Source organism: Neobacillus solisequens (assembly GCF_051233465.1).
GTDB lineage: Bacteria > Bacillota > Bacilli > Bacillales > Cytobacillaceae > Neobacillus.
In genome coordinates, this window is sequence record NZ_JBKFGJ010000014.1 from 115,344 (window position 1) to 173,014 (window position 57,671).

60 protein-coding genes and 2 other annotated features (2 of these 62 cut by a window edge) are annotated in these 57,671 nt (G+C 39.8%); of the genes, 8 read left to right on the forward strand and 52 right to left on the reverse strand.

The genetic code is table 11. The features are described 5' to 3' along the window. Both secDF and ACI3K6_RS15045 read right to left on the reverse strand, forming a co-directional pair. A protein-coding gene (secDF, locus tag ACI3K6_RS15040) for a protein translocase subunit SecDF (protein ID WP_435555447.1) crosses the window boundary here: on the reverse strand, positions 1-819 show its start. 1,449 nt of this gene lie to the left of the window's left edge; 819 of the gene's 2,268 nt are visible here — the first part of the coding sequence; its start codon is at positions 817-819; its stop codon lies off the left edge, out of view. A gap of 146 nt (positions 820-965) precedes the next feature. Further along, positions 966-1,262, reverse strand: coding sequence for a post-transcriptional regulator (locus ACI3K6_RS15045; protein WP_435555448.1), 297 nt, complete (start codon positions 1,260-1,262; stop codon positions 966-968). A gap of 138 nt (positions 1,263-1,400) precedes the next feature. Between ACI3K6_RS15045 and spoVB the strand changes: the two genes are divergently transcribed. Further along, positions 1,401-2,945: a stage V sporulation protein B gene (gene spoVB, locus ACI3K6_RS15050; protein WP_435555449.1), complete on the forward strand. Its 1,545-nt coding sequence runs from the start codon at positions 1,401-1,403 to the stop codon at positions 2,943-2,945. A 23-nt stretch (positions 2,946-2,968) separates the two neighbouring features. Here the strand turns inward: spoVB and ACI3K6_RS15055 are convergent, their stop codons facing one another. Beyond that, on the reverse strand, positions 2,969-3,634 hold the full coding sequence (locus tag ACI3K6_RS15055; protein ID WP_435555450.1) for a DUF421 domain-containing protein: 666 nt from the start codon (positions 3,632-3,634) through the stop codon (positions 2,969-2,971). Between the two features lie 243 nt (positions 3,635-3,877). On the opposite strand from ACI3K6_RS15055, the gene ACI3K6_RS15060 reads away from it, so the two are divergent. Continuing rightward, the gene (locus tag ACI3K6_RS15060; protein WP_435555451.1) at positions 3,878-4,237 is read left to right on the forward strand and encodes a TIGR04086 family membrane protein; all 360 of its coding nucleotides are present in this window, start codon (positions 3,878-3,880) and stop codon (positions 4,235-4,237) included. 203 nt (positions 4,238-4,440) lie between these two features. On the opposite strand, the gene yajC is transcribed toward ACI3K6_RS15060, so the two are convergent. From yajC to nadB, 13 genes are all read right to left on the reverse strand, one after another. Continuing rightward, positions 4,441-4,719 (reverse strand): preprotein translocase subunit YajC, encoded by a 279-nt coding sequence (gene yajC, locus ACI3K6_RS15065; protein ID WP_335474081.1) that lies wholly within the window; start codon positions 4,717-4,719, stop codon positions 4,441-4,443. A 30-nt stretch (positions 4,720-4,749) separates the two neighbouring features. Then, positions 4,750-5,889, reverse strand: coding sequence for a tRNA guanosine(34) transglycosylase Tgt (gene tgt, locus ACI3K6_RS15070; RefSeq protein ID WP_335474083.1), 1,140 nt, complete (start codon positions 5,887-5,889; stop codon positions 4,750-4,752). A gap of 27 nt (positions 5,890-5,916) precedes the next feature. Next, positions 5,917-6,945, reverse strand: a complete 1,029-nt coding sequence (queA, locus tag ACI3K6_RS15075; RefSeq protein ID WP_435555452.1) for a tRNA preQ1(34) S-adenosylmethionine ribosyltransferase-isomerase QueA — start codon at positions 6,943-6,945, stop codon at positions 5,917-5,919. Between the two features lie 17 nt (positions 6,946-6,962). Beyond that, a complete protein-coding gene (locus ACI3K6_RS15080; protein WP_335474089.1) occupies positions 6,963-7,169 on the reverse strand; it encodes a DUF2905 domain-containing protein in 207 nt (68 codons plus the stop codon). Beyond that, on the reverse strand, positions 7,166-8,167 hold the full coding sequence (gene ruvB, locus ACI3K6_RS15085) for a Holliday junction branch migration DNA helicase RuvB (RefSeq protein ID WP_435555453.1): 1,002 nt from the start codon (positions 8,165-8,167) through the stop codon (positions 7,166-7,168). The genes ACI3K6_RS15080 and ruvB overlap by 4 nt, the downstream gene beginning before the upstream one ends. Positions 8,168-8,177: 10 nt before the next feature. Then, the gene (ruvA, locus tag ACI3K6_RS15090; protein ID WP_435555454.1) at positions 8,178-8,789 is read right to left on the reverse strand and encodes a Holliday junction branch migration protein RuvA; all 612 of its coding nucleotides are present in this window, start codon (positions 8,787-8,789) and stop codon (positions 8,178-8,180) included. A gap of 239 nt (positions 8,790-9,028) precedes the next feature. After that, positions 9,029-9,559 carry an intercompartmental signaling factor BofC gene (locus tag ACI3K6_RS15095; RefSeq protein WP_335474095.1) on the reverse strand — a complete coding sequence of 177 codons (531 nt, stop codon included), beginning with the start codon at positions 9,557-9,559 and terminating at the stop codon, positions 9,029-9,031. Positions 9,560-9,677: 118 nt separating this feature from the next. Continuing rightward, a complete protein-coding gene (locus tag ACI3K6_RS15100) occupies positions 9,678-10,361 on the reverse strand; it encodes a YhcN/YlaJ family sporulation lipoprotein (protein ID WP_435555455.1) in 684 nt (227 codons plus the stop codon). A gap of 81 nt (positions 10,362-10,442) precedes the next feature. Next, complete coding sequence (locus tag ACI3K6_RS15105) at positions 10,443-11,423, reverse strand: phosphotransferase (protein WP_335474099.1); 981 nt, start codon at positions 11,421-11,423, stop codon at positions 10,443-10,445. Further along, the gene (safA, locus tag ACI3K6_RS15110) at positions 11,410-13,035 is read right to left on the reverse strand and encodes a SafA/ExsA family spore coat assembly protein (RefSeq protein ID WP_435555456.1); all 1,626 of its coding nucleotides are present in this window, start codon (positions 13,033-13,035) and stop codon (positions 11,410-11,412) included. The genes ACI3K6_RS15105 and safA overlap by 14 nt, the downstream gene beginning before the upstream one ends. Positions 13,036-13,273: 238 nt before the next feature. Next, on the reverse strand, positions 13,274-14,377 hold the full coding sequence (gene nadA, locus ACI3K6_RS15115) for a quinolinate synthase NadA (protein ID WP_435555457.1): 1,104 nt from the start codon (positions 14,375-14,377) through the stop codon (positions 13,274-13,276). Between the two features lies 1 nt (position 14,378). Continuing rightward, a complete protein-coding gene (gene nadC / locus ACI3K6_RS15120) occupies positions 14,379-15,227 on the reverse strand; it encodes a carboxylating nicotinate-nucleotide diphosphorylase (protein ID WP_435555458.1) in 849 nt (282 codons plus the stop codon). Further along, on the reverse strand, positions 15,196-16,776 hold the full coding sequence (gene nadB / locus ACI3K6_RS15125) for an L-aspartate oxidase (RefSeq protein ID WP_435555459.1): 1,581 nt from the start codon (positions 16,774-16,776) through the stop codon (positions 15,196-15,198). Before nadB ends, nadC begins: the two co-directional genes overlap by 32 nt. Positions 16,777-16,869: 93 nt before the next feature. On the opposite strand from nadB, the gene ACI3K6_RS15130 reads away from it, so the two are divergent. Beyond that, positions 16,870-18,021 (forward strand): IscS subfamily cysteine desulfurase, encoded by a 1,152-nt coding sequence (locus ACI3K6_RS15130; RefSeq protein ID WP_435555460.1) that lies wholly within the window; start codon positions 16,870-16,872, stop codon positions 18,019-18,021. Between the two features lie 51 nt (positions 18,022-18,072). Then, positions 18,073-18,612 carry a transcription repressor NadR gene (locus tag ACI3K6_RS15135; protein WP_335474984.1) on the forward strand — a complete coding sequence of 180 codons (540 nt, stop codon included), beginning with the start codon at positions 18,073-18,075 and terminating at the stop codon, positions 18,610-18,612. Positions 18,613-18,883: 271 nt separating this feature from the next. Here ACI3K6_RS15135 and pheA read toward each other — a convergent pair whose 3' ends face one another. From pheA to ACI3K6_RS15275, 28 genes are all read right to left on the reverse strand, one after another. After that, entirely contained in the window at positions 18,884-19,738 is an 855-nt protein-coding gene (gene pheA / locus ACI3K6_RS15140) for a prephenate dehydratase (protein WP_335474986.1), read from the reverse strand. A 57-nt stretch (positions 19,739-19,795) separates the two neighbouring features. Further along, complete coding sequence (locus ACI3K6_RS15145) at positions 19,796-20,245, reverse strand: ACT domain-containing protein (protein WP_335474989.1); 450 nt, start codon at positions 20,243-20,245, stop codon at positions 19,796-19,798. Positions 20,246-20,275: 30 nt separating this feature from the next. Then, a complete protein-coding gene (gene obgE / locus ACI3K6_RS15150; RefSeq protein ID WP_435555461.1) occupies positions 20,276-21,565 on the reverse strand; it encodes a GTPase ObgE in 1,290 nt (429 codons plus the stop codon). Between the two features lie 60 nt (positions 21,566-21,625). Beyond that, on the reverse strand, positions 21,626-22,165 hold the full coding sequence (locus ACI3K6_RS15155; protein ID WP_435555462.1) for a Spo0B C-terminal domain-containing protein: 540 nt from the start codon (positions 22,163-22,165) through the stop codon (positions 21,626-21,628). A 209-nt stretch (positions 22,166-22,374) separates the two neighbouring features. Further along, complete coding sequence (rpmA, locus tag ACI3K6_RS15160) at positions 22,375-22,668, reverse strand: 50S ribosomal protein L27 (RefSeq protein ID WP_335474995.1); 294 nt, start codon at positions 22,666-22,668, stop codon at positions 22,375-22,377. Further along, positions 22,669-23,010, reverse strand: a complete 342-nt coding sequence (locus tag ACI3K6_RS15165) for a ribosomal-processing cysteine protease Prp (RefSeq protein WP_435555463.1) — start codon at positions 23,008-23,010, stop codon at positions 22,669-22,671. Between the two features lie 15 nt (positions 23,011-23,025). Continuing rightward, positions 23,026-23,334 (reverse strand): 50S ribosomal protein L21, encoded by a 309-nt coding sequence (gene rplU / locus ACI3K6_RS15170; protein WP_335474999.1) that lies wholly within the window; start codon positions 23,332-23,334, stop codon positions 23,026-23,028. Between the two features lie 12 nt (positions 23,335-23,346). After that, positions 23,347-23,427, reverse strand: a sequence feature (ribosomal protein L21 leader region). A gap of 47 nt (positions 23,428-23,474) precedes the next feature. Continuing rightward, a complete protein-coding gene (locus tag ACI3K6_RS15175; protein WP_435555519.1) occupies positions 23,475-24,932 on the reverse strand; it encodes an Rne/Rng family ribonuclease in 1,458 nt (485 codons plus the stop codon). 50 nt (positions 24,933-24,982) lie between these two features. Continuing rightward, entirely contained in the window at positions 24,983-25,849 is an 867-nt protein-coding gene (locus ACI3K6_RS15180) for a M50 family metallopeptidase (RefSeq protein WP_435555464.1), read from the reverse strand. Continuing rightward, positions 25,842-26,630: a peptidoglycan DD-metalloendopeptidase family protein gene (locus ACI3K6_RS15185; protein WP_435555465.1), complete on the reverse strand. Its 789-nt coding sequence runs from the start codon at positions 26,628-26,630 to the stop codon at positions 25,842-25,844. Before ACI3K6_RS15185 ends, ACI3K6_RS15180 begins: the two co-directional genes overlap by 8 nt. Positions 26,631-26,730: 100 nt before the next feature. Beyond that, positions 26,731-27,534, reverse strand: a complete 804-nt coding sequence (gene minD, locus ACI3K6_RS15190; protein WP_435555466.1) for a septum site-determining protein MinD — start codon at positions 27,532-27,534, stop codon at positions 26,731-26,733. A 1-nt stretch (position 27,535) separates the two neighbouring features. Continuing rightward, positions 27,536-28,216: a septum site-determining protein MinC gene (gene minC / locus ACI3K6_RS15195; protein WP_335475007.1), complete on the reverse strand. Its 681-nt coding sequence runs from the start codon at positions 28,214-28,216 to the stop codon at positions 27,536-27,538. 115 nt (positions 28,217-28,331) lie between these two features. Further along, positions 28,332-28,850, reverse strand: a complete 519-nt coding sequence (mreD, locus tag ACI3K6_RS15200) for a rod shape-determining protein MreD (protein WP_435555467.1) — start codon at positions 28,848-28,850, stop codon at positions 28,332-28,334. Next, positions 28,847-29,728: a rod shape-determining protein MreC gene (gene mreC, locus ACI3K6_RS15205; protein ID WP_335475011.1), complete on the reverse strand. Its 882-nt coding sequence runs from the start codon at positions 29,726-29,728 to the stop codon at positions 28,847-28,849. Before mreC ends, mreD begins: the two co-directional genes overlap by 4 nt. A gap of 66 nt (positions 29,729-29,794) precedes the next feature. Next, positions 29,795-30,811, reverse strand: coding sequence for a rod shape-determining protein (locus ACI3K6_RS15210; protein WP_335475013.1), 1,017 nt, complete (start codon positions 30,809-30,811; stop codon positions 29,795-29,797). 138 nt (positions 30,812-30,949) lie between these two features. Beyond that, entirely contained in the window at positions 30,950-31,621 is a 672-nt protein-coding gene (gene radC, locus ACI3K6_RS15215) for a RadC family protein (RefSeq protein WP_435555520.1), read from the reverse strand. Positions 31,622-31,683: 62 nt separating this feature from the next. Continuing rightward, a complete protein-coding gene (locus tag ACI3K6_RS15220) occupies positions 31,684-32,256 on the reverse strand; it encodes a Maf family protein (protein ID WP_435555468.1) in 573 nt (190 codons plus the stop codon). Positions 32,257-32,493: 237 nt separating this feature from the next. Next, a complete protein-coding gene (locus ACI3K6_RS15225) occupies positions 32,494-33,600 on the reverse strand; it encodes an SPOR domain-containing protein (RefSeq protein ID WP_435555469.1) in 1,107 nt (368 codons plus the stop codon). Between the two features lie 134 nt (positions 33,601-33,734). Beyond that, positions 33,735-34,523, reverse strand: a complete 789-nt coding sequence (locus tag ACI3K6_RS15230) for a hypothetical protein (RefSeq protein ID WP_435555470.1) — start codon at positions 34,521-34,523, stop codon at positions 33,735-33,737. Beyond that, positions 34,523-35,401, reverse strand: coding sequence for a PilN domain-containing protein (locus ACI3K6_RS15235; RefSeq protein WP_435555471.1), 879 nt, complete (start codon positions 35,399-35,401; stop codon positions 34,523-34,525). Before ACI3K6_RS15235 ends, ACI3K6_RS15230 begins: the two co-directional genes overlap by 1 nt. Continuing rightward, entirely contained in the window at positions 35,402-36,397 is a 996-nt protein-coding gene (pilM, locus tag ACI3K6_RS15240; protein WP_335475026.1) for a type IV pilus biogenesis protein PilM, read from the reverse strand. It abuts the gene before it with no gap. 15 nt (positions 36,398-36,412) lie between these two features. Then, entirely contained in the window at positions 36,413-37,174 is a 762-nt protein-coding gene (locus ACI3K6_RS15245; RefSeq protein WP_435555472.1) for a prepilin peptidase, read from the reverse strand. Further along, entirely contained in the window at positions 37,174-37,674 is a 501-nt protein-coding gene (locus tag ACI3K6_RS15250) for a type II secretion system protein (RefSeq protein WP_435555473.1), read from the reverse strand. The genes ACI3K6_RS15245 and ACI3K6_RS15250 overlap by 1 nt, the downstream gene beginning before the upstream one ends. 130 nt (positions 37,675-37,804) lie before the next feature. Then, the gene (locus tag ACI3K6_RS15255; protein WP_435555474.1) at positions 37,805-39,022 is read right to left on the reverse strand and encodes a type II secretion system F family protein; all 1,218 of its coding nucleotides are present in this window, start codon (positions 39,020-39,022) and stop codon (positions 37,805-37,807) included. Beyond that, positions 39,015-40,064, reverse strand: coding sequence for a type IV pilus twitching motility protein PilT (locus tag ACI3K6_RS15260; RefSeq protein ID WP_435555475.1), 1,050 nt, complete (start codon positions 40,062-40,064; stop codon positions 39,015-39,017). Before ACI3K6_RS15260 ends, ACI3K6_RS15255 begins: the two co-directional genes overlap by 8 nt. A gap of 12 nt (positions 40,065-40,076) precedes the next feature. Then, positions 40,077-41,738 (reverse strand): GspE/PulE family protein, encoded by a 1,662-nt coding sequence (locus ACI3K6_RS15265; protein ID WP_435555476.1) that lies wholly within the window; start codon positions 41,736-41,738, stop codon positions 40,077-40,079. Between the two features lie 15 nt (positions 41,739-41,753). After that, positions 41,754-43,061: a G5 domain-containing protein gene (locus ACI3K6_RS15270; RefSeq protein ID WP_435555477.1), complete on the reverse strand. Its 1,308-nt coding sequence runs from the start codon at positions 43,059-43,061 to the stop codon at positions 41,754-41,756. 32 nt (positions 43,062-43,093) lie between these two features. Further along, a complete protein-coding gene (locus ACI3K6_RS15275) occupies positions 43,094-43,816 on the reverse strand; it encodes a hypothetical protein (protein ID WP_435555478.1) in 723 nt (240 codons plus the stop codon). 167 nt (positions 43,817-43,983) lie between these two features. On the opposite strand from ACI3K6_RS15275, the gene ACI3K6_RS15280 reads away from it, so the two are divergent. From ACI3K6_RS15280 to ACI3K6_RS15290, 3 genes are read left to right on the forward strand one after another with little or no spacing between them, the layout of a single operon-like run. Beyond that, a complete protein-coding gene (locus tag ACI3K6_RS15280; protein WP_435555479.1) occupies positions 43,984-44,421 on the forward strand; it encodes a prepilin-type N-terminal cleavage/methylation domain-containing protein in 438 nt (145 codons plus the stop codon). Positions 44,422-44,424: 3 nt separating this feature from the next. After that, a complete protein-coding gene (locus tag ACI3K6_RS15285; RefSeq protein WP_435555480.1) occupies positions 44,425-44,877 on the forward strand; it encodes a prepilin-type N-terminal cleavage/methylation domain-containing protein in 453 nt (150 codons plus the stop codon). 12 nt (positions 44,878-44,889) lie between these two features. Next, a complete protein-coding gene (locus ACI3K6_RS15290) occupies positions 44,890-45,771 on the forward strand; it encodes a hypothetical protein (RefSeq protein ID WP_435555481.1) in 882 nt (293 codons plus the stop codon). 47 nt (positions 45,772-45,818) lie between these two features. Here ACI3K6_RS15290 and ACI3K6_RS15295 read toward each other — a convergent pair whose 3' ends face one another. The 3 genes from ACI3K6_RS15295 to ACI3K6_RS15305 form a co-directional block, all read right to left on the reverse strand. After that, the gene (locus ACI3K6_RS15295; protein WP_435555482.1) at positions 45,819-47,531 is read right to left on the reverse strand and encodes a sensor domain-containing diguanylate cyclase; all 1,713 of its coding nucleotides are present in this window, start codon (positions 47,529-47,531) and stop codon (positions 45,819-45,821) included. Between the two features lie 70 nt (positions 47,532-47,601). Further along, the gene (locus ACI3K6_RS15300) at positions 47,602-48,921 is read right to left on the reverse strand and encodes a bifunctional folylpolyglutamate synthase/dihydrofolate synthase (protein WP_435555483.1); all 1,320 of its coding nucleotides are present in this window, start codon (positions 48,919-48,921) and stop codon (positions 47,602-47,604) included. A gap of 68 nt (positions 48,922-48,989) precedes the next feature. Then, positions 48,990-51,632 (reverse strand): valine--tRNA ligase, encoded by a 2,643-nt coding sequence (locus tag ACI3K6_RS15305; RefSeq protein ID WP_435555484.1) that lies wholly within the window; start codon positions 51,630-51,632, stop codon positions 48,990-48,992. A 56-nt stretch (positions 51,633-51,688) separates the two neighbouring features. Next, positions 51,689-51,922 (reverse strand) — a binding site (T-box leader). 164 nt (positions 51,923-52,086) lie between these two features. Between ACI3K6_RS15305 and ACI3K6_RS15310 the strand changes: the two genes are divergently transcribed. Next, positions 52,087-52,275 carry a hypothetical protein gene (locus ACI3K6_RS15310; protein WP_335475053.1) on the forward strand — a complete coding sequence of 63 codons (189 nt, stop codon included), beginning with the start codon at positions 52,087-52,089 and terminating at the stop codon, positions 52,273-52,275. Positions 52,276-52,295: 20 nt separating this feature from the next. On the opposite strand, the gene ysxE is transcribed toward ACI3K6_RS15310, so the two are convergent. The 5 genes from ysxE to ACI3K6_RS15335 form a co-directional block, all read right to left on the reverse strand. Then, complete coding sequence (ysxE, locus tag ACI3K6_RS15315) at positions 52,296-53,345, reverse strand: spore coat protein YsxE (RefSeq protein WP_335475055.1); 1,050 nt, start codon at positions 53,343-53,345, stop codon at positions 52,296-52,298. A 68-nt stretch (positions 53,346-53,413) separates the two neighbouring features. Continuing rightward, entirely contained in the window at positions 53,414-54,544 is a 1,131-nt protein-coding gene (spoVID, locus tag ACI3K6_RS15320; protein WP_435555485.1) for a stage VI sporulation protein D, read from the reverse strand. A gap of 143 nt (positions 54,545-54,687) precedes the next feature. Continuing rightward, the gene (gene hemL, locus ACI3K6_RS15325; RefSeq protein ID WP_435555486.1) at positions 54,688-55,977 is read right to left on the reverse strand and encodes a glutamate-1-semialdehyde 2,1-aminomutase; all 1,290 of its coding nucleotides are present in this window, start codon (positions 55,975-55,977) and stop codon (positions 54,688-54,690) included. Between the two features lie 25 nt (positions 55,978-56,002). After that, the gene (gene hemB, locus ACI3K6_RS15330; RefSeq protein ID WP_435555487.1) at positions 56,003-56,983 is read right to left on the reverse strand and encodes a porphobilinogen synthase; all 981 of its coding nucleotides are present in this window, start codon (positions 56,981-56,983) and stop codon (positions 56,003-56,005) included. A 16-nt stretch (positions 56,984-56,999) separates the two neighbouring features. Beyond that, positions 57,000-57,671: the 3' portion of a uroporphyrinogen-III synthase gene (locus tag ACI3K6_RS15335; RefSeq protein WP_435555488.1), read on the reverse strand. The gene runs 108 nt beyond the window's last position; 672 of the gene's 780 nt are visible here — the last part of the coding sequence; its start codon lies off the right edge, out of view; its stop codon occupies positions 57,000-57,002.

Sequence of the window (57,671 nt, forward strand, 5' to 3'; positions counted from 1 at the left end):
CAGATAAATTAGAATTACCCCAATGATTCCTGCAAATACGGTGTCATGTAAAGCATTTTCTCCGAATTTTGCTCCAACAGAGGTAGAGTACACTTCTTTCAGCTTAACGGGCAATGACCCTGCCTTTAACAAAGAAGCTAACGTTTGGGCTTCTTTAACAGTGAAATTACCAACAATCGAAACGGTATTTTGATTAAAAACTTGATTTACAGTTGGTGCTGATAAATATTTAGGATCCTTTTTTGTCATTTCTGATTTAAAGGAATCCTTACCTTCTTTATAATCGAGCCAAATGACTAGAAGATTACTTCCGTATGGTCTGTTAGAAATATCCTTCGTAACTTTTGCAAACTTATCGGCACTTTTTAAAGTTAATGAAACGCTAGGTTTTCCGTTTTCATCAAAAGTTTGCTTTGCTCCGCCCTGCTTTAAATCAGCTCCGTCCATCATAAGCTTGTCATTGACATCACGGAAGCTTAGATTTGCCTGTGTGGATAGAATTTCGCGAGCTCTATTTTGGTCTTTAACACCTGCTAGTTGAACTCGAATGCGATTTTTGCCTTCAATCTGAATATTCGGCTCACTGACACCCAGAACATTAATCCGTTTATCAAGTGCCTCAGCCGTACTGGCTAATACATCCTTGTCAATTTTCTGACCTTTTTTCGCCGGTTTCACCTCATATAGAACCTCAAAACCGCCTTGGAGGTCTAGCCCAAGCTTAATATGATTTAAGATGTTCTTCGTCGTTGCTCCCATTGTGCTTCCAATTAATAGAACCACAAGAATAAAAGCAACAATTCTACTGCGCTTTACCATTATGTAGTTTTCCTCCTTAGTGCGCATGCATAGTACTGATACGAACAAGCCCTATACAACTATATTAAAAAGTCACTGCTTTCATTATGGAATAAGTAGGAATACCTGTCAATTTACAAAAAAATGAAATGAAAATAGCAAATTCATTATTTCAATAACTCTTTAAGTTCATTTTCATCTTCAAATGAAAACTCGGTGGATTTATACGCTTCAATTGTGGCGTAATTGATATAGTCACTTACCTTAACGGAGAGAATATCCTGAATCATTTCAAATAACTTTGGCTCATTTTTAACCTTTTTCCACTTTTTCCTAATTAGATATTGCCAGAATTCTTCCGCTGATACAGAGTCGTACCCCAGCAAGGCAAACTCCTCTAGTTTACTCCAAATAGCTGGCTGCACTTGGGTACGAAAGTGATCAAATGTGTGACTAATATCCATTTTTACTGCTCCCTCTGGGTAACACCCCAAAATATGAAAGAATTTAAAAAGCTGTTAGTACTTGTCATGCTTTGTCCACCATGCTGCATATAGATAATTGTATATGAAATCGCCTATTTTGAGAAGGTGGGAAGGTGAATGTCGAAGTTTTTAAAGGGGACTTTTATCCTGTTAATCGCGGGATTAGTTACAAGAGTCCTTGGTTTTATTTATCGGATTGTCCTAGCACGCAGTATTGGCGAAGAAGGCGTTGGTTTATATATGATGGCCTATCCAACCTTTATTCTCGTTGTGACGATCACCCAATTAGGACTTCCAGTAGCTATTTCGAAAAATATTGCAGAAGCAGAGGCTAGGAAGGATTATGCAGAAATAAAAAAAATTCTGGTCGTTTCGTTAGCAACAACCATTCTCTTATCGATCATCATTACACCGGCCCTAATTCTCCTTGCCCCGATGCTATCCGAAACTTTATTTACGGATAAAAGAACGTATTATCCATTAGTTGCCATTGCACCTGCACTGCCCATTATTGCTATTTCATCCGTGTTAAGAGGTTATTTCCAGGGAAGACAAAACATGCGTCCCTCTGCCTTATCCCAGATCTTTGAACAAGTTGTCCGGATTACTCTGATTGCTGTCGTAACTAAAACCTTTTTGCCTTATGGAGTGGAATACGCAGCCGCCGCCGCCATGGGTGCATCAGTCTTAGGAGAGCTTGTTTCACTCATTTATCTTTTAACAACCTTTAAATTAAAAAAACGGTTTAAATTACGAAAGGACTTTTTCCAATTTGTCCATAAAGGAAAACGGACGTTTAACGATTTAATGAAGATTGCCTTGCCGACTTTAGGGAGCAGAATGATTGGCTCCGTTTCCTGGTTTTTTGAACCAATTGTAGTAGTCCATAGCTTAGCAATTGCCGGTGTGCTTGCTGTGGAAGCGACAAAACAGTATGGGGCTCTAACTGGTTATGCGATGCCTCTGTTAATGCTGCCTTCGTTTGTCACTTTTTCCTTGGCAACGTCTTTAGTCCCGGCCATTAGTGAAGCCAATACACAAAAAAACTATAAATTAATCGAATATAGGCTTCAGCAAGCATTGAGACTGACCTTTTTAACAGGTGGACTTGCTGTGATTGTCCTATATGTATTAGCCGACCCGCTAATGCAATTGATGTACGGTTCAACGAAGGGGGCTTACTTTATCAGGCTGATGGCACCATTCTTTCTCTTTTATTACTATCAGGGTCCGCTGCAGGCTGTTTTACAAGCGTTAAACCTTGCGAGAGCAGCGATGATTAACAGTTTAATTGGTGCCGTGATTAAAACAGCAGTAATCTTTTTTCTCGCTTCTCAAGAATCATTTGGCATTACCGGGGCGGCCCTCGGAATCATTGTCGGGTTTGTCCTAGTCACAGTCTTGCATTTTGCCACCGTATTGAAAAAAATCACCTTTGCTATTTATGTCCTGGATTATGCTAAAGGATTTTTAGTTATGGGAATCTCCGGTTGGCTTGGTTATTGGTTATTTGCCCATACATTATTACACGAATCATTGGCCATAAGAGTCCTTTCATCCTCCGGAGTTATGGGAATATCTTATGTTATTCTATTATACATTTTTGGACTTATTAGGAGAGAAGAGCTTCAACGCATCCCATGGATCGGTAAATTATTATAAAAGACACGCAGATTTGCGTGTCTTTACTCTTCGTCCATCAAATCAATATAAAACTTTCCATTCTCATAGCTGCAAAAAGATATTTTTTTCAGATCACGGTAACCCTTTTTTTTCATTTCCTGACGTAGCCACAAATTTGTTTTATTGATCCGCTGTAAATTCTCTTCCTCTACAGTCCCATCGAGAATAAGTGGAATAGTGATGTCACCGCTTTTCGCTTCACTCGAATCACTGCCCTTTTGTTTTTCAATTACTGATAGGCTTCCGGAAGATTCCAATATGGCAAACTCAACATCAGCAATACTTCGAATATCCTTTTCGCGAAGTTGCGTCAATAAATCGTCGAAGTTGTAACGTTGCTTCCGCATGGCTTCTTCGTCAATTTTTCCTCTGTTAATGATAATGCTCGGTTTACCGTCAACCAAGTCACGAAATTTTTTACTTTTAAGTGAGCTGATTGCCATGATAATTTGAACGGCCATTAACAAAACCATCGGTAAAACCGCATGAAAAAGTTTGACAGTCGGTCTTTCAATAGCAACAACAGCTAGCTCACCAATCATGATAAAAACGACCAGGTCAAGAATACTTAATTCTCCTATTTCTCTTTTACCCATTAATCGAAAAATGACAAGGATTAGGGCATAAAAAAATATTGTTCGAAAAATAATGGTGAGAAATTCCTCCAATTGTTGTCGCTCCTTTTTATAGCGTTCGCTTGTATTGTTCACAGATAACAGGAATTCATGAAAGGAATTATATCCCAAATTATTTAACAAAAAGATTCTACTTTTAATACTTGGTGAATACGCTTGTACTAGGAAGGAAACTATGGTCCGAGGCTAGACACCTTAGATAGAAGGGTTAGTCAGCCTACAGGCAGTTAAAGGAGGAGAGGAAAAATCGAATCAAAAAGTTTTGGTACAGCTATTTTGTTTGGAATGATTTTCATTTTCGCATTTGCCGTCATCTGCAGCCTGATTTTTTCTTTAATACTAAGATATACATCCGTACAAGAATCATCGATACAATATATTACAACGGCATTGTCATTTGTTGGGCTGTTCGGCGGAGGATTTCTATCTGGAGGAAAAAGAAAAGAGAAGGGCTGGCTTATTGGGGGAACAACAGGTCTTATTTACTCCTTAATTGTATTTTTAGCCCAATACCTAGGCTACGACCGCTTATTTGATGCAGAGCAATTGATTTATCATACTTGTTATACATTAATTGCGATGATGGGCGGTATTTTAGGAGTCAATCTTGCTTCAGGTAATTCTAGAACAGCATGAAAAGCCAAGCGAAAAGCGCAAGCGCCCTGGTCAGCGGCGTATGGCCTGGAGTCTCTCCAACTGAGATAAAGGAAACACGAAGAGCCGGAGGCGATTCGATGTTGACTTATCGTAGGGCGGAGAGCGAAGGACACTAGCCGCTAGGGGGCTGGAGCTAGATAATAAAAAAGGAAGCCAACTTTTTTAGTTGGACTTCCTTTTTATTATGCTTGTGTTTCTTTGCTTTGCTCCGTTACTTCACGGATAGCAGAGCGATCATACGTCAGGCGGCTTCCATCACCGCATTTAATGACAACCTTATTATCATCGATAGAATCGACAAAGCCATGTAATCCGCCAATGGTGACGATTTTATCACCTTTTTTAAGCTCGTTTTGCATTTGCGATACTGCTTTTTGGCGTTTTTGCTGTGGGCGAATTAATAAGAAATAGAACAACACAAACATTAAAATCAATGGTAGTAGTGTAGTTAAGTTACCCATTTGTATTTTCCCTCCTTTCAAAAATATCTATTAGAAATTTCTTGCGTTTGGCTTATTAAAACCATAACGCTCAAAAAATTCTTCTCTGAAATCACCAAGCCTGTCTTCCATGATAGCTTGTCTGACTTTCTCCATTAATCTTAACAGAAAATAGAGATTATGGTAAGACGTTAAACGAATTCCAAACGTTTCATTACAATGAATTAAATGGCGGATGTATGCCCTGCTGTAATTTCGGCATGTGTAGCAATCACATTCGGGATCAAGTGGACCAAAATCACGCGCATATTGAGCATTTTTCACGACTAAACGGCCATTACTAGTCATTAATGTACCGTTACGGGCAATTCTAGTCGGCAATACGCAATCAAACATATCAATACCGCGAATTGCGCCATCAATTAATGAATCCGGAGAACCCACTCCCATCAAATATCGCGGTTTATGGGTTGGAAGCATCGGTGTTGTAAATTCAAGAACACGATTCATGACATCCTTTGGTTCCCCAACTGATAGTCCACCAACTGCGTAACCAGGGAAATCAAGTGAAACTAAATCATCTGCACTCTGTTTACGAAGCTCTTCGTATTCCCCGCCCTGGACAATTCCAAATAAGCCTTGATCTTCCGGTCGTTGATGGGCCTTTAAACAACGCTCTGCCCATCTTGATGTTCTCTCAACTGATTTTTTCATATATTCAAATGAGGCCGGATAAGGAGGGCATTCATCAAAAGCCATCATGATATCAGAACCAAGAGCGTTTTGGATTTCCATTGCTTTTTCCGGTGATAAAAATAGCTTTTCACCACTTAGGTGATGGCGGAAGTGAACTCCTTCTTCTTCAATCTTTCGGAACTCACTTAGACTGAATACCTGAAATCCGCCAGAATCCGTTAAAATGGCCCGATCCCAGTTCATGAATTTATGTAGGCCGCCCGCTTCTTTAATGATTTCATGTCCCGGACGTAGCCATAAATGATAGGTATTACTTAAGATAATACCTGCTCCCATTTCCTTTAAATCTTCAGGGGCCATTGTTTTAACGGTTGCCAATGTCCCGACAGGCATAAACGCCGGGGTATCAAACGAACCATGTGGAGTATGTACTTTCCCGAGCCTTGCTCCTGTCTGCTTACATGTTTTAATTAATTCATATCGAATTGCAGTCAACTTGTTTTCTCCTTCCTGATGAACGGATTAGATGATGAACATCGCATCCCCAAAACTAAAGAATCGGTAGCGTTCCTGTACAGCTGTTTTATAGGCATGCAATACATTTTCTCTTCCCGCTAAGGCGCTAATCAGCATGATTAAAGTGGATTTGGGCAAATGAAAATTCGTAATCATACCATCAATCGCTTTAAATTCATAGCCTGGATAAATAAAAATATCGGTCCAGCCGCTTCCTTCGGTAAAGTTCCCATTATTGGCAGAAGCAATCGTTTCTAGCGTTCTCGTTGACGTTGTACCAACTGTAATAATTCTGCCACCCTTTTTCCTTACATCATTTAGCAGCCGGGCCGTCCTATCCGTAACCGTATAAAATTCAGAATGCATTTCATGTCCTTCAATATCATCTACATTAACCGGTCTAAACGTACCAAGGCCGACATGTAAGGTAATAAAGGCAATATGTACACCCTTTGCTTTCACCTCAGTTAGAAGTTCCTTTGTAAAATGCAGTCCTGCAGTTGGCGCAGCAGCAGAGCCAGGTTCCTTCGCGAAAACGGTTTGATAGCGGTCACGGTCATCCAACTGTTCTTTTATATAAGGTGGCAGCGGCATCTCACCAAGCTGATCAAGCACCTCATAAAATATTCCATCATACTTAAACTCAAATATTCTTCCGCCATGTTCTTCTGTTCCGGTACACACTGCCTTTAGCAAACCATCACCAAATTCAATCTCAGTGCCTTCTTTGATTCTTTTGGCCGGTTTAACAAGTGTCTCCCATTGATCACCTTCCCGCTGTTTTAACAGCAGGACTTCAATTTTTGCTCCGGTATCCTGTTTCACACCAAATAGGCGTGCCGGCAATACCTTCGTGTCATTTAACACAAGGCAATCCCCTTCACGCAAATATTCGGTAATATGTTTAAAAACTTCATGCTTTAATTCGCCTGTCTCTTTATTCAATATCATCAAGCGGCTGTCAGATCTATTGTTTAATGGAACTTGGGCGATTAATTCTTCTGGTAAATAAAAATCAAATAAATCTAATTTCATCTAATTACATCCTTACTTTATCTAAATCTGCCAATCAAATAGAAAATCAAAGACAACACAATACTAGCTATGATTGAAGTTACAATAGGGAAATAAAAAGTAGTATTCCCTTTTTTGATCACAATATCACCGGGTAATTTTCCAAGATGCAGCACCGGCATGAGCAACCCGATAAGAAAGATCACTCCCCCGACGATCATCAGGGTTTTAGATATGCCTGTCATGGCGCAGGTACCTCCAAGCCGAAATGATGATACACAGCCGTGGTTACGATTCTTCCGCGTGGTGTTCGCTGCAAGAATCCAATTTGTAACAAATACGGTTCATAAACATCTTCAATCGTTTCAGACTCTTCTCCAATGGAAGCAGCAATAGTATCAAGTCCAACAGGTCCTCCGCGGAATTTTTCAATAATCCCCTTAAGCAACTTATGATCGATATGATCTAATCCAAGTGGATCGACCTGCAGTAGTTCGAGTGCTTCCTTAGCGAGTAGAAGGTGAATCGTCCCATCCCCTTTTACCTGAGCAAAATCACGGACCCTGCGCAGCAAGCGATTGGCAATCCTCGGTGTCCCCCTTGATCGCCGGGCAATTTCTGCGGCAGATGGTCCATCTATTTCCGTTTCAAATAATTCGGCTGTTCGTTTGACGATGCTTTTTAGTTCATCCTCCTTATAATACTCGAGCCGGCCTAAAACTCCAAATCGATCCCTGAGTGGTGCAGATAAGGCACCTACTCTTGTGGTAGCCCCCACAAGCGTAAAAGGTGGCAAGTCAAGGCGAACAGAACGTGCACTTGGACCCTTCCCAATGACGATATCAAGACAAAAATCCTCCATCGCCGGGTACAATACCTCTTCAATCGATCTTGGAAGGCGGTGAATCTCGTCGATAAATAAGACATCACCCGGCTCAAGCGCAGTTAAGATAGCTGCCAAATCCCCCGGCCTTTCAATTGCAGGCCCGGATGTTGTCCGAATATTAACTCCCATTTCATTTGCAATGATCACTGCCAATGTAGTCTTCCCTAATCCAGGCGGACCATAAAGCAACACATGGTCCAAGGTTTCTTTCCTAAGCTTAGCCGCTTTAATAAAAACATCCAGGTTATGCTTCACCTGTTCTTGGCCAATATACTGCTTTAATGTTTGCGGTCTGAGACTTTGTTCAAAGCTCATTTCGCTCTCATTTACATCACTGGATATAATCCGGTCATCCATGTACCATCACCTATTTCAAAAGGCTCTGCAACGCCTTTTTAATATATTGATCCGTTGAAAGTTGTTCTTGTCTCAGTTCAGGAGTAATCTTTTTGATTTCCTTCTCTGAATAGCCCAATGCCTTTAATGCAAGGATGGCTTCTTCAAACGCAGTTTCGTTAGGTTGCGTATGTAATGCTATTTGGTCCGCATTAAATAAATTTGGAAAATAGTCTGGAACAATGTCTTGGAGTTTTCCTTTTAAATCAAGGATCATTTGCCGTGCTGTTTTTTTGCCGACACCAGGAAACTTAATCAAAAAGCTTTCATCTTCATTTTCAATAGCATGTACCACCTGCTGCACTTCACCCGAAGCAAGGATGGCCAATGCTCCTTTTGGTCCTATACCGGAAACATTCAAAAGTTTGGTAAACAATTTTTTCTCTTCCCTTGATTCAAACCCGTATAAGGCCATGACATCCTCACGCACATAATGATACGTAAAAACAGTAACCATTGTTCCCATTTTTCCTGAATAGATAAACGGATTGGGGGTTGAAATTTGGTAGCCAATCCCGTTGTTTTCAATGACGATATACTCCGGACCGACAAACTCGACGGTTCCTTTAATAAATTCAAACAATCCGATTCTCTCCTCATAACCGCTAAATCGAGCGTCATTAGCCTGACACTGTATTTCATTCTACCATACAATTTCATTGGTTTTAAGAAATAAGATTAGAAAACTCGCCGATTGGCGAGCCTTTAGGCGAAGACAGAGGAGTAGTTGCCCTTATGCCTGATAGGAAAGTTTTTACTTCCTATCGGCCAAAAGAAAAAAATCAGGCCGATTTATAGAGATCCCGGTCTGATTTTCGTTTATTATTCTTTTTTTATGGAATATGACTTAAAGGTTTCCAATACCTCAACATAGCGATCTTTCGTTTTAATTGGTATACCCTGCAACAATTGTTGCTGTGTGTTACTTTCTAACTTTTTCATGTCTAGTTGAAAAAAGGATTGAATAATTCTTAGCCGATCAGGTCGTCCATTAAAAATCGTGAGGACACCATCTTCGGTAATGCCAAAAAAGCCATTTGCTTTTAATAATGGGGAGATATCATCCTCTTGCTTTCTAAATACAAAAGTTTCACCATTAATATCTATAATTTGCCACTGATCATATTTTGCCCAGAAATTCTCCATAGACCAGCATGTTTCATGGACTACCTCCTGACTAATTTCACCATCTAGGTACATTCTTTCCAAGACGACCGTAAAGTGCTGAGGCTCTGTCTGTTTATGGCCATCCATTGAGGCTGCTAAGGCAGAGACATTCACGTTCAGTACCGCATAAATAGTAAAGCAACTCATCAAGATATAACGGATGTTCCTCAATAAATTGGACCTCATAACACTCACCTCTTTTAGTCAATTTGAACATGCCTTACAATCCTAGTTTAACCTTTATTTGTCTTTTTATCCGAATGGCCGTAAAAAAGAGGCAAAGCACATTGCTTTGCCTCTTCACTTACTGTGGCACCTCGTTATTGTGATTGCGGTCACGCCCTAATGAGCCCTCATCAGTAATAACCTGAACATTTTTGCCATTGGCATAAGGCTTTACCGCCTTCTCTATCGCCTGTTTTGTTTGTGAAGCTTTACGGTTATCAGCTAATTTCACCGATATCATTACGGTATTTCCGTAAGCGACTGACCTGATGCTTCGAACATTATCGACGGTCCTTACTTTATTTCTGATTTGATCCGTTATCGTTTCCTGGACTTTGGGTTCTGTTGCCGTTCCCATTGTACCGGTTCTTTTATTTAAATGTCCGTGGTAATTCATATCACTCGTGCTAAATCGGTTATCGCGCTGGAAAAAGTTGCGGTCCGTCTTCGCTAAAGGGGTAGTTGGATTTTTCGGATTCCCGTTTTCATCCCTGGTCTGAAGAAGCCTTCTTTTTTCCGAACGGGTTACTGCATCTTCGTCTCCGAGAGTATGATCCATGATTTCTGTCATGGCCCCATCGTTATCTCTTAGCAATCCATGATGATTTGACGGGTGGTTTTCATTAGAATAATATCCTACCGGTCGTAATAGATTTTTACTGGAATCATTTACACCGGCAGTGTTACGGTTGTTATCGGAACAACCTGCTAATCCAAAAGATAGTAATGCCGCAAGAGGAATCAGCCACTGCTTCTTATTCAAGCGAAAAACCCCCTCTAATAACATCCTGAGCATCAATCACATGCTCATTAATAGGGTGTTTCGACAAGGGGATTTTCATACTTATTCAATCTGATCCAAAACCTTTTCAAAAAATTTCTTCCTACTGTAAAATTGGCCAACAGACAGGTCTATCACCTGTTTTAATTTTATTTGATCACTATAGGTCTTCTCCCTGATTAACCGATTCCACTCTCGAAAAATATCCGCTGGATAAGCAAGAGCAACCATAAAGCTCCTGTCTTCACGATGTTTTTTAAATTGCGGATAATAAAACAGTTTATCAAGTGACCAATCTAAGTACGGTAAAATTCGATTGGCATATTGCAAATAATCAAATTCTGCAGGACCAATACTTACTAAATCAAAATCAATCAAATATAAATCACCTTTTCGATGACGGAGAAAATTGTGGTGAGCCACATCCCCATGGAGGATAACGGGAGGATTATTTGCAAAGCTATCCGGTATTTTTTCAAATTGATTTAGTGACCACTGAGCCCACGAGATCCATTCAGAAATAAAGGGCTCACTGATAAAATAGCGAAGAAACGGAAGATTATTTGCAAATATTTGCAGTCGTTCTTTCCATTTTCCAAGTAAATCTGCCTCAGAAAGTAAAGTCCGATAGCGGGAAGTACATTTTTCAGTAATCTGATGAAATTGTTCTATTATATCTAAACCATCCTGGCGATTTTTTTGAGTATGAAATGAAAAAGCTGTTTTATTTGAAGGAATATACTCGATGCAGCCAAAGTATATTCCTTCGAAAAAGAGATCTTCACCCATTGGTGGAGAAAGAAATTGATAAGTTTTGGAAAACCCTTCTTTTTTAAGAGTTGCCGTAAAAGCTTCTTGTAGTTTTAGTTTCTTGTTCGACTGGTATCCTTTAATTACATAGGTTTTACTGGTTGTTTTTAACAGAAAAACATTCCCATGTAGAGGTTTTATTTTGGTAATATCGATAAACTGAGATTTAAAATAAGAGAAGAGACGATCAAAATATGCATCGTCTCGTGCTTTTTTTATATTAGCTGCTTTCATCTTGATAACCCGGCATTCCAAATGTCGTGCCCATTGGTGCCATGCCATAAGGATTCATAAAAGGTGGCTGGGCTACATTGGCAGGTCCAGTATAGGGGGCACTATAAACGGGCGGAGTTGGTGGGACAAAATTAACTGGTGCCTGGGCTGCAGGTGCGCCACATCCGCAGTCATTAAGAGCACCCGGTCCCATAGGCTGTCCTTGTGTCATTGCACCAGGCATTGCCATTTCAGGCGACTCCATTCCCATTGGTCCCATCATCCCCATTTGACCAGCCATTTGTGGGTATCCATACGGCTGTCCATAACCGCCAACCCCATACGGGTTCACCGCTCCCGGATTTCCATAAACCGTTTCAGGCATCGGCTGTCCATAACCTGCTGGCATTTGGCCGTATGCTGCTGGGTCCATTTGCATTGGCTGCTGGTATCCTGGCATTTGGCCGTACGCCGCTGGGCCCATTTGCATTGGCTGCTGATACCCTGGCATTTGGCCGTACGCCGCTGGGCCCATTTGCATTGGCTGCTGATACCCTGGCATTTGGCCGTATGCTGCTGGGTCCATTTGCATTGGCTGCTGGTATCCTGGCATTTGGCCGTATGCTGCTGGGTCCATTTGCATTGGCTGCTGGTATCCTGGCATTTGGCCATATGCTGCTGGGTCCATTTGCATTGGTTGCTGGTATCCTGGCATTTGGCCGTACGCCGCTGGGTCCATTTGCATTGGTTGCTGATATCCTGGCATTCCCATAGCAGCTCCAGGATTAACCGCTGGGCTCATTGCAGGCATTTGCGGCATGAACGACGATGACTCATCAAAATGATGCGGCATAAACGATGTACCGCCCATCGGTGCTACTGACCCAACTGGAGCGCCGCCCATTGGTACCGCCGCACCACCAACCATTCCAGGGGCCATCGGCATAGCCGGTGTTGCAGGAAATGGCAACGGTTGGACAGGGAAACCTCCAAATGGCGGACAAAATCCTGGTCCTGGCATAATTGGAGTAACTGGAACACAATAGTCCTGCTGTGGCTGTGGCATCTGCATTGGCATTTCAACAGGTGCTTCCATTTTTGGCGGTGGAGCAAAAATAGGATTTTCCTTCATAGGAATCGGGTTTTCCTTCATAGGAATTGGGATTTCCTTTTTAGGAACTTCTTTTACCTCCGGGAGGATATTAGCTGGTTTAGGCGGTAATTGTGGCTGTTCTACCTTCATTTGTTGCATATTCATCATATAGTAGTTATTAATATCGATTTCAGGGACTACTTGCAGAGGCATTTTTGGAGTATAAGGTGCTTTAGGTGCTTCTTTTACGATTGGCTGTTCCTTAATTGGCATTTCTTTGATTGGCATTTCTTTGATGGGGATTGGTTTTTCCTTGGCAAACGGATGATCTGTCAGCGGAACTTCTTTTTTTATTCCTGGATTTGCCCCTTCCTTTTTTACTATTCCTCCTGAAGTTGGGACTTTTATTTTCATACCGGGCATAATCATATCAGGATTGCTGAGCTGTGAATTGAGTTTTTTCAGCTCTTCAAAGTTCACGCCGTACTTCTTGGCGATCTTCCAAAGAGTATCCCCTTTCTGTACGATATGGATCTTCACTCTGATTTCCCTCCTATGGCATAAGTCCATATAGTGTATGTGTGAATGGGCAAAATGCTAATATTCTTCTCCAAAACTTATGCATTTTTTTTGAAAAATATGATTAGCCATGGGTATAAGCAAAATTTATCCTTGAGGGGCGCGGTTTCTCATCGGTATAGAATCTTATATAGACAACTCTTTTCCAATTTCCAAACAAAAAAGACGCAACCATTTAAGCTGCATCTTTAGAAAATATTTAGGAATTGGCTAGCATCCGTTCTAATGCCAACTTGGCATCTTCGGCAATTTCGTTGCTAACTCTAATAATGTTGCGATTTTCAGGATCCCCCAATGTTTCGAGGCTCCAAACTAAATGCGGCAGATCAATGCGGTTCATCGTCAGACACGGACACATTTGTGGATTTAACGAAATAATGTGCTTATCAGGGTGCTGTTGGATAATTCGGTTGACCAGATTCATTTCGGTACCAATTGCCCAGGCTGAACCAGGCTCCGCTTTTTCAATTGTATTAATGATATAGCTAGTAGAACCAGCTTCATCGGCCAGCTCGACTACCTCGCGGCGACATTCCGGATGAACAATAATTTTCATATCTGGAAATTGAACCCGGGTGTCATGGACATTTTGCACCGTAAAATTTTCATGGACTGAGCAATGCCCTTTCCACAAAATGACTTTAATCTTAGAAATGTCCCCTTCATATATAATTGTATCATTTATTGGGTTCCATACAGCCATTTCCTCTGGAGCAATTCCTAAATCAAATGACGTATTACGTCCTAAATGCTGGTCAGGTAAAAACAAGATTCTTTCTTTTTGCTCAAAAGCCCATTTTACCATTGTATGAGCATTGGATGAGGTAACAGTTGCCCCGCCATTTGCCCCAACAAATGCTTTGATCGCGGCGGTCGAGTTGACATAGGTTAATGGAAGAATGGTGTCTCCAAACATTTCGCCAAGCTTAGCCCAGGCACGCTCGGTCTGCTGCAGGTCGGCCATGTCCGCCATAGAGCATCCTGCCCGCATATCAGGAAGAAAAACAGTTTGATTCTGAGTCGTTAAAATATCAGCTGTTTCTGCCATAAAATGTACCCCGCAGAACACGATATATTCTGCTTCTGTGTTCTCAGCTGATAATTGTGCCAATCGCAGCGAATCCCCAGTGGCATCCGCAAATTGAATAACTTCATCTTTTTGATAATGATGCCCTGGTATAAATAACTTGGGACCCAGTTTATTTTTAATTTCCTTTACTCTATCTTCAAGTTCCGTACGTGACATTTGCTTATATTCTTCAGGAATTAGTTGATTTTTTTGCATAGAAGCTAAGATACTCATCTTACTCATCTCCTTTGTGCCAATGCACTTTTACGCTAATATCAAGGGCTTTATAGGAATGGGTTAAAAAGCCAAGGGAAATGTAATCCACATCGATATCGCGATACTCAGCCAAATTACTTAACTGAATCCCACCGGAAGCTTCAGTGATGATTCCTGATGGTACCAGCTTGATAAACTCCTTGATTTCATCAGGTGTGCGGTTATCGAACATGATGATATCAACTCCGGCATTTACCGCTTCTCTTACTTGTTCTGCTGTTTCAACCTCAACTTCTACCTTTACCATATGACCTAATTGGCTGCGGACTGCCTCAACAGCACGGCTAATTGTGCCAGCAAAAGAAATGTGGTTATCCTTAATCATGACTCCATCATATAAACCGAAGCGGTGGTTAAAACCTCCACCAGTTCGAACCGCATACTTCTCTAGCATCCGAAGCCCAGGTGTTGTTTTTCTTGTATCACAAATTTTCGTATGTGCACTGTTTAGTGTTTCTACTGCTTGACGAGTCAGTGTCGCAATGCCACTCATTCGTTGAACAAGGTTAAGAACCACTCGTTCCCCTTTTAATAGGTCTGAAATTTTCCCAGAAACGAGCGCCAGCTGCTGTCCTTTTTGAATCACTTCTCCATCCTTAACCAGAACATTCGTATTGATATCTGGATTTAACAGGTGAAACCCGGTTTTCATTACTTCTTCCCCGCAAAAAATCCCTTCATCCTTGGCAAGGAAGACAATTTCCCCATCTGTCTCCTCCGTAAAAATTAAATCGGTTGTAAGATCCTGTTCTCCTATATCTTCATTAAAAAAACTTTCAAGTTGAGAGCGCAATTTCAGTTTGTTCATGTGACTTCTCCTCATCCCGTCGTTTTTGATGAATCAGTGATTTTCCCAGCCAATTACAATCATCTTCCATTGGATAATCACTTCTATAATGCCCACCGCGGCTTTCTGTCCGCTTCAAAGCTGAATCAGTGATCAACATCGCCGTTTGCAGCATAAATATCCTTGTGATTTCCTTTATCGTTAAAAAATCCAATTCGGAACGTTTTGGCAATGAAAACTGCTCCAGCCATTTTTTTTGAGTGGTTAAAGCGATCTCATTGCGAACAATTCCGACCCGATCCATCATCGACTCTTGTATTTGCTGGATTTCCGGAAGATTGATTTTTGCAGACTTTCGTTGCCCCTGTTCAATAAGATCATGACTAAAGAATGGCTCTGATGGTAACTCATTGATCCACTCCGCTAGTTTTTTTCCTTGATAAAGGCCTTCGAGCAAGGAATTACTTGCTAGTCGATTCGCTCCATGAAGCCCGGTACATGCAGTTTCGCCAATGGCATAAAGGCTTGGTAAAGTGGTTCTTCCAGTCAAATCTGTTTTAACCCCACCCATTAAGAAATGACTTCCCGGGGCAACCGGAATTTTCCCCTTCGATAAATCAAGCCCGTTTTCCTCACAATTCGCCGTAATTGATGGAAAGCGATTTTTAAAATCTTTAATGCTAGTAATATCTAAAAATACGTTTTTACCTTTTTTCAAATAGGTATAAATCGTCTGTGAGACGATGTGTCTAGGGGCAAGGTCTTTATAGGGATGAATTCCTTCCATGATTAGTGTGCCGTCGTCCGTAACTAACCTGGCACCTTCGCCTCGAACTGCTTCAGAGATTAATCCTTTTGTCTCCCCATTTATATATAAAAGTGTTGGATGAAATTGGATGAATTCCATATCAGCTATTTCTGCTCCTGCTTGATAAGCAAGTGCGATGCCATCCCCTGTTACGGTTGATGCGTTGGAAGTATAACTGAATAATTGCCCACATCCACCAGTCGCTAATACAATATGGCTTGCAAAGTAGTGTTCAATCGATTCATCGGAATGTTTTACTTTTACGCCGATACAGCGGTTATTGTCATGATTTAATATCAATTCATACGCGAATGCGTCTTCTTCAATGCTTATGTTATTTGCCAGACGATCTATTAAATAGTCTGTTACCTTTCGGCCGGTAGCATCACCGCCACCATGAACAATCCGATGTTCGCTATGAGCTCCTTCCATGCCCAATTGCAACTGACCGTGTGAATTACAGTCAAAAACATGGCCGCTTTGAGCAATTTCTCGAATTAGCTTTGGCGCCTCAAAAATAATTTGTTTGACCGAATTCGGGTGATTATGGTATCGACCTGCCTCTAAAGTATCATCAAAATGTTTGGAAGGATGGTCGCTTGGGCCTATTGCCGCAGCAATCCCGCCTTGAGCGAGGTAAGAATTGGAATTAGATAGTTGTGACTTTGTGAGAAGTCTCACATTTTTTTGCTTACTAATGTGGACAGCTAGCTGTAATGCCGCTACCCCACTGCCTACAATGATAACATCCGCATTTGTCATGGTATGACCCTCCTGGCTTAACAGGTGTCTTGACACTATATTTACACAGAATTAAACTAAAAACAAGTATAAAATAGTAATTGGAGGGGAATTATGATCTATTTTGATTTTGCAGCCACTACCCCCTTGGACCCTGAAGCTGCTGAAGTTTATGTGAAAGCGGCGACAGACTTTTTTGGTAATTCCAGCAGTCTTCATGATGTTGGCAGTCAGGCCACGACACTTTTAGAACATTGTCGAGCAGAATTGGCTTCTCTATTAGGCATTGATCCAACAAGTCTGTACTTTACAAGCGGAGGATCAGAAGGAAATTTTTTAGCAATCGAAGCATTGTTGTCCGCAAAAGAAAAAGCCGGAAAACATATTATTGCCGGTATGGCCGAGCATTCATCCATATACGGGGTTTTGAATCGGCTTGAGAAAGAAGGCTTTGAAATCACATGGCTTCCGTTCACTTCAGATGGAATTATTGATTTGGACCAGCTTTTACGTGCCATCAGACCTGATACAGTCTTATTGTGTATTCAGCATGTAAACTCGGAAATTGGAACAATTCAGCCAATTGAAGAGATTGGTAGAGCCTGCAGAGAACACAAGATTTTATTTCATAGCGATTTCGTCCAATCCTTTGGAAAAATTGAAATCCGCCAATTTATTCCATTTTTAACCAGCTTTTCTTTTTCCGGACATAAAATATACGGGCCTAAAGGTGTGGGCGGAGTCTATATTCAGCCAGGGGTGGCTTGGCATTCATTTTTTCCGGGGACGTCTCACGAAAAGGGTCTGCGTCCAGGTACAATTAACGTTCCTGGCATTGCTGCTATGGCAACCGCCGCTCAGAAAATCGTTCAGCGCATCCCTGAGAATTTTTTGAAATTCCAGCAACTTAGAGAACAGTTCTTTAAAACACTCGAGCCGATTAAAGACCACATAGTGGTATATCAAGCTAGTGAAAATTCACAGCTTCCTCACATTATCGGCATGCGGATTATTGGAATCGAAGGTCAATGGATGATGCTGGAGTGTAATCGGCTAGGCTATGCAATCTCAACTGGCAGTGCTTGTTCAATGGGGCTTCAAGCACCTTCTAAAGCAGTTCAAGCCTTAGGCGTAGGAAAAGATGCTGCAAAAGGATTCTTCCGGATTTCTTTTGGCCAACACACTACAACTGATGAGGTAGTAAGGCTCGCTTCAGGAATTGTCAGGATCGTTGAAGAGTTTACGAAGTCGACTATTAAAAAATAACAGGAAGTTATGTTAGAATAATGAAACAGAATGCGTTAAAGGAGGAGTTATATGCCGGAACAAAAGAAAATCCTTGGTGAAGAGAGAAGATCTCTCATCCTCCAACTATTGAAGGAAAGCCATGCACCACTTACAGGAAGTGATCTGGCGACAAGAACCAATGTCAGCAGACAAGTGATCGTGGGCGATATTACGTTGTTAAAGGCGAAAAACGAACCGATCATCGCCACTAGTCAAGGATACATGTATTTCAACCCCACTCCAGGGACCCAGTTTTATGAAAGAACCATTGCCTGCCGACATAAGCCTGAAGATACAGAAAAAGAGCTGAATTTATTTGTCGATCATGGGGTAACCGTGAAAGATGTAAAAATCGAGCATGCCGTTTATGGAGACTTGACGGCATCCATCATGGTGTCCAATCGGCAGGAAGTCAAGCAATTCATGGAAAAAATTCTAAGTACCCAGGCCACGTTCCTGTCAGTACTGACAGATGGGATTCATCTGCACACGATCTCTGCTCCAAATGAAGCAACGTTGGATAAAGCTGTAGCTGCTATGAAAGATGCAGGATTTTTAATGGAGTATTGATGGTTTACCCGATTTTTTAAATCGGGTAATTTTTTTTGATTTCTAGAAGGAGGATTCCGGGAAATTTTCGTTTTTCCAGAGAGCTTTTTTGATTATTCCGCGGGTTCTACCGATATTCCCGCGAACTTTTCTATTTATTCCGCGGGTTTTCCTGATATTCCCGCGAGCTTTTCTGTTTATTCCGCGGGTTCTCCCGATCATTCCACTAATATTTACATCTTTTCCGCCAAACTAAAAAAAACCAAGTTGACCAAAGTCAACCCCGGTTTTTTCAATCAAGCTCTACCATTAAGGCAGGATAACTGCCTAGCACCTTCACCCCGCAGCCGAGCGCTTCCAATTCGGCAATGGCTCCTGGAATCAGGACGTCGTCGAGCTTTTCCTCAATATCAATAATAAAAAAGTAATTGCCCATTCCAGTCTTCATCGGTCTGGACTCAATTTTAGAAAGGTTTAATTTGCGCCAGGCAAACGCTGAAAGTACTTGATGAAGGGCTCCGGCTTGATCGGAAGGCAATGTAACCATCAGAGTGGTTTTATAGTGCTCCGAACCACTTAAGGCTTGGAAATCAAATCCTTGTTCTGACAGGACAATAAATTTAGTGTGGTTATAATCAAAATCATGAATATTTCGTTGAACAATCTCTAACCCATATTCTTTCGCTGCATATTCATTTGCAATCGCCGCAGAGTTAACCTCTGGTGAGTTCATCACCATCTGAGCGGCAGCTGCTGTAGAGGAGACATTCTCAATCGATCTGCCTTTGAAGTTTTTATGTAAAAATTTATGGCATTGAGCAATGGCGTGCGAATGACTGTAAATGTGGGTTACTTCTTTCCAACGCAAAGCATTTGCTGGGTGTACCATTAGGTGCTGTTTGACCGGAATCGTAATTTCCCCAACGATCGGAATCTGCGCCACTTGGGTTAAATAATCAAGGGTAACATTCACTGAGCCCTCTAAGGCATTTTCCAACGGAACAACTGCTATTTCAACCTCTTTCTCGACCACACCATCCATACATTCTGAAATCGTCCGAAATGGCTGATGTTCGAATGTTGAAAAAACTTTTTTTACAGGCAGCTCACTGAATGTTGCCTTTGGTCCTAAATATCCTACCTTCATCTCTGTCTACTCCCTTTCTAAAAAAAGCCGGGAAGAGGCTTCGCGGACAAATGTCCGCTATGCGCCTGTTCCCAGCACTTCTACCTTTTCAATAAATTCGAGTCTTCTTAACTCATTCAGCAGTTGGTCCATCTCATGGATCATGCCGGAAGTATTTAATGACAATGTGACATTCGCTCGTCCCTGAAGTGGAATCGTTTGGTGTATCGTCAGAACATTGCAGCCAGAGGTCGCAACAACACTCAAAAGCTTGGACAATGTTCCAGAGCGGTCCTCTAAATGGAAAAATAGTGAAACAATGCTTTCTTTCGAGATTGTTGAAAAAGGATAAACCGTGTCCCGGTATTTATAGAAAGCACTACGACTTAAATCAACCTTTTGTACAGCATCCCCGATGGATTCTGCCTTACCTCTTTCCAGCATATCCTTCGCTTCAATAGTTTTTTTCATCGCCTCAGGCAAAACATCCTCACGAACTAAATAGAACTTTTTCTCAAAATTATCCATGTTTCATCTCTACCTTTAAGGAAACCCTTCTTATTCAATAAATTCAAATTCAAAATCCAATAGCTTTACGATATCTCCGTTTTTTGCTCCTCGTTGTCTCAAGGCATCGTCCACGCCCATACCTCGAAGCTGTCTGGCAAAACGGCGAACGGATTCATCTCTTGTAAAATTGGTCATCTTAAATAGTTTTTCAATTTTATCACCGGATACGACAAACGAACCATCCGGCTCGCGAGTAATGGCAAACCCAATTTCCTCTGCTTCGTGCTTATAAACTACACGATGAACCCCTGTTTCCTCTTCTTCGTGTTCAAGCGGGAATTCAGGTGTATCCTCAATCTTATCTGCAACCGCAAATAACAGCTCACGAAGACCTTTTCTCGTAACTGCGGAGATTGGGAAAATTGGATAATCCTCTTGCAGTTGTTCTTTAAACTTTTGCAGATTTTCCTCCGCTTCAGGCATATCCATTTTATTGGCTACGATGATTTGTGGACGTTCGGTCAGTCGAAGATTGTACTCTTTTAATTCCCGATTAATCGTCAAATAATCCTCGTATGGGTCACGGCCTTCCGTTGCTGCCATATCAATTACATGGACGATGACTCTTGTCCGTTCGATATGACGTAAAAATTGGTGTCCTAAACCGACTCCTGCATGTGCCCCTTCAATTAAACCAGGAAGGTCTGCCATGACAAAGCTTCTGCCGTCATCGGTTTCTACCATACCCAGATTGGGGACAATCGTGGTGAAATGGTATTCTGCGATTTTCGGTTTTGCCGAAGAGACGACTGATAAAAGCGTTGATTTTCCGACGCTTGGGAACCCGACAAGACCGACATCAGCTAACAATTTAAGCTCTAAAATAACGTCTCGCTCTTGACCTGGTTCACCATTTTCGGCTAATTCAGGAGCTGGATTAGCCGGAGTGGCAAAACGGGTATTGCCTCGTCCACCTCGGCCTCCCTTTGCAATGACTGCTCTTTGTCCATGCTCCACCAAGTCTGCTAAAACTTCTTTCGTTTCGGCATCCATTACAACTGTACCTGGTGGCACTTTTACAATCATATCCTTGGAGTTTCTGCCATGTTGGTTTTTCGACATTCCATGCTCACCGCGAGTCGCCTTAAAATGCCGTTGATAGCGGAAATCCATCAATGTTCTCAGGCCCTCATTTACTTCAAAAACAACGTCTGCGCCTTTTCCGCCATCCCCACCAGCTGGACCGCCTTTAGGAACATATTTTTCTCTGCGGAACGCGACCATTCCATTACCGCCGTCTCCGCCTTTTACATATATCTTAACTTGATCGACAAACATTTAAATCCTCCCGTCGTACGACAAAAATGACTGATGATTGCGACGAGATCGCAGGGTTTTTTACAATTTTGGCATAAAAACCTCAAATGCGAGTTCGCTTTCGGTAAATTCCTTTGTCACCAATCCCAGTTCTACTGAATTCGGTGTCTTAAGGAATTTTTCAATCAGTTCCTTACTTCTTATTATTCCGCTAAAATCGAAAAAGAAACGAAATCCTTCCGGTTCCAGCTTAATGGTAATCGATAAATGATTTTCATGAAAGGTTTCAATCGCTTGATCCAAACACGAAAAAAATGAGGTTGTCCAATCCGTAATCATGACATCATTAATCTTAGCGACCTCAGTATCTTGCAATACCTCGTAATCAAGCAGGAAGGAGTGAGTTTCCCAATTTGTTTTTAGCAAGACTTCCGCAAAACACGGTATATGCAAATTAGATAGATTGGTCTCATGTTGAGCTTCAATAATGATTTCATTGATGACTTCTTTGGTCCGTTCAATTCGATTTAAATCAAGATTCCCCTTGATTATTTGAAGCTTATTCAGCCAATCATGGCGCGAGTGCCTAAGCACTTCAATAAGATTCCATTGTTTCTCCATTTTAACGCTCCAATTCATTTGTCAGAAAACCGTTGTTTTCAATTAGTATATCAAAAAACTAACCATGAGTAAGCATTTTTAGTGAATGAATTCTATGGAAGAGGTGAAATTTAGCTTCGATGAGGAAAATGTGAAGATCCAATGGAAGATTTTACCTCTTTAACTAAAAAGAAAACTCTAACCGGTTAGGTTAGAGTTTCCTAAGAACTTTACGCTTCTTGAGCTACTGGATAAACGCTCACTTTTTTGCGGTCACGGCCCATACGTTCAAATTTAACAACGCCGTCGATTTTAGCAAAAAGAGTGTCGTCTCCGCCACGGCCAACGTTTTCACCTGGGTAAATCTTAGTACCGCGTTGACGGTAAAGAATAGAACCACCAGATACGAATTGTCCGTCTGCACGCTTAGCACCAAGGCGCTTTGCGATAGAGTCACGTCCGTTCTTTGTAGAACCTACTCCCTTTTTAGATGCAAACAACTGAAGATCTAATTTTAATAACATTTAGTCCACCTCCTGCTTTTTGAAGGTAATTTTTATGTGCTTACCGTATTCTTCTTCAATCGTTCTAAGCGAGACAGCCATGCCTTCTAAGAGCAATTGTACCTTCTCATTGATGTCCTCCGGAATATAATCCGGCAACACACAGCGGAGAAGGCCGCTTCCATGATCGATTTCAGGAGTGATACCCGTAAGTTCATGCACAGCATTGACTGCACCGACTGATACAGCAGATACACCTGAACAAACTATATCCTTCCCTCGATCGGCGAAAAATGCATGACCACTGATTTCGAAAGATTGAATCAATCCGGATTTCGTACGATTAATCGTAACTTGAATCATCTTTTTTTCAACACCTTACGCGTTGATTTTTTCGATGACTACTTTAGTGTAAGGTTGACGATGACCTTGTTTTTTACGGTTGTTCTTCTTAGCTTTGTACTTGAAGACAATGATTTTCTTTTGACGGCCTTGTTTTTCAACTTTAGCTGTAACTGTAGCACCTGCAACAACAGGACTTCCTACTTTTACATTTTCACCGCCAACGAAAAGAACCTTGTCAAAAGTAACAGTTTCGCCAGCTTCTGCATTTAGCTTTTCAATGTAGATAGCTTGACCTTCTTCAACTTTTAGTTGCTTACCGCCAGTTTCGATAATTGCGTACATAACTGCACCTCCTTATTAACTCAGACTCGCCAAAAACAGGCGGCTTGCCAATAGCAAACTCTTACTACCTGCAATGCGCGGTTGTAGCACGGGTGCTACAAACATAACATTAAAATCCTACCACAATTTCGGCCCAAGTGTCAATAGCATTCGCCAGCTTTTTGGGTAATCTCTGATTCCGTTCCGAACTGTTTAATAAGATAATAGGGTTTACTTGTTGCAGTGGTCGTAAAGCACAACTTCATATGTAACAAATCTTCCAACACCTGTCTATGAATCTCATTATCACCCAACAAGGCGGCTTTCACTTCGTTCGTCGTCTCAATTAACACAGCCTCATAATCGGAATGCCTATGTTCTAGCAGTTCTCTTTCCATTTGGAATGCAACTGTTTCTGAGCTTAAGACCCTGCCAGTACCCTCACACACCGAACATTTTACCTGCAAATTCTCAGACAACGTCACCTTTGTTTTTTTTCTTGTTAGCTGGAGAATTCCAAGGGGAGTATATCCAATTAATTTTGTCCGCTTCTCATCTTTTAACAATTCTTTTTCGATTGTTTCAAGAATGGCTTTCCGATCTTGCTCCTGTTTCATATTAATAAAATCAATGAGGACGATCCCTCCGATATCACGAAGGCGCAGCTGATGCAGTGTCTCTCTTGCAGCGAGTTGATTCGTTTTCAGCACGGTGTCCTGGTAATCGGATTTTCCAGAGAATTTCCCGGTATTTACATCCACAATTGTTAGTGCCTCTGTTTCATCAAAAATTAAATAAGCCCCATTTTCAAGCCACACCATTCTTTTTAACGCTTTTTCTATGGCATGCTCAACCTTGTAGGTAGAAAATATATTTTCTTTATCCTTGTAATAAGTAACGTTCAGTTTTGGATATTTCGCTTGCATGATTTTTTTTAGATGTAAGTCATCAACAATTACTTCTCCAGCAGTCATTCTCTCTGCCTGTTCAAAAATTATTTCAGTAAAGCTATCCTTTTGAAAAATGATTCCTGGCTTTTTCATTAATGCGGCATTCCGCACCATGATTTGATACCTCTCCCTCAACTGGGACAACTCCGTGATGAGCTCTTCTTCTGTACTGCTAATACTGGTGGTTCGAAAAATAAGACCTTCCTGCTCCATTTTGTACTGATTTGCAAAGTTTCGGAGAGAAGCGGATTTTTGTATGTCTTGAATTTTTTTTGAAACAGCAATGTAGTGACCGTTTGGCAAATAAATAAGGTTGGTCCCTTGAAATTCAATGATGCCGGTCAGTTTAGGTCCTTTTGTTCCAGTGGCATCCTTTTCAACTTGGACGAACAATTTTTCACCTTGATGAACATAGGCGGTGACGGTTTTCTGTTTATCCTCTGATGCTACAAAAGAAGGGAGCTGATCCCGGTGAAGGTATCCATTTTTGCCTTCCCCGATATCAACAAAAACAGCATTCATTCCAGGTAGTACTTTTGAAACAGTCCCAAAATAAATATTACCGACCAGGGAACGATGCTCTGGTCGGTCAAAGACGAGTTTTTCCACTCGACTATTTTGTAGATAGGCTAATCTTTTTTCCCTGGATACTAGGTTCACAATTAACATTTCCAACTTTAGCGTCCTCACTTTTTTCTTAATATCTCTATTATAGCCATTTAATATAAAAAAAGTAGGTCGCTAATTTTATCAGTGAGTCGTTTTTCTGCAAAATAAGCATGGAGAACCTCATTTTCGTCTAATGTTCCCTTCTCCCTGCCCTCGGATTCCACAATAATAGGATGCTTGCAGCCACGTTGAAATTTCTCCAGTACATCAATCAATAGCTCTTGTTCATTTGCCTGGATGGGTTTTAATCCCCCCAGGTCTGGAGTCTTTCCATAATACCGCTCCAGCAAAAAACGGATAAATATATATCGGCGCTGTTTCCACTCATAATAGAGCGAAAAAAACAAAAAGGCCGTTATCACCCAAACATTTAGGTGTAAAGGTGCTTTTAATAGGGTAATCATAGAAAAAACACATAAACTGAAAAATGACAAAATGAGCGTGAATCGATGCGCATTCGTAAAGGAATGTGCAGTGGATAAAAACAGAAACACTAATTTCCCACCATCAAGCGGCCAAATCGGAAATAAATTAAACAAGAGGATCATGATATTAAATTGAAGGAACAAACGATAGAGATCATCGGGAACAAGGTTGAATTGCAGCAACCCATAGGCTGCCGCCATCATCCATAGATGCTGCAGGGGACCAGCTAAAACTACTATTGCCTCTTCTCTTAAAGGGCGATTCCCGTGCTCATCCATTTCTGCCACTCCACCAAAGGGGAGAAGCGAGATTTTTTTGATTCTCCAGGAAAAAAAAGAAGCCGCCACCGCATGCCCCATTTCATGAACAAAAATAATGCCTAACAGTAAACAAACCTCAAGGAAATGGGCTGTTGCGATGGAGAGGCCCACCACGATCCACAATAATGGATGAATATAGACAAGACGAAGTAATGAAATCATTCTATTCAAGTCGGATCACCTTGATTGGGTCTATAAATTGATCCCCTTTTTTGACTGCAAAATAATACTTTCCCTTCGTTTTGTCTTCACCGCTTGTTTCAGATACGGTTCCTACCACAGCGCTTTTTTCAATATATTCATATAGTTTTACCTTGATGGTTCCCAAATTTCCATACCATGTTTCCGTTTGGTCGGAGTGCTGAATAATGACGGTTTTCCCAAGCCCTTCTTTTTCACCCACAAAGCGGACAAATCCATCATTTATGGCTTGTACCGCGGCTCCCTTGGAGGTTTCTATCATGATCCCCTGGCCATTTTTTTCAAAGTTTTCAAGTATTTTCCCAGAAACCTCCACAGCACCTTTTTGAACTTCAACCTTTTCAGCTGCCTTTTTATCATCAGAAAATGGTAATAGGGCCAATGGCTTTCCAAATTTATCTTCATACCATTTAGATACCACGGCAAACTTAAAGTCTTGATCCATTGTTTTTAGCACTACAGTCCGTGCAGGTTCAAACGTAGCTGAATGGTTCCTAAAAAGTATAGCCACGGCTAAAAACAACAAAACGGAGGCTAATATTTTGAAAAAAAATACTTCCTTTTTAAATAAGGGATGTCCATCATCTCCATCACTGCCATAGGATGGAGAAATATAATTATATTCGTACTTTTCATCGTCACCTGGCCAATATATTTGGCGCTCTGGTGTTTTTGCAGATGTTCCATTTTCTCTTTTCCTCTTGGCGATTCGCCGCCGAATTTCATCCGGTGTAGACCGCGCCATACTCATCAACCCTTTTCCCAGTTTGTACAAGTCTATGAGAGGTTTTCCTGGAGTATGACAGAAACTAAAAAATGCCTGTCCACTATTTTAATGGACAGGCAGAGAATTAACGGACACCAAAGAACTTTTTCAGTTTTGAAAACATCCCTTTTTCTGAATCCTCAAGCGGTTGCAACGGGATGGATTCTCCCAAAATTCTTCTTGCAATATTACGGTAGGCAATGGATGCCTTGCTATTTGGATTTAATGCGATTGGCTCCCCATGATTGGAAGCTTTAATGACCTCATCGTCATCAGCGACAATACCAATTAATCCAATAGATAAATGCTGGGTAATTTCATCAATATCCAGCATATCTCCACTTTTCATCATATGATTGCGAATGCGGTTCACCACTAATTTAGGCGGCTCCATATTTTTTTCCTTTTCAAGCAACCCAATAATTCGGTCTGCATCGCGAACGGCTGAAACCTCCGGCGTCGTTACGACGATGGCTTTATCTGCCCCTGCGACGGCATTTTTATAGCCTTGTTCAATTCCTGCCGGGCAGTCAATAATAATATAGTCATAATCCTGTTTTAACTCTTCAACCAGTTCCTTCATTTGCTCTGGTTTAACGGCAGATTTATCTACCGTTTGAGCTGCAGGAAGCAAGTATAATAATCCATCAAAACGTTTATCCTTCACTAAAGCCTGATGAATCTTACATCTCTTTTCTACTACATCCACGAGATCATAAATGATTCGATTCTCTAACCCCATTACGACATCCAAGTTTCGAAGGCCGATGTCTGTATCCACTAAACATACTTTTTTGCCTTGAAGGGCTAATGCGGTGCCAATATTAGCAGTGGTTGTTGTTTTGCCTACTCCGCCCTTACCGGATGTAATTACTATAGCTTCTCCCACTTTAATATCCCCCTTCTAATCTAGTTAAATTAGGCCTTAATTGTATTAAAGCTTGTAATCTATCGATGACAATTTTACGATTCTCATTTAAATAGGCACATTCCATTTCCCGCTTTTCGTCGCTTTGAACTGAATCTGGGGCACTATTAAGGCAATCACTGATTCTAAGCTGTGAGGGTCTCATGCTAGAGGCAGCAATAATAGATTCATCATTTCCATAACAACCTGCGTGGGCAACTCCCTTTAACACACCCATAATAAAGATATTACCGCCAGCGACAACTGTCCCGCCCGGGTTCACATCGCCAATGAGCAACAAATCTCCAGGAACCTCCAACACTTGTCCAGAACGAATGATTTTAGAAACAGTCACTACTTCCATTTCAGATTTTAACTGCTCAGCTTCTTCTCTTGTCACTACATTGGAGACAATATCATCGACTACAAAATTTTTCTTTTGGCGAATTAAATGTTTAAGTTCTTCCCTTTGATGATCAGATATATAGCGGTTCCCGATTTCCACTTTTACAGAAACTAAGTGACGCTCATCTTGTGTCCTTGAATTAGCAGTTAGCTTTTGATCTAGTTCCCGTTTGAGTTCCTCAAACGAACAGTTGTCATCAAGACGAAGGACAAGTCCATCCTTCGTACCTTTTATTGTAACATTTTGCCGTTTTTTCATGGAGAATTTTTCACCTCATAATTAAGAAAGCAATTTCGGAATTGAAAGGTTCCGAATCAAATATACACATCTTAATAAAAATTCGACACGATGTGCCTATTCTCCTTTTTTCCAATCACTCTTCCCGCAAGCGCAGAGCGTATTTTTCGAAAAGACTCTTCAACGGATAGCATAAAATTCCTAGAAAAATAACGTTTAAAAGTAAAGTTGGATAAAAACGTAAATTCAAAAAATTTATAAAGTCCATACCAGTAATATGGATCAACGTATCCATTTCATAAACTCCAATTTCAAGCAGAGCCATTCCCATTAATGATACCAGGAAGGCTGTGAGCAAATTTGCATGAATAACATGCATGACTTTTGATACGAGGTAGCAAATAAATGGAAAAAGAAAAAAATAGATACCAAGTACTTCTACATAAACAATATCATATAATAGGCCAAAAACCGCTCCATAGATAATTCCCTGTTTCCTTCCAACGAAAATCGTCAAAAACACTAAACCGATAAACAAAAAATGTGGTGCAAAAATACGTTGGAACCCGAAAAACTTTGCAGGCAAAAATTGGACAAACAAGCTTTCTGCTATAAAAAACACCAAAAACAAAAGAGGAAGAAGAAATTTTTTCATAGATCCTTCTCCTTCCCAACTTCCATGTCTGAAACCTCTGGCTGGGCCATCGTCCTTTTAATGACAATAACACTTTGAATATCATAAAAGTCGGCACCCGGCTTCACTAATGCTGTTTGATTTAATCCGTATTGATCTGGTTTTACTTCTTCTACTTTTCCGATAATCAAGCCCTTTGGAAACACACCGCCTAAACCAGATGTAATCACGGTTTGACCTTTTACGACCTTGGCCCCAGATGGAATGGCTTTCACTTGCAATAATTTTTGTTTATCATCAAATCCTTGTACAAAACCAAACACTTCTGTATCACCTTGAATGACTGCAGAAATACGATTTTTGGGGTCCATCGCACTCAACAGCTGAACGGTTGAACTAAATTGATTGACGTTCTTTATTTTTCCGATCAAACCATTAGCCGTTACAACAGCCATATTTTTTTTAATTCCGTTGATACTTCCCTTATCAATAATAATCATTTCATGCCAACGATCAGGATTTCTGCCGATAACTGTAGCCGGCTGCGGTTCATAATCTCTCAAGGTCTTCTTTTCACCGAGAATATCGCGTAATTCTGTATTGTCCTTTTTTAATCCTTGAATCTCAGCTTCAAGGCTGGCAATCTTTTCAACACGCGTTTTCAGTTCTTTATTCTCTTCATATGTATTTTGCAAGTCCTGGAGATTTTCAAAAAAACCTGCGAAATAATTGGCAGGCTTTGAAACCAGGGATTGAACCCAGCCGGTTGTATCCTTAACAAATTGCTCCGGCCAGGATAATTTACTTCTCTCCCTTAAAGAAAACCCAATCAATGCCACGAGAACGATAATGCTGACGAGCAATAAGATTAATCGTTTATTTAAAAAGAACTGTGGCATGATGATACACCTCTATCTATTCTAGTAAAAAAGGTACTTGTTTTCGAAAAGCTATCCGCTATTTGGTTAGCGTGAATCTCTTGCTCTGTTTTTGAACAAATTGATATGATCTAAAGCTTTACCTGTTCCGATTGCCACACAATCAAGCGGATTTTCGGCAATGATGACAGGCATTTTTGTTTCTTCACTGATCACTCTGTCCAAATTACGGAGTAGTGCACCACCACCGGTAAGAACAATTCCTCGATCCATGATATCTGCTGCTAATTCTGGCGGTGTTTTTTCCAATGTATTCTTAACCGCTTCTACAATAGCATAAACAGTATCATTCAAGGCTGTGGCAATTTCGTCAGGAGTAATTTCAATCGTCTTTGGAAGACCTGTCAACAAGTCACGGCCGCGAATTTCCATATTATCGACACCCTCAGGTTTACCGGCAGATCCAATCTCCATCTTAATGGCTTCTGCAGTCCGATCTCCGATGAGGAGATTATAGGTTTTGCGGATATACGCTACGAGGGCATCGTCCATTTCATCACCAGCAATTCGAATGGACTGTGATGTAACTATACCGCCAAGCGAAATAATAGCAACTTCGGTCGTACCTCCACCGATATCCACAACCATGCTTCCAGTTGGTTCCCAAACCGGGAGATTTGCCCCAATGGCTGCAGCAAAAGGCTCTTCGATCGTATAAGCATCCTTAGCCCCTGCCTGCCTTGTTGCATCTATTACCGCTCTTTCCTCTACTGCCGTAATTCCAGAAGGAACACATACCATGACATGAGGTTTACCGACACTTTTTGTTTTTAGTGCCTGTCTCATAAGGTACTTCATCATGGTTGCTGTTGTTTCAAAATCGGCAATGACACCATCCTTCATGGGTCTCGTTGCAATAACATTCCCAGGAGTCCGACCAATCATATTTTTCGCGTCATTTCCCACAGCGACAATATGTTTAGTATCTGTTTGCAAAGCTACAACAGATGGCTCTCTCGTCACGATCCCTTTTCCTTTTATATATACAAGCGTATTTGCAGTTCCTAAATCAATTCCAATATCTTTACTTCCAAATCCAAACATAATGCTGTATCTCCCTTTCTAATAATGCAAAAAATTCACAAGGCAGGAATCCATAACAAACCATTTTGTTATTTCGTCATAAATAATCCTAAAAAATCATAACCAATATTATAACTCAACGTCAAATAAAATCATAGGTCATAAATACCCTTTTTCTTTCAATGAGACAAACTTGTTGTCACCAATGATTAAATGATCAAGGATGTCGATTCCAATTATTTTGCCGCATTCAACTAGCCGTTTAGTCACATCGATATCCTCACGGCTTGGTGCTGGATCTCCCGAAGGATGGTTATGTGCGGCGATAATGGAAGCTGCTGAACGTTTAAGTGCTTCGCGGAAAACCTCCCTTGGATGAACGATGGAAGCATTCAAGCTCCCAATAAACACTGTTTGCTTATGAATGACTTGATTCTTCGTGTTTAAATAAAGACAAACAAAATGCTCCTGAGATAAAAAGCGCATATCGTTCATTAAATAATTGGCTCCATCTTCAGGAGAACGAATCACATATCGCTCATTAAAGGTAAGGTTGGCAATCCTTCGGCCGATTTCTACGGCTGCAAGAATTTGAATAGCTTTTGCTGAACCAATTCCTTTAATCTCGGTCAATTCTTCCAAAGTTGCGGATTTCAACAATTTTAGTCCTTCAAAATGGGTTAACAGTCGATTCGATAATTGCAAAACCGATTCTTCCTTCGACCCGGTTCTCAGCAAAATGGCAATCAACTCGTGATTAGAAAGGCTATGTGGGCCATGTTGTATAAAGCGTTCACGAGGACGTTCATCCAAAGGAAAATCTCGAATCATTAATGCATTTGTGGACACTCTTTTTTCCTCCCTTTAGTTTGGGAGCCACTGAACAAAAGAGTTTAATACGGCATCGGATAGCCCAGCCGCTTTAATTCTCGGACGGTTCTTGCGAGCGGTAGACCGACAACCGCAAAATAGTCTCCATTTATTTTTTTGACAAGCATACTTCCTAGCTGTTGAATACCATATGCTCCTGCTTTATCAAGCGGTTCACCACTTTTGACATATGACCGTATTTCCTCGTCCGTTAACTCCCAAAACCAGACTTCAGTTTTTTCATAGAAACGGGTGGTACCAGTTGGAGACAAAATAGCGACACCAGTAAACACGTCATGCTGTTTTCCTGATAACGTTCTTAACATTTCAAAAGCTTCTGCTTCATCATTTGGCTTTCCAAGGACCTCGTTGTCAGCAACAACAATTGTGTCTGATCCAATAACAAACGCATGATTGTTTTGTTTAAAAACAGCCTGTGCCTTCCGTTCGGCTAATTCCATCACAATTTCATCAGGAGAAAGCTTTGGATCAAAGGTTTCATCTACTTCACTACTTGAAATGGTAAAAGAAAAACGAAGATTTTCTAGAAGTTCTTTTCGCCGTGGAGATGAAGAGGCTAAAATGAGGTTTTGCATGTTATCACCTGACCTTATTTTTTACTTCAAAAAGGGAGATACATTTTCATGTTATCAAATATTTAGGAAGCAAACAATTTTTATATCATTAAATTTTGAAGAAATATGTCAAATTATGCACATATTATCTAAATGTGGAACTCAGAAAATTCAAAAACCTACCCGAAAATGGATAGGTTTAAATAATAAAGTATTTCCCGGAAAATATCGATTCATCGGTTGAATTGTCAGTTTAAATTATAGTGAATAGTAGGCGGCTAAAAAATTAAGTAATTGTTGTTGAGCTTCGTTTAGACTTTTACTGTTCTTTGATTTTTTATACTCGTTTAATTTACCTGCTGCATTTGAAAGCTCAGACTTTAAGGTTTTCACTTTTTCGTTTTTAATACCACTAATATTTAAAGTTTTATTTATAGTATTTAATGCTTTAGCAGCTTCTTCAGAAATGCTGTTTGAAATTTGCGCATTCGCTGTTACACTACTAAGAGTCTGATAAATGGTAGGAGCCGTTTCAAGAAAGCTTTTTTCTTTATCGGTAAGATTTGAAAAAGTTCTCTTCTCCACGACGATTTGTTTTGCGAACAAATCATCCATTCCTTTTTCCTTAAACTTTCCGGCTAGAGCTTTTGCCCCTTCAATAGAATCTGCCGTTCCAAGGAAAACATAATATTTTCCATTCATTTCTAAAAATTGTGAGGATATTCCTTTCGATGATAGATTGGAAGTGGCATCTTTTGCCCCTTCCTTGGCGCCAAATGCTCCGCCTTGAACCACATAAGTTGTTAATGGGTCAAGTGAAGTGGAATTGGTTTTACTCGTTTCTTTGTTCTGGTTCTCTTTTGTTCCAGGGGTTGTTTGGACGACCGTTTGGTTTGGTTGGTTTGGTTGGTTTGGTTGGGTCGATGCCTTTTGATCTGACTCTGTAATCACCAACTTCAGCATAAAATAACCAATGGTAGTCCCTATCACTATCGCAAAGATAGCTGAGATGACCACTTTACTAAGGGGTTTATCATTTTTCTTTTTTGGATTGTGATGGATTGAAAATTTACCTTGGTGTGTAGTTTTTTTTGAGTCAACTTGTTTAATAAAGTGAGATTCATCAACATCCTGTTCAGCAGATTCCGGAATAATCCAGTCAAAGTTTTCATCGACAGATTCTTGAGTTGCTGCCGTTTCTAAATAAACCTCCGAGTCTTGAGAGTTTTTATTTATTTGAATCACTTTTGAATGGGAGTCGGGCTTATCGCTTGAGACTTTTTGGAGGGGCTCTTCCTGAGGACCTGAATTCTCTCCATTAAATGTAACTCTGATTGTATTGCCTTTTTGCTTAGGCTTGTCCACCATTGCTTACTCCTTTCTCTATCTAAAGTAATGGTTTCATCCTAACATAATGATCAAAAAAAATAACAAGACTTTTGTCGTCTTGTTATAACTGTCTTTCGCCAAATTATTTATTAGTTCGAAATGTTGTTAACCTAGTGAGTAACATCAGGAAATTGACTCAACGGATTTTCTTTACCTGCTGGTGCCGGAGCATCGATTTTAGGCAGCTGTGCCTGTAAATCATTCAGGCCTGGCATATAAAATGCAGAGAACGTAAGACTATAAGCCAATGGCTGGTTCTGTTGACTTAATGAAGTAATTTCTTGTCCACCAGTGTAAGAAATCGATTCAACAACAATGATCCGATTTAATGACTCCAAAGCATCTATGAACTTTTCAAAATCTTCATAGGTAGGAGACTCGACCGTTAAATTAGCTGTAATTTTTTTCATTCCTTCTGGTACCACAGTTCCACTCGACTGTTGATTCGCCGTATCCTGGTTCGCTGTAGACTGACTGGATGTGGCGGGCTGGCTAGTCGTCGTCGTTGAACTCTGTTGTTGTGCTGTATTTTGAATGACAGTTTGATTAGTTCCTGATGACACATCAGCGTCTTTAGAAAAGCTCATGGTCTTAATTTCACTGTCCGATACATTTTCGGCTTTTTCTAAATCCAGAATAAGCTGTTCCTGCAGCGGTTTAACAGGAAGCTTCTTTTGCAGCTCCTTTGTATCTTCGACCGTTTGCTGTGAATCCTGCGTTTTCTGTTGACTGATTGCCTCAAGCTTTTTTTGTGCAATATCCAATGAGGATTGTTGTTTCTTCAAATCCGTTTTAAGAGGAGAAAGGTAAAAAAACTGAGCAAGCACAATCAGAGCAACAACAAGAAGCGCGACGATTCCAAGGATCAGGTTTTCTTTTTTTGAGAAACGTAGCTTCATCAACCAGTCCCCCCTTCCTCAGAATCCTCACTCTTTTTGATTTCTTCCTTTACAACTGTTTGATTCAATTTGATTTCGAATTGGCCCGTATAACGGGGTAGAATACTACTTTTGGTAGTCGTACTGGTTTTGTTGGTTGTTGAATTTGTTGTATTTGTTGAATCTGTTGTATTGGCACTATTTGTATTTGAATGATCTACAATTGTATAGACGTTACCATTTTGATCTACCAGAGTAGTCCCAGGTGCTACTTGGATTCCACCAGTGGCTTGAGTCGTTGTATTTTGACCAGCAGTATTTGTTTGACTATTTGTAGAAACAGTACTTCCCTGAACAGTGGTTGCAGTTGAAGTATTAGGTGGATTCGTCGAAGTTGAAGATGTACCGGTTGTCTTTGATTGATCTGTTGCTGTTAAAGCATTAAGGCTTGCATCTTCAATCCACTTCGAATCATGTAACGTTTCCAAAAAGTATGCAGCTTCCCGACTAGTGTCAAACTGGACTGTTAAAGTGATGGTTCCTGCTTCTGTATATCCAAAACTTTGTATGAATCCACGCTCTGGTAATAGTGAAGACAAGTGACGCAAGACTGGAACAGTTTGGATGGGATATTCTTTTGCCCAATCTATTGCACTATTTAATTGACTAATTGATTTAGAACTAGTTGATATTCCTGATTGGTTGTTATCCTTATTAACAACTTTAGACGTTATGTCAATTTGTCGTGTTATTCTAGTAATATCATTTTTAACTGAATGGACTTGCCCAAGGTAATACGCACCACTAAGAATTAATAGAAATACCAAGCTGGAAATCGCAATGATAAAACCAACTTTTTTGGGTTCTCTTTGGGGTAGCAGGTTTATTTCAATGAACATTTATTGCCCCCCTTTTAAAGCAAGTCCCAATGGTAACAATTGACTGGACGGCAGTTTCACGGAATTGCCCTTTGAGTCCATATCTATCGCTATCATTTCTGTTGGAGTTTCAAATCTCTCTAGCATTCCATCGTAGATTATGTTAAGCATTGGGTGATCGCCGTATAATAAAAATTTAGAAATCTGATTATGTTCTTTATGAAGGGAATAACGATAAAAATCAATTAACTTATTGATTTCCCTAAAAATATCATCAAACTGAAGGTCCAGTTCATCTGTATTTCCTATATAGTTATAAACCAAATTATTTCCAGAATCTTCTTTGATTTTCCATTGATCCATATTAAATGGAAGTGGAAATTGACGCATGACTAGCGGAACGCTTCTTTCAAAAATAGTTAAATTAACGCTGGTTAAATCAAATTGAACTGCAAATAAATTCTCGTTTACTAGTTCTGTATCCAGCTGCCGATAGAGTCGATAAATAGCAAGAGGAGAAATATCTGCTGCAATGGGGTTAAGCTTTAGCTTTGACAGCAAATCGGCATATTCCATCACATTTTGCTCTGGTGCCGCAAATAGCAAGATCTCTCTAGTTTTCCCATTACTTCCTAACGGATAAAAATCAAAGACCGGCTCATCAAATGGCAAGTGAATGGTAGATCCTAGTTCCAAATACAGATAACCTTTGATTTCATCATCCTGAATTTCTGAAGGGACGGAAATCTTTCGAATGATGACTAAGGAATCTGGAATTATAAAACGCACTTGTCGCCTATGAATTTTCCACTCGTCAATACATTCCTCTAAAATACTTTCTAAGGAATCTTGATTTTGTATTTTACCATCGCTAATGATTCCGGCTGGAAGAAAATGTTCACTCCATCTATGTGCTAAGGGTGGATTGAATTGTTTTAATTCTAGTAAGCGAATAGAATGGTCACTGATTACCAGATTAATAATTCGGTTTTTAGAGGAAAATAGGGAAAAAGCCATAGAAAAAACCCCTTATTAAAATCCTTGATGAAGGAAATTTATATAAATAGTTATTATTTCCGGTCCCCAAAAATACGCAGTTAACGTTCCAGCTGCAATAAATGGGCCAAACGGTATCGGTTGCCGTTTTTTTACTATTCTAAACAACTGGGCCAAGCCGCCAAGGAGGGCACCAAATAAAGTCGATAGAAAAAATGATAATAAAACAAGCTTAAAACCTAATACAAAACCTAGCAGGGCATAGAGCTTTACATCTCCAAATCCCATACCTCCCTTGCTGACAAGCATAATCAGTAAGAGAAGTACAAATCCGGTTATGGCTCCCAAGAGACTGTCCCACCAAGGAGCCAGCGGCCACATGTACCGTTCAAATAAAAAAAACCCTGCAAACCAAAGCAAAATTTTATCAGGGATAATCATATAGTGAATGTCCGAAACAATAATAATCATAAATAAAGAAATTAACGTTAAGGCGACTAATAATTCTCCAGACCATCCAACCAAGGATGGGGCTACGGCAAATAAAATTCCCGTTAGTAACTCCATAATTGGATATATAGGAGAAATCCGCGACTGACAGCCGCGGCATTTCCCTTTTTGGAGCAAATATGATATTACCGGTATAAGTTCATACGGTTTTAATTGGTGCCCACAGGTTGGACAAGCTGACCTTGGTTTAACAATTGATTGCTTTAATGGAACCCGAAGTCCAACTACGTTGTAAAAAGAACCAAATATAAAACCATATAGTAAAAGCAAAAAGTAATAAAAAATCATTAGCTATTGCTTCTATCTGGTACATCTGAACGATCTATATCCTTAGGAGAAACCGCTGCTACACCATCTCCAACAGTAATTTTTCTTTTGCTTGTAATTAGGTTAATCTTAACGACTTTTCCATCCTTTATCATTACAAATGAAACCGATGCTTCAACAGGAGCAGTTGTAGAATAGTCATCAGTTGCTGCTCCTTTTGTATAGCCTTCTGGATCTGGACTATCAACTGGATCTAAATAATTTTTAGTTTCTAATTGTTTCAAATTCAAATACTTAGTACCTGATTGTAAGCTAGACTCCGATGCTATTGCCATTTTTGCAGCACTTAGAATTTGTTGAGCATTGGCAGCATGTGCATCTTTTTTAGAATTATCAATTAGGCCAAGGATAGAAGGCACGGCAATAGCAGCAATAATACCTAAAATAACAATTACAGCAAGTAATTCAATTAAAGTAAAACCTTTTTGATCTTTTGATTTATTTTTTAATTTTTGGAACATGATTTCATCTCCTTTTGGTTCTATGAACCTATTAATTTAGTCTCTTGTATTATACATTAAATGACAAAGCTTTGTAATATTTTTATAGGCTATTTGTCGCGTTTCCTCAATACATCAATGTTTTTGTCAATTATTGGTTCATTTGTTGGAATTGGTCAAACATACTAAACATAGGTACAATGATCGACGTGACAATAGTCCCGACTAAGCTTGCCAAAATGACAATCATAATGGGCTCAATTAGTGATTTCATACGATCGGTCCCCGTTTCAACTTCCTTCTCATAAAAATCAGCAATTTTGGCAAGCATCGCATCCAAAGCCCCAGTTTCCTCCCCTATAGAGATCATTTGTGTAATTAACGGTGGGAAAGCCCAGTGTTTTTCCATTGGTTCAGTCATTGATCGACCTTTTTCCAGAGTTTGACGTGATTCACGGATAACTTTTGCCAACACTTCATTTTCTACTACTCTTTCTACAATTGTCATAGCTTGTAGGATGGGAACTGAACTTGAAAATAATGAACTTAAAGTACGCATCATACGGGCTAAAGCAGCTTTTTGTACCAACTTTCCAAAGATAGGCATTTTCAAGATAAATAAATCCAAATAGTATTTTGTTTTCCTATTACTTTTAAAATACATAATAAATAAAGCTATTAATACAAAAACTATAACAATAAGCCACCAGAATGATTGTGTAAAGTCACTTGCTGAAAGAACAAATTTTGTAATAGCAGGTAACTCTCCCCCCATGTCAGCAAACATCTGAACAAAGGTAGGAACGACAACCGCCAATAGGAAAATTACGACTCCTATCGCGATAACCCCTACAACCATTGGATACGCAAGAGCTGAAACAATTTTTTGTCTCGTAAAATGCTGCTTTTCATAATAATCAGCCAACCGTTCTAAGGTGTTATCCAATGTACCACTTATCTCACCGGCATGGACCATATTAATAAACATCGGAGTAAATATCTTTTTATGCTTTGATACAGCTTCTGAAAGTGGATTCCCTTCTCGCAATTCCACCTCTACATCTAATAATGCTCTTTTTAGCCCTTTACTTTCCGTTTGTTTGGCCAGAATTCCAGTAGCATCGACCACCGTTACTCCTGCCTTTAGAAGAGTGGCAAATTGCCTTAAAAAAATAACAAAATGCTGCAATTTTACCTGATTTCCAAAGGTTAGCTCCTTTGTCAAAAACGTTTCCGGAACTTCTGTTATATCTATAACTCTAATCCCGTCATCTTTTAACTTGACCATTGCCTCACGTTTGGAACTAGCATTTACAGTACCTTGTTTTTTTCCTTTTTTATCGCGCCCTGAATACTTATATCTAGGCATTTTGCATCATCTTTTCATGTAAATATTGGTTTGCTGCATCCTTCAGAATCAAGTTACGCTCCAACAAATCTTTGATACTCATTTCCAATGTGTGCATTCCTTGGGAACGTGATGTTTGCATCACACTTGGAATTTGGTGAATCTTCTCATTGCGAATCAGATTGGCAATGGCAGGGTTATTTACTAAGATTTCAGTCGCTGCTTTTCTTCCTTTTTTATCAGCAGTTGGAAATAACCGTTGCGAAATAACTCCAACTAGTACTGAGGCCAACTGAATTCGAATCTGTGGCTGCTGGGAAGGCGGAAAAACGTCAATAATTCTGTTGATCGTTGTTGGTGCACTCGAGGTATGCAATGTACCGAAAACAAGGTGACCTGTTTCAGCAGCAGTAATCGCAATTGAAATAGTTTCCAGGTCGCGCATCTCCCCAACCAAAATGACATCGGGGTCTTGACGAAGTGCTGCTCTTAGTCCATCGGCATATGTTTGCGTATCAAATCCCACTTCACGCTGATCAATAATGGAATTCCCATGCCGATGTAAATATTCAATGGGGTCCTCTAAAGTAATGATATGTTTTCGCATTGTTCGATTCATGTAGTCAATCATAGCCGCAAGTGTTGTTGACTTACCACTTCCGGTTGGACCTGTCACTAAGATAAGGCCGTGAGGTTTTTCCACTAACCTTGGAATAATTTCAGGTAATTCCAATTCTTCAATCGTTGGGGTACGAGTTGATACGACCCTCAATGCCAAAGAAATGCTTCTACGTTGATGAAAGGCATTAACCCTAAATCGAGAAACTCCAGGGACCCCGTATGAAAAATCAAGTTCGCCTTTTTCTTTGAATAAACTCCATTGGTTTTCCGGAATGATTGCTTTTGCAATCGCCTCGGTATCCGCAGGCAAAAGCTTATCGGCACCATATCTTTTTAAGTCGCCGTTTATGCGCATTACCGGTGGAACCCCAACGGTTATATGGACATCCGAAGCCTTGTATTCAACAGCAGCCTGAAGTATTTGATCGATCTTCTCTTTCATATAAGCATTCTCCTACTCCAAAATTGCAATACGTAAAACCTCTTCTGTTGTGGTTATCCCTTGTTTTACTTTTAATAATCCATCATCAATTAAAAAAATGGTTTTGTTTTTTATAGCAATCTCTTTCAGTTTTTGGAATGATTCACCATTCATAATGACCCTACGAATTTCATCATTGATAACAAGAACCTCGTGCAACGCTATTCTTCCTTTATAACCAGTCATATTACAAGAAGAACAACCCTTGCCTCGCATGATTTTATCTATTTTCAAGCCCCTTTTTGCAAAGATTTCAATCTCACGTTTTGATGGTTCTTGTTCTTCAGCACAGTCACGACAAACTTTTCGAACCAGACGTTGGGAGACAATCCCACTTAAGGAGGCAGCAAGTAAAAATGGTTCTACTCCCATATCTAGTAATCGGGTTACAGTCCCAATTGAATCATTCGTATGAAGCGTACTCAATACTAAGTGCCCTGTTAATGATGCACGAATAGCCACTTCCACCGTTTCTGTATCACGTATCTCCCCTACCATGATGATATTAGGATCTTGTCGGAGAATGGAACGTAAGCCAGCCGCAAAGGTCATTCCGACATTGGAATTCACCTGCACCTGATTGATTCCCTCTAATTGATATTCCACCGGATCTTCAACAGTAATAATGTTAACTTCATCATTATTTACCTTATTAAGTGCTGCATAAAGCGTTGATGATTTACCTGATCCAGTAGGTCCGGTAATTAAGACAATCCCTGTTGGTTTTTCAATCATTTCATTAAATCGTTTAAGGTTCAAGGAGTTAAATCCTAATTTATTTATGTCATTTAGAGTAGAGCCCATATCCAAAAGACGCATGACGATCTTCTCGCCGAATACTGTTGGAAGTGTTGAAACGCGAAGATCTACTGGATGGAAATCCAGATTAAGTTTAATACGCCCGTCCTGTGGAATTCGATGCTCAGTAATATCCAGATTAGACATGATTTTGATTCTGGCTGTTAATACACTTTGCATACTTTTAGGCAGTGTTTTTTCAATTTTTAGTATCCCATCAACACGGTAACGCACAATCACTTTTGTCTCTTGAGGATCGATATGGATATCACTAGCCTTTTGTATTACGGCATTTGTCAGGATCTGATTGACAACTCGGACAATGGGTGAATCTGTATCCGTTAAGTTCTCCTGCTGTCTACGTTCATTTTTTGGCAGCTCATCTAGTAGCTCGTCTAGACCATCATTTGTATCATAATATTTATTTATGGAACGAAGAATATCATCCTTTGTAGCAATCGCCGGTTCTATCTGGAATCCTGTAGATAAACGTAAATCATCAATGACGAAGAAGTCCATAGGATCAGCCATCGCAATAAATAATTTATTTCCGTCCCGTTTCAACGGAATAATCAGATTCCGACGAGCAGATTCCTTTGGTATCAATGTAAATAAACTTGTATCAAAGGGATAATGAAATAGGCTAATATGGGGTATACCCAATTGGTATTCGAGTACCTCAATTAGCTGTTGTTCAGTAATATATCCCCTCTGTAGTAGTACTTCACCTAATTTTTGATTAGGACTTTTATCTTGTAAAGCCGATTGAAGTTGTTCAGCAGTGATCAATCCTTCATCAAGTAACAAATCGCCAATTCTTTTTCTTGTTTGAATCATCTGGCATCCCTGCCTTTACTTTGGTTGTTCATTTGGCTTTCCCCAAATGTCACTCTCAGTTGTATTGGTTTGGTCATTTTCAGAAACTAAAGTAGACTGATCTTCTCTTGTGCTATTGGCACTTTGAGTTGCTGCTGGGTCTATCGTTGTTTGTGTTGTGGTTTGGGTATTACCGTCGAGACCATGTATCTCAACTCGATAGATAGGCGGATAATAATCTTCAGATATTAATTCACTGTTAACTAGTTGATTTCCTTGATAAATTTCACGATAAATCTTTACAATTTGTCCATTCATCCCTTTTGTCACAATCTTTGTTTGGCCCGATTTCAACAGTGGACTATATTGAATAATCGTCTTAGGATGTAATTCCTGGTAATCCTTTTGAACAATTTGATAGCGGTAAACAAATTGTTGTCCTATTAAAGAAATAGTAAATTGATCTCCGACTAATTTGAACTCCAAACGATAATTCGTTTTGTTAGGATTAGTAATCACCAAATCTGTCTTCGCACTTTGATTTACCTTTGCTTCAAAACCGAGTCCAGCATAATTCGGTAGGGAGTTGCTTATATTTCTTTCAACAATTGTAAAGTTAGTTGGCAGAATTGCTTGATATATTCCCGTTGCTAGGACATTTAATGAGTCCTCTCCACTAATTTTTTGTTTCCTAGCAAAGTCTAGCAATGAAAAAGTTGAACCTTTTGGAATTTCAATAGTCGGATTGTGTTCAATGATAGATTGCAAATCAAATGGTACTTCCTTAAGGTTCATCACTGTAAAATTAACAGTTTCTTCTTGAATTTGTTGCCCTGCCAATACGAAGTCTGGTGTTAAATTAAAGGACTGCTCTCCTTCCACAAATTGAGAAGCTGTTTCATTTAAACGATTTGCTAATTTATCTACATCTATTTCCTCCAGATTCAGTTGTGGAAAAAGTATTTCCAACTGTTCGGAAACTTGGGATTTATTCACTGTTATAGTTGCCAAGTTGCTTTTGCCTTCTTTAGCAGCGTTTAGAGTTTGATGGGTATTTAAATGAAATTGGTTCATATCAAACGAGGCTGTCTTCTCCCCGTATTGCAAATTCAATTTTGTTCCTTTTAGCCATTCAACATATTTTTCCTCCAAAAGAGAGGTTGCTTCCGAGTCGGATTTTCCGGAAAGATCCAATGAACCAATAGTTGTGCCATCAGAGAATTTTCCATCTAAACGATTCAGGTTTTGAAAAGCTTTAACGCCAAAATGGGTAAAACTAAATATAAATGCTGTGCCAACCAGCAAAACGACAAATAATTTTATCATTTGTTGTTGTTTTCCCAAATCCCCCTGCCTCCTCTCCAATGAACGGCTAATTAATTACTGACTTTTTCCTTTTTTTCTTCTTCTGCCTCCTCATGAGCACGCAGAAAATCAAATAATGATTCCTCATTCAATGGATCTAAAGCCATATCTTTATTTTTATCAATCCTGGATAAATGTCTGGTAGTTTGATCTACTAATTTTTCATCGATAAGATCGTGGGTTTCACTACCGCTTTTTTCTAGTAAACTTTCAATATCGGAAAGATAATTTAACTCAACATGGTTTATTTCATTTGGGATTTCTACTGGTAAATCTCTATCCTGTAAGAATACAATGTCTTCTTCGTTCATTACTAATTCTGGTTCAATATTCTGATCAGAAACAGTCATCTGCAAAGAGTTATCGATTGTTTTTCTTGTATTGGAGGAGGAAAATAATTGCTGAAGTTCTGAATTATCTTCTTTTCCATTAACATTTTGATAATTAAGTTCATCTAAAGCATTCACTTCATACAAGTCTGATTCAAACGAAATTTCAGGAAACAACAATGATCCAAAACGTTGATGGATAAAGTACGATGCAAAAAAGACAAGGGCAAATAACATTAATGCTGTCAACCATAATGAAAATCTGGCAGCGGCAACCATCCCACTTAGTGCTAAAACTAAACTAGTAAAAACAATTATTAATTTACCTTTAAGCGTAAAACCAAGTGGAATAAGTAAGATAGCTAACAAAAAAATACAGGTAGTACCTAAGACCCAAAAAAACACTTGCAATCACCCCCGCCTTCATTAAATAGTACAATAATCACATCTACGACAAATTTCTTCAAATTCCATAATTTTTATCTTTTTTTTACGATTATTAGACAAAATTTGCTTACTAAATATTGTATAATACTCTTAAGTATTTTAAAAGATTAAGGCGGAGAATTTTAATGAAGAAAAATTTCCATTGCCAAAAAGGACTTACTTTAATAGAAGTCCTGATTTCGATACTAATTTTAGCGATTATTCTATTATCCTTTATGGGATTTTTTACCCAGTCCGCATTATTTACCAAGAAAAATGAGCAAAAATTGGATACGCTACAAATTGCCCAAAAAATAGTCAACCTGGTTGAGGTCGACATTACCAAACAAGATTTACTAGCTAATGGGATTATTGATTCCAATGGTAGTGTGTTAAATAGTCCTAAAACCATCGATGCTTCTACACTGAATCTGTTATTAGATGATACAATCGATCCCAATTATAAATACAGTGCCGTGGTTAGCAATAATAGTTCACAAAATTTAATCATGTTTAAAATTATTGTTCAAGACCCCAGAAACTTAAATAATAAATCCGAAACCTACACTTATATTCGCAGGTGAGCCATGAAAAATCAAAAAGGATTAACATTGGTTGAATTACTAGCGGCAATTACCATTCTTCTTCTAATTTCATCCGTCATTTTTGGAGTTTTGATTAATTCAAATAAAAACTATAAGAGTCTTACTGAAAAAATAAATTTGAATCAAGAGGCAAACTTATTATTAGCTACCATAAGAAATTATCATCAAAAACAAAGTTTGCATTCATTTGATAGTAATAATAATGAAATTTATAAACTTAAATACGATCCTACAACGAAAAAAGCATATATAGGAACTTCATCAGCTACTATTCCTTTACAAAAGGATAATGTGGATATAATTATTAAAATTGATGATGTTGAAATATCTGGAGAACAAACCATCTATCCTGATGACCCGTTGTATATTTATATAAAACTATATAATCAACAAGGACAATCATATGAAATAGAAACCGTCATTAAACAATATTAGGGGGTGTGTCTATTGAAAAGAGAAAAAGGATATGCACTTGTTCTTGTTTTAATTATTATTTCAATTGTAATGATAGTTGGACTTTCATTAGGCGGTATCGGCTTAACGAATAGGGCTCAATTGAACAAAACTGACTCACGAAATAAAGCAACAGATTTAGCAGAAATGGGCGTAACCTATTATCAGCCTATAGTTAGTACTTATGTTAGTTCGGCAAAAATCACAGCACAAAATTATGTAAATTATTATGGAACTTACTATAATACCTATGATGGCTATTTTTATAACAGCCTTTATTCCAAGCTTAACACAGCAAATGCTCCTGTTGAGGTAGATACAAGCAATAATAAATATCAAGTTACCTTTAAATCATTAGATAAATCAGTTGCGAATAAAATGATTGTTAATTTTGAAAGCACGGGCACCGCAGGTACAGAAACTGCAACCGTTAAAGGTTTTTTTACCATTGAAAAAATATCAGGTGCATCTAAGGCAGGGCAGTTGAATCCCGCTATTTCAACTTATTCATATAATGAAAAAAACTCAAGGTATCTAAGTCCTCCATCAAAGTTAACATCTTACAATTCGTCCACCTATTTCAGCAGTCTCATTCAAATTCAAGGCAATCATACGCTTACTATTAATGGACAGGCATTTTTCACATCTTTAATATTGGCAGGTTCTGCAAAACTGAATATAAAAGGTGATGCTATTTTTGCAAAAGATATTGTCATTCAAGATTCCGCAGTTAAAATTTGTATAACAGGAAAAACGTATAAATTAGATGCAAACAATAAATTGGTAGATTATCCAATAACTAAAAATACTTGTGCTGCCCCCTCTGCAATGGAGTGGCAATTTGATACAAATTCTGGTACTAAAGTGAGCTACTAAAAAAGATGCCGTTTCCCGGGAAACGACATCCTTTTTTTATTTATTTATTAACACGTCGAATACTCCGCCACCCGATTTCTCCCGGCCCGCTTAGCGCCTACATAAAGAGCACGGTCAGCATGGCGAATCAGTGCTTGGGCGTCTGCTGCATCATCTGGAGCTGTTGCGACGCCAATTGATGCGGTAATTTTAATTTGCTGTTGTTGATGGTCAATTGATTGGGTGAGAGTAAAAGGCCAGTTAGCAATGGCCTGTCTGATATGTTCGGCCATTTGATATGAATCTTCTCTAGAACAGTCCGGTAACAAGACAACGAATTCCTCCCCGCCATAACGGGCAACCGTTCCCCGTCCGCCAACCAGCTTACTAATCCGATTGGCTACCTCACAAAGGATCTCATTTCCGCTCTGGTGACCGTATGTATCATTAATATTTTTAAAGTGATCGAGGTCAATGACAATTAGTGACAGTATTTGGTTTTCGTTTTGTCCCAGTTTTACAAACTCCCGTAACAACAATGATTGGAAATAACGGAAATTATATAACTTCGTCAATGCACAACGTTCGCTTTGACTTTTGGTCAACTCGTAATGCCTGGCATTTTCCATGGCGACAGCAAAGTAAGAGCACAAAATATCCAGGATGGTCAGTTGGAACTTTTCAAAAGCACGCTTTCGTCTCGATGCCAATAATAATACACCCGTAACATCTCTATTCTTGACAATAGGAACACTTAGGATACTTTGGACGTCATCCGGCATCAATTCATTGGTAAGTCCACGCCATTCCATTTTTCCATGGTATAGTGTAGCATCCCCGCTGGCCCATGTTCTGCCAATAATTCCTTCATTTTTTCTAATAGAAAGTATTCTATTCGATAACACTTCTCCGGACTCCAGCCGTCTAATCAATTTAAGCTGATGATCTTCTTCTTCAAAAATATAGGCGTAATCCACCGGGAGCATTTCCGTCAGCTTTTGCATAAATAATTCTGAAACTGCTTTAACTTGCAGCCTTCCTGCTAACTGATGACCGATTTCCGCCGCCTTTTGCAAGTACTCATTAATTTGTTGACTGGAATAATAAAGATTGAAAATGATGGAAAGGGAGATAAATGGAATACCGACAAAAAGCAATGCCCATAGTCCTATTTGGTTATATAAAATATATAAAATGAAGCCTATTGGGAAAGTAATCAGAGTTGTAACCGTCTCGACAATAAAATCCTTACCAAAATAAGGCTCTTTACTGTTGTATACAAAATATAGGTTGAACCAAATGATCACCTGATTTAAAACATAGGTTAAAAAGGCATAAAGGATGGCGAGCCAGAATGAACGGATATCAGTCTCCATATTTGGAGCAAGATTCCCACCCAGCCAATAATAAACCAATCCACTGACAAAAGACACGATAAAGAACATCGTAAAATTCAGCGGGTATCGAAATAATTGATCCTTCTGAACCCTTAACCTTAATAACAACACAATGACAGCAACTTGTGAAAAAATGATCTCTACAAAAAGTCCATAACTCAAGAACGCTGAGAGTGTAGCCCATTGCATTAAAAATATTGGTGTATTGTTTATGATCATTGGCATTGAGGCCACGATTGCATAAAGAATCAAGAATGCTGCCATATCCAGCCAGTGACCTGCAATTTGAGGAGGGTAGTGTTTATATGTGTACCATAGTCCGATTGGCACTAACAGGATCCAGACTAAAAAAAGAATTCGCTTTTTTTCTGCAGTAACCCCCATACTTCTCCCCTCCCCTATTATTTTTGAATAAATAGCGATAAAAATATTTTATCAAAAAATAAAAAAATTGTCATAAAGAAATCTTTCTATTTTTTAAACATTTCGACAAAAACGGTTTCACTTCAGAAATAAAATACAACGATCCAGTAATGACAAGCATATCATTTGGTTTTATATTTGGTATTTCATCTGTTAAGTACTCCTGCCAGTCATCAACCGCTAATTTTAGAGATGATTTACTATACTCCAACAATTGTTCTGCATGAGCCGCCCGTGGAAAATCAAAGCTGACAAAAGTAATTTGATTGGAAATCCGGTCCAGTTGTGAGATCATTTGATCCAGCTTTTTATCTTTTAAGGCAGCAAATACAATATGGATGTTCCTACCTGTGTAACGGCTTGAAATCTCTTGAACCAATGTGGCAATCCCTTCATCGTTATGGGCTCCATCAATGATAATAAGAGGGTTGTCCGAAATAATTTCAAATCGCCCGGGCCAGTAGGCATTTTTTAACCCATCTCTTATATTCTGCTCAGTAAGGTTGAACCCTTTTTCTCCTAAAAATTGCGCTGCATTCACGGCAAGTACTGCATTTTCCGTCTGGTGTTTCCCTAACATGGAAATTTCAGCGTTCTCAATACTATTATTCACTGTTTGAACAGTAAACTTCTCACCTTTTGCAAGAGAGGTGTGGTCTGTTATGAAAAATTCTGAACCAATCCGATAAATAGGGGCACCCACTTTTTCTGCCTGTTCAGTTATAACCTTTAAAGCACCGGGATGTTGAACGGCCGTAAAAATCGGTGTATCAGCCTTTATAATCCCTGCTTTTTCAAAAGCAATTTCCTCATAGGTATTGCCAAGAATATTCGTGTGATCGAGACCAATATTCGTAATGATGGAAGCTAGCGGCTTTACAATATTAGTCGAGTCAAAACGTCCACCAAGACCTACCTCAAAGATCACAATATCTACTGAACGCATTCTGGCAAAATAATAAAACGCCATCGCTGTGATGACCTCAAATTCAGTTGGACCTCCAAGTTCAGTCGCTTCTAATTCATCTGCTAATGGCAGAATGATATTGGTTAATTCCAATATTTCTTGATCACTTATTGGTTGTCCATTTACGCTGATTCGTTCATTAAATTGCTCAATATAAGGAGAAGTAAACGTTCCAACAGTATAGTTTCCCGCTTGTAAAATATTACGGAGGAAAGTAACCGTTGACCCTTTTCCATTCGTCCCACCAATGTGAACTGCCTTGAGTTGTGTTTCCGGGGAGCCAAGCCGCTCCATCATCCACTCCATTCGTTTTAACCCTGGTTTAATTCCCAGTCTCAGTCTTCCATGAATCCAGTCGAGGGCTTCCTTATAGGTAGTAAACATCTCTGACACCTCTTTTTAAGTAATAAAAGGCGAGATGAATCCAATACAGGATTCATCCCACCTCATCATTAACCTTTTAATTCCTTTAGACGTGACCAAACAATATCTCGTTTTTCCATGTAGTCTTTTTGTTTACCGCGTTCTTCTGCAATTACATTTTCAGGAGCTTTTTTCATAAAGCCTTCATTGCTTAATTTCTTTTGAACACGTTCAACTTCTTTATTTAGTTTATCATATTCTTTTTCAAGCCGAGCAATTTCTTCATCAACATTGATTAATCCTTCAAGCGGAAGGATGATTTCAACGCCTGTTATAACAGCCGTCATTGCTTTTTCAGGAATTTCTAAATCAATACCCATTTGCAGCTCTTCCGGATTACAGAATCGCTCGATATAGGCACGGTTCTTTTCAATAGTATGAAGTGTATTAGTATCTTTAGCTTTTACAAGCATTTTAATTTTCTTGCTTAGTGGCGTATTTACCTCTGCCCGTATATTACGTACAGAGCGAATCATTTCCACTAATAGCTTCATTTCTTGTGCCGCGGCTTCATCCGTAAACTCTGGATTCACTTCTGGCCAGTTAACTGATGTAATCGACTCCCCAGAATGAGGCAGGTTTTGCCAAATTTCTTCCGTGATAAATGGCATAAACGGATGTAATAGGCGCATGGTTTGATCTAAGACATAGGCTAAAATGGAACGAGTCGTTTGCTTTGCCGCTTCGTCCTCGCCATACAATGGCAGTTTCGCCATTTCAATATACCAATCACAGAAGTCATCCCAAATGAAATTGTAGAGAGCACGCCCTACTTCACCAAATTCATAGCGCTCAGACAACTTAGTAACATGGTCAATCGTTTCATTTAATCGTGTTAATATCCATTTGTCAGCAACGGATTTTTCTCCGCTGAAATCAATTTCCTCGAAAGTCAAACCATTCATATTCATTAACGCAAAACGGGAGGCGTTCCAAATCTTATTGGCAAAATTCCAAGTTGCTTCCACTTTTTCAGTGCTATAGCGCAAGTCCTGACCTGGTGAAGTTCCCGTTGATAAGAAGTAACGCAGTGCATCAGCGCCATATTGATCGATCACTTCCATTGGGTCTACCCCATTACCAAGCGATTTACTCATTTTCCGTCCTTGCTCATCACGAACTAGTCCGTGTATCAAAACATCTTTAAATGGACGATCTCCGGTAAATTCGATGCTTTGGAAAATCATTCTGGAAACCCAGAAGAAGATAATATCATAACCTGTTACTAGCACACCGGTAGGGAAGTATCGCTTGAAATCAGCTGCTTCTGTATCCGGCCAGCCCATTGTAGAGAATGGCCATAATGCAGAACTAAACCATGTATCTAATACGTCCTTATCCTGCTCCCAATTCTCTGCATCCTCTGGTGCCTCATGGCCAACGAATACCTCACCGGTTTCTTTGTGATACCATGCTGGAATTCTATGTCCCCACCATAGCTGTCTGGAAATACACCAGTCACGGATATTTTCCATCCAATGTAAATAGGTTTTTTCAAATCGTTCTGGAACGAAGTTTACTTTGTTTTCTTTATTTTGAAGGGCAATCGCTTCTTCAGCTAGCGGCTGCATTTTAACAAACCACTGAGTTGAAAGGTATGGTTCAACTACAGCACCGCTTCGTTCAGAATGTCCTACAGAATGAAGATGGTCTTCAATTTTAAAGAGAACTCCTTGTTCTTGTAGATCTTTTACAATTTGCTTCCGGCACTCGAAACGGTCAAGACCTTTGTATATGCCAGCTTTTTCATTCATTGTACCGTCTTCGTTCATCACTAGTACACGTTCAAGATTATGGCGATTACCTAATTCAAAGTCGTTCGGGTCATGTGCTGGTGTAATTTTAACGGCACCAGAACCGAATTCCATGTCGACATAATCATCTCCGACAATCGGAATTTCCCGGCCAACGATAGGTAAGATTACCGTCTTGCCAATTAAGTGCTTATAGCGTTCGTCTTCAGGATGAACCGCAACTGCTGTATCTCCCAGCATTGTTTCTGGACGTGTGGTAGCTACTTCAATGGAACCGGATCCGTCAGCTAACGGATATTTCATGTGGTAGAATGCACCCTGAACATCTTTATAAATAACCTCAATATCAGATAAGGCTGTCTTTGTGGATGGATCCCAGTTAATAATGTATTCTCCGCGGTAAATCAAGCCTTTATTATATAGAGTGACAAATACTTCACGGACTGCTTTCGATAAGCCTTCATCCAGTGTGAACCGCTCACGGGAATAATCCAGACCTAAGCCCAATTTTGACCATTGCTGGCGAATATGAGCCGCATATTCTTCCTTCCACTTCCATGTTTCTTCCACGAATTTTTCCCGGCCGAGGTCGTAACGGCTTTTACCTTCATTGCGGAGCTTTTCCTCCACCTTTGCCTGAGTGGCAATCCCGGCGTGGTCCATGCCTGGCAGCCAAAGGACATCATAACCCTGCATACGCTTCATTCGTGTAATAATATCTTGTAGTGTAGTATCCCATGCATGACCTAAATGCAGTTTTCCGGTTACGTTTGGCGGCGGGATGACAATTGTGTACGGCTTTTTGCTTTCATCATCCTTTGCTTCAAAAAACTTTCCTTGTAACCACCAATCATATCGGCCTTTTTCAATACTTTGTGGGTCATATTTTGTCGGCATTGTTAATTCTTTTGTTTCCACTTTATATTCCTCCTTTACTTCATTACGGCAGTAAAAATAAAAAACCCCATTCGTCATAAAAGGACGAATGGAGTTGCTTCGCGGTACCACCTTTTTTCCAATCAGAAGGTCTGATTGGCACTTAAACGAATAACGGATTTGATCCGTCTTCAACTACTAAGATTTTCATCTTTTCGCAGAAGATGCTCTTGGGCGACCTTCCGAGGTTCCACTTAGGAAATCTTCCAGCTAATGATTTCCCTCTCTTGAAGCAGGCTGACCGTCGTACTCTTCCCTGTCTTAGCATGAATTAATTAAATTATATTGTTATACTACCCAAAAAAGGTGCTTGACGTCAATCATGATAACCAATTTTTTTGTTATTTATACGATATGAAATTTTTTAGAGTGGAGTTCACACATTTTTTTGAATATACATAAAATAGACGTAAAATGGGAAAGGGGAGGTTATAGGGTGAGGAATTTCCAAAAGTTTAAACACCGTCCCTGGTTTAGAACATTTCGGAGGTTTTGCGGACAGCTGATTATTCCGTTTATGATTTTTCAATTAATACGGACGCTGTTTCTACCAACCGTTTTTGATGTTTTGTTATTATTATTCTTTTTTGTTATTGCCATCACTGTTTATTTCGAAATTATTTAGGAGCCCATTAAGCAGCTGTATTAAGACTGCTGGGCTCCTTCTTTTGTTTGTTGGGCTGCCTGTTGCTGTGCAGCCTCAATTTCTGTCATCCGCATCACGACAAACTCGGTATTCTTTAAGTGCCAATAGCGGCTTTGAAGTTGACGAATAAATTTTAGCTCATTTTTTGGATTCTTCTTTCGAAAGTATTTTTCCGCCACCTGGATGATCGGGATGGGATAAGATAGATAACTGAAGAATAACTGCTTTTCATCTGATTTAAACGGGAAGTATTTATAGTAGTGATAGACCCAATCCACCACATCATTATTCCTTTTTGGATTAGTGTTGAGTGACCGTGAAACATAGGGGAGCAAATCGTGAATGGGTGAACCATAACGGGCGTTTTCAAAATTAATGAAAAAGCCATAGCCCCTGTCATCATAGAGGAAGTGATCCGAGGACAACTTTCCGTGAACCACAACCATTCGGGCTTTTTCATTTTCTTTTGTACTTTCATACCATTCTTCGAACTTGGCTTTTGAAAACCGCAGTGCCTGGCTGATCTCGTTGTAATAAAGGCAATATAACAATTCGAAAGGCGACATATACGTTTTACGTTCACAAACATCTATAAACCCGTCTAGGAATTCTTGATTTTTATCTAATTGCTGAATGGTCTTTTCATAATGCTCCAATCTCTCTTCTTTATTTACTGTAATTTCTTTGGCAGACAAGGTATGAAGCCTTGCTAGCTCACGAAAAAGCTGTTGTTTTTTGTAATCATGATTTTCCCGTTGATCATCAGTCATCCACGGCATCAAGTAATACAAGCTTTGATCATGCAATACAGCATATCGACCATCCATAGTTGGATAAATAGGAACGATGCGATTGTAGCCCTTTTGGTATAAATAATGAACGTGTCGAATAAAATCAGTCCCGATCATCGGATCAATTTTTTTCAAGGCAAACGTTCCTTTGGTGGAATAAATCTTCTGGATGGTGCCAAAATCCTCGATAAAATGGGGTTCAATTTGGTATTGCTCCAAAATAGGCTTAACCGCTTCAAACCGGTTGGAGTCGCTCATATTTTTCAACTTCCTTCCAAAAAAGAAGCTGAGCAGGTTATGATAACCCGCTCATCTTTTTCAAAAAGTTATTTTTTGGCTAGTGCCGCCGGAATGTATAGGACCTGGCCCTCAAAGACGTCTTGATTATAGTCAAGTTGATTAGCTCTGAGTAAATTTTGTACGGATACATCAAATCGATCAGCAATCGTTTCAACCGTATCTCCTTTTTGGACGATGCAAACCTTTAGTTTTGCTTGTGCCGCTCCTTCATCTTTACGGGCAAAAAACTCTGTCAGTGTCATACTTTTCTTTTTGATAAACTTTTTCTTAACTTTATCCAAAATTTCTTCGGAAGAAGAAGACGATGATGAGCTCTCTTCAGTCTCACCAACCTCTACCTCTACCTCGACCTTAACCATTTCCGCAGGCTCTTTCTCCACTACCATTCCTTCTTCTACTTTAAGCTCCACCTCGACAGGTTTATTCCCTTCATTCCTTCCCTGTTCCTGATTCCATTGGGATTGCATAGCCTCCGGAGAATATGGCTGGAATTGCCATGGGTTTCGATACGGTTGAATAGGTTCTTGCTGCTGAGGTTGATAATTGAAGTTCGGGAATTTCGGAAATACCTCTTGGCTTTCTTCTTCCTGCTGTTTTCTTGCTTCGGCCTCAAACAACAGATCATTAGCGACAGGTTGAACAGATGGCTGTTCAATAGGAACTTCCTCTGCTTCGTTGCCTGCCCGGTGAAGAACCTCGTATTCCTGCTCTGGCACCTCTTGTTTCTCGGCCTCATATAAGCCGCTAATGGTTAACTCTGCCGAAAGTTTCAGACAGCTCCGTTCCGGGATGGAATAATCAAAGGAATCCACCAGAACATCGATATCATAAACGCTTTGGATCCGATTATTAGGAATGGTGATATCCACCGGGAAGCGATGAGAAAATTCGCAAACTCCCTCTTCCCTCTCTGCTACCCTCTCAACAAATTTCTGTGAGGCCACAACCTCAGATTCGGTTTCATCCGTTTCCTGGCAATTTTTATATTCGCCGGTAAGCTCCAGCGAACCACGTATGGTCACGTACTGTTCATTTTCCTGGATGGTAATATCGGGGTCTAAAGAAATGGAAACAAGCTCTTCGACTTCCTGTCCTTTTCTAAACCACAATGATTCCTCCACGGAAAACCTAAGGTACGATTGATTCTCCTGGGACAAAGCGACTCCTCCTTTCGTTTCCTTTACGCAAAATCACTATGTCATTTAAACTTTATGAAAAAGTTTTTTAAAATATGATAAAAATGCAGGTTTAGGCACAAATAAAAAGACGCCCCCTTATTCATAAGAGAACGTCCTTAACATTATTTTTTAAGTTTTGAAAAAGCAACCTCAGCAGCTTTAATTGTTTTTTCAATATCTTCATCAGAGTGTTCAGTTGACAGGAATAATCCTTCAAACTGGGAAGGAGGCAAGAAAATGCCTTGTTCCGCCATTACACGATAGTATTCAGCAAAGAATTCTAAATTAGATGATTTTGCTTTTTCATAATTGGTAACAACTTCACTTGTAAAGAAGAAGCCAATCATAGATCCGGCACGGTTAAAGCTAATTGGAACATCATATTTTTCTGCAGCAGCTTTAATGCCTTTTTCAAGCAAGTCGCCTTTACGGATAAATTCTTGATAATGCTCTGGAGTCAGTTGACTTAAGGTTTCAAATCCTGCGGTCATGGCCAATGGGTTACCAGACAATGTACCTGCCTGATAGATTGGGCCACTTGGTGCAATCCGTTCCATAATTTCCGCTTTACCGCCATATGCACCTACTGGTAAACCTCCGCCAATAACTTTTCCAAGAGTAGTTAGGTCAGGTGTAATATTAAAATAGCCTTGTGCGCAATGATAACCGACACGGAACCCCGTCATGACTTCATCAAAAATGAGCAGTGCCCCGTATTGAGTCGTAATTTCACGCAGTCCTTCCAAGAAACCAGGTATTGGTGGAACTAACCCCATATTTCCAGCAACAGGCTCCACGATGATACAGGCGATATCGTCCCCATATTTTTCAAACGCCACTTTAACGCCTTCAAGATCATTGTAAGGCACTGTAATAGTGTTTTTCGCAATGCCTTCAGGTACACCTGGGCTGTCAGGCAATCCTAGCGTAGCAACCCCAGAGCCGGCTTTAATTAGCAACGAATCACCATGGCCGTGGTAACAGCCTTCAAACTTTAAAATCTTATTGCGGCCTGTATAACCCCTAGCAAGACGTAATGCACTCATCGTGGCTTCCGTACCAGAAGACACCATGCGAATCACTTCAATGGACGGTATGCGTTCGATTACAAGCTTGGCTAATTCATTTTCCATTAATGTTGGTGCACCAAAACTTGTACCAAGCTCCGCTACCTTCTTGATCCCTTCAACAACACGGTCATTAGAGTGGCCAAGGATTAGAGGTCCCCATGATAAAACGTAATCAATATATTCATTGCCATCAATATCATAGATTTTAGAGCCTTTTCCTTTTTCCATAAAAATCGGATCCATGTTCACTGATTTAAACGCACGGACCGGGCTGTTTACACCGCCAGGCATTAACTTTTTTGCTTCTTTAAATGCTTCAACTGATTTAGTATAGGAACGCATCTACTTCCCTCATTTCCAATAATGATTATTCGTCTTCTTTTAACCAGCGGGCAGCATCTTTGGCATGGTAGGTGATAATGAGGTCAGCTCCTGCACGTTTAAAGCCTACTAACGCTTCAAGTACCGTCTTTTTCTCATCCACCCAGCCATTTAATGCTGCTGCTTTAATCATCGAATATTCACCGCTCACGTTATACGCAACGACTGGCAAATTAAAGTTATTTTTCACATCACGAATGATATCCAAATACGGTAAACCCGGCTTAACGATTAAGAAGTCTGCGCCTTCTATAACATCTGATTCTGCTTCTCTAAAAGCTTCAATGCGGTTGGCTGGATCCATTTGATAGGTTTTGCGATCCCCGAATTGCGGTGCCCCCTCAGCGGCTTCACGGAATGGGCCGTAGAACGAGGAAGCATATTTGACAGCATAGGACATAATCGGGATTTCCGTAAATCCTGCTTCGTCTAGACCTGCTCGAATGGCTGCTACGAATCCGTCCATCATATTGGAAGGAGCAATAATATCTGCACCAGCTTTTGCTTGGCTAATTGCTGATTTCACCAACAGATCAAGAGATTCGTCGTTTAGAATTTTGTCACCTTCCACCATGCCACAATGACCATGGCTTGTGTATTCGCATAGACAAGTATCGGCCACAACGAGGATTTCAGGGAATTTTTCCTTTATAAAACGAGTTGCAACCTGAACAATTCCATGATCATGGAAAGCCTGAGTACCGCATTCATCCTTTTCAGCTGGAATTCCAAATAATAATACTGATTTAATTCCGTGAGCAACCACATCTTCCATTTCAGCTTGAAGATTGTCCATGGACACTTGGAATACTCCTGGCATGGATGATACTTCTTTTCTGATATTCTCACCTTCAATGATAAACAATGGATAGATGAAGTCGTCAACTCTTAAATGGTTCTCTCTTACTAGTGCACGCATATTGGCACTTGAACGTAAACGACGGTGACGTGAAAATTGCAAATCCATTCTCTTTACCCCCAAATTATTTTTGTGTATGTTCCAAATAAGCAATCGTGCTTTTTATCATTCCCTCGACGGTGTATTCCTTAGGTGAGGCATGTACAGGGAGATTGTACTCAAGTAATTTCTTCTCGGAAACTGGCCCGATACAACTGATGATACACTTTTTAAGGTGCTCTGATAAATGAAATTCCTTCACTACATTCATTAAGTGATCGACAGTAGACGGACTAGTAAACATTAGGATATTTAATTGATCAGCCGCCAGCATCTTTGCCAACCTGGCACGATTTTCATCGGGCATATAGGTTTCGTAAATCACAACCTCTTCTACTTCCGCACCGGCTTGAAGCAGCGCGTTTGAAATGTATTCACGGGCAAGATTCCCTTTAGGAATCAACACTCTCGCACCTTTATGAATGGTTGGCAGGAAGTCGTCAACAAACACCTCTGCTACATAGGCAGATGGGACAAAATCTACTTTAAGCCCTTTGTCAACCAGAACCTGCTTCGTCTTCTTACCAATCACAGCGATCTTCGGTAACAGGCGTTTATCAGCTTTAAAAAACGAGAAAAATGTCTCAACGGTTGTGTTGCTAGTGAAAATGATCCAGTCATATGTATCAATAGCCTCCAAGATCTCTTGAAGGCGTTTGTTGGATTGAATCGGTCTAAAAGCGATTAACGGGATTTC

Coding starts and splice junctions, on each gene's coding strand:
- ACI3K6_RS15045 (WP_435555448.1), bottom strand. CDS start 1,262: ATGGATATTAGTCACACATTTGATCACTTTCGTACCCAAGTGCAGCCA.
- spoVB (WP_435555449.1), top strand. CDS start 1,401: ATGTCGAAGTTTTTAAAGGGGACTTTTATCCTGTTAATCGCGGGATTA.
- yajC (WP_335474081.1), bottom strand. CDS start 4,719: ATGGGTAACTTAACTACACTACTACCATTGATTTTAATGTTTGTGTTG.
- queA (WP_435555452.1), bottom strand. CDS start 6,945: ATGAAATTAGATTTATTTGATTTTTATTTACCAGAAGAATTAATCGCC.
- ACI3K6_RS15080 (WP_335474089.1), bottom strand. CDS start 7,169: ATGACAGGCATATCTAAAACCCTGATGATCGTCGGGGGAGTGATCTTT.
- ruvB (WP_435555453.1), bottom strand. CDS start 8,167: ATGGATGACCGGATTATATCCAGTGATGTAAATGAGAGCGAAATGAGC.
- ACI3K6_RS15095 (WP_335474095.1), bottom strand. CDS start 9,559: ATGAGGTCCAATTTATTGAGGAACATCCGTTATATCTTGATGAGTTGC.
- ACI3K6_RS15105 (WP_335474099.1), bottom strand. CDS start 11,423: ATGAAAGCAGCTAATATAAAAAAAGCACGAGACGATGCATATTTTGAT.
- nadA (WP_435555457.1), bottom strand. CDS start 14,377: ATGAGTATCTTAGCTTCTATGCAAAAAAATCAACTAATTCCTGAAGAA.
- nadC (WP_435555458.1), bottom strand. CDS start 15,227: ATGAACAAACTGAAATTGCGCTCTCAACTTGAAAGTTTTTTTAATGAA.
- nadB (WP_435555459.1), bottom strand. CDS start 16,776: ATGACAAATGCGGATGTTATCATTGTAGGCAGTGGGGTAGCGGCATTA.
- ACI3K6_RS15130 (WP_435555460.1), top strand. CDS start 16,870: ATGATCTATTTTGATTTTGCAGCCACTACCCCCTTGGACCCTGAAGCT.
- ACI3K6_RS15135 (WP_335474984.1), top strand. CDS start 18,073: ATGCCGGAACAAAAGAAAATCCTTGGTGAAGAGAGAAGATCTCTCATC.
- pheA (WP_335474986.1), bottom strand. CDS start 19,738: ATGAAGGTAGGATATTTAGGACCAAAGGCAACATTCAGTGAGCTGCCT.
- ACI3K6_RS15145 (WP_335474989.1), bottom strand. CDS start 20,245: ATGGATAATTTTGAGAAAAAGTTCTATTTAGTTCGTGAGGATGTTTTG.
- obgE (WP_435555461.1), bottom strand. CDS start 21,565: ATGTTTGTCGATCAAGTTAAGATATATGTAAAAGGCGGAGACGGCGGT.
- ACI3K6_RS15155 (WP_435555462.1), bottom strand. CDS start 22,165: ATGGAGAAACAATGGAATCTTATTGAAGTGCTTAGGCACTCGCGCCAT.
- rpmA (WP_335474995.1), bottom strand. CDS start 22,668: ATGTTATTAAAATTAGATCTTCAGTTGTTTGCATCTAAAAAGGGAGTA.
- ACI3K6_RS15165 (WP_435555463.1), bottom strand. CDS start 23,010: ATGATTCAAGTTACGATTAATCGTACGAAATCCGGATTGATTCAATCT.
- rplU (WP_335474999.1), bottom strand. CDS start 23,334: ATGTACGCAATTATCGAAACTGGCGGTAAGCAACTAAAAGTTGAAGAA.
- ACI3K6_RS15175 (WP_435555519.1), bottom strand. CDS start 24,932: ATGTTAATTGTGAACCTAGTATCCAGGGAAAAAAGATTAGCCTATCTA.
- ACI3K6_RS15185 (WP_435555465.1), bottom strand. CDS start 26,630: ATGAGTATGGCGCGGTCTACACCGGATGAAATTCGGCGGCGAATCGCC.
- minC (WP_335475007.1), bottom strand. CDS start 28,216: ATGAAAAAACGGCAAAATGTTACAATAAAAGGTACGAAGGATGGACTT.
- mreD (WP_435555467.1), bottom strand. CDS start 28,850: ATGAAAAAATTTCTTCTTCCTCTTTTGTTTTTGGTGTTTTTTATAGCA.
- mreC (WP_335475011.1), bottom strand. CDS start 29,728: ATGCCACAGTTCTTTTTAAATAAACGATTAATCTTATTGCTCGTCAGC.
- ACI3K6_RS15210 (WP_335475013.1), bottom strand. CDS start 30,811: ATGTTTGGATTTGGAAGTAAAGATATTGGAATTGATTTAGGAACTGCA.
- radC (WP_435555520.1), bottom strand. CDS start 31,621: ATGATTCGAGATTTTCCTTTGGATGAACGTCCTCGTGAACGCTTTATA.
- ACI3K6_RS15220 (WP_435555468.1), bottom strand. CDS start 32,256: ATGCAAAACCTCATTTTAGCCTCTTCATCTCCACGGCGAAAAGAACTT.
- ACI3K6_RS15230 (WP_435555470.1), bottom strand. CDS start 34,523: ATGAAGCTACGTTTCTCAAAAAAAGAAAACCTGATCCTTGGAATCGTC.
- ACI3K6_RS15235 (WP_435555471.1), bottom strand. CDS start 35,401: ATGTTCATTGAAATAAACCTGCTACCCCAAAGAGAACCCAAAAAAGTT.
- pilM (WP_335475026.1), bottom strand. CDS start 36,397: ATGGCTTTTTCCCTATTTTCCTCTAAAAACCGAATTATTAATCTGGTA.
- ACI3K6_RS15245 (WP_435555472.1), bottom strand. CDS start 37,174: ATGATTTTTTATTACTTTTTGCTTTTACTATATGGTTTTATATTTGGT.
- ACI3K6_RS15250 (WP_435555473.1), bottom strand. CDS start 37,674: ATGTTCCAAAAATTAAAAAATAAATCAAAAGATCAAAAAGGTTTTACT.
- ACI3K6_RS15255 (WP_435555474.1), bottom strand. CDS start 39,022: ATGCCTAGATATAAGTATTCAGGGCGCGATAAAAAAGGAAAAAAACAA.
- ACI3K6_RS15260 (WP_435555475.1), bottom strand. CDS start 40,064: ATGAAAGAGAAGATCGATCAAATACTTCAGGCTGCTGTTGAATACAAG.
- ACI3K6_RS15265 (WP_435555476.1), bottom strand. CDS start 41,738: ATGATTCAAACAAGAAAAAGAATTGGCGATTTGTTACTTGATGAAGGA.
- ACI3K6_RS15280 (WP_435555479.1), top strand. CDS start 43,984: ATGAAGAAAAATTTCCATTGCCAAAAAGGACTTACTTTAATAGAAGTC.
- ACI3K6_RS15285 (WP_435555480.1), top strand. CDS start 44,425: ATGAAAAATCAAAAAGGATTAACATTGGTTGAATTACTAGCGGCAATT.
- ACI3K6_RS15295 (WP_435555482.1), bottom strand. CDS start 47,531: ATGGGGGTTACTGCAGAAAAAAAGCGAATTCTTTTTTTAGTCTGGATC.
- ACI3K6_RS15300 (WP_435555483.1), bottom strand. CDS start 48,921: ATGTTTACTACCTATAAGGAAGCCCTCGACTGGATTCATGGAAGACTG.
- ysxE (WP_335475055.1), bottom strand. CDS start 53,345: ATGAGCGACTCCAACCGGTTTGAAGCGGTTAAGCCTATTTTGGAGCAA.
- hemL (WP_435555486.1), bottom strand. CDS start 55,977: ATGCGTTCCTATACTAAATCAGTTGAAGCATTTAAAGAAGCAAAAAAG.
- hemB (WP_435555487.1), bottom strand. CDS start 56,983: ATGGATTTGCAATTTTCACGTCACCGTCGTTTACGTTCAAGTGCCAAT.